39 protein-coding genes and 2 tRNA genes are annotated in these 40878 nt (G+C 53.4%); 26 read left to right on the top strand and 15 right to left on the bottom strand.

Annotated features, from left to right (window positions below; genetic code table 11):
• The first annotated feature begins 439 nt into the window (after positions 1 to 439).
• The 17 genes from cydA to aroG all read left to right on the top strand — a co-directional run bounded on the left by cydA (position 440) and on the right by aroG (position 14059).
• Entirely contained in the window at positions 440 to 2005 is a 1566-nt protein-coding gene (gene cydA, locus Dpoa2040_RS07000; protein WP_042869548.1) for a cytochrome ubiquinol oxidase subunit I, read from the top strand.
• A 12-nt stretch (positions 2006 to 2017) separates the two neighbouring features.
• Positions 2018 to 3157, top strand: a complete 1140-nt coding sequence (gene cydB, locus Dpoa2040_RS06995) for a cytochrome d ubiquinol oxidase subunit II (protein ID WP_168640811.1) — start codon at positions 2018 to 2020, stop codon at positions 3155 to 3157.
• A gap of 16 nt (positions 3158 to 3173) precedes the next feature.
• Positions 3174 to 3290 (top strand): cytochrome bd-I oxidase subunit CydX, encoded by a 117-nt coding sequence (gene cydX / locus Dpoa2040_RS06990; protein ID WP_168640810.1) that lies wholly within the window; start codon positions 3174 to 3176, stop codon positions 3288 to 3290.
• A complete protein-coding gene (ybgE, locus tag Dpoa2040_RS06985) occupies positions 3287 to 3580 on the top strand; it encodes a cyd operon protein YbgE (RefSeq protein WP_042869550.1) in 294 nt (97 codons plus the stop codon). Before cydX ends, ybgE begins: the two co-directional genes overlap by 4 nt.
• Positions 3581 to 3714: 134 nt before the next feature.
• The gene (gene ybgC, locus Dpoa2040_RS06980) at positions 3715 to 4119 is read left to right on the top strand and encodes a tol-pal system-associated acyl-CoA thioesterase (protein ID WP_168640809.1); all 405 of its coding nucleotides are present in this window, start codon (positions 3715 to 3717) and stop codon (positions 4117 to 4119) included.
• The gene (gene tolQ / locus Dpoa2040_RS06975) at positions 4116 to 4802 is read left to right on the top strand and encodes a Tol-Pal system protein TolQ (RefSeq protein ID WP_042869552.1); all 687 of its coding nucleotides are present in this window, start codon (positions 4116 to 4118) and stop codon (positions 4800 to 4802) included. Before ybgC ends, tolQ begins: the two co-directional genes overlap by 4 nt.
• Positions 4803 to 4814: 12 nt before the next feature.
• The gene (tolR, locus tag Dpoa2040_RS06970; RefSeq protein ID WP_012770579.1) at positions 4815 to 5240 is read left to right on the top strand and encodes a colicin uptake protein TolR; all 426 of its coding nucleotides are present in this window, start codon (positions 4815 to 4817) and stop codon (positions 5238 to 5240) included.
• 77 nt (positions 5241 to 5317) lie between these two features.
• Complete coding sequence (gene tolA / locus Dpoa2040_RS06965; RefSeq protein ID WP_042869554.1) at positions 5318 to 6514, top strand: cell envelope integrity protein TolA; 1197 nt, start codon at positions 5318 to 5320, stop codon at positions 6512 to 6514.
• 131 nt (positions 6515 to 6645) lie between these two features.
• On the top strand, positions 6646 to 7932 hold the full coding sequence (gene tolB, locus Dpoa2040_RS06960) for a Tol-Pal system beta propeller repeat protein TolB (protein WP_042869555.1): 1287 nt from the start codon (positions 6646 to 6648) through the stop codon (positions 7930 to 7932).
• Between the two features lie 38 nt (positions 7933 to 7970).
• Positions 7971 to 8477: a peptidoglycan-associated lipoprotein Pal gene (gene pal / locus Dpoa2040_RS06955; protein ID WP_016941932.1), complete on the top strand. Its 507-nt coding sequence runs from the start codon at positions 7971 to 7973 to the stop codon at positions 8475 to 8477.
• 9 nt (positions 8478 to 8486) lie between these two features.
• Complete coding sequence (gene cpoB / locus Dpoa2040_RS06950; protein WP_042869559.1) at positions 8487 to 9299, top strand: cell division protein CpoB; 813 nt, start codon at positions 8487 to 8489, stop codon at positions 9297 to 9299.
• Between the two features lie 173 nt (positions 9300 to 9472).
• Positions 9473 to 9548 (top strand) — tRNA-Lys (locus Dpoa2040_RS06945).
• Positions 9549 to 9584: 36 nt separating this feature from the next.
• Positions 9585 to 9660: transfer RNA gene (locus Dpoa2040_RS06940), tRNA-Lys, on the top strand.
• Between the two features lie 270 nt (positions 9661 to 9930).
• Entirely contained in the window at positions 9931 to 10647 is a 717-nt protein-coding gene (locus Dpoa2040_RS06935) for a DUF554 domain-containing protein (RefSeq protein ID WP_042873845.1), read from the top strand.
• Between the two features lie 206 nt (positions 10648 to 10853).
• On the top strand, positions 10854 to 11903 hold the full coding sequence (nadA, locus tag Dpoa2040_RS06930; protein ID WP_168640812.1) for a quinolinate synthase NadA: 1050 nt from the start codon (positions 10854 to 10856) through the stop codon (positions 11901 to 11903).
• Between the two features lie 22 nt (positions 11904 to 11925).
• The gene (pnuC, locus tag Dpoa2040_RS06925) at positions 11926 to 12651 is read left to right on the top strand and encodes a nicotinamide riboside transporter PnuC (RefSeq protein WP_168640808.1); all 726 of its coding nucleotides are present in this window, start codon (positions 11926 to 11928) and stop codon (positions 12649 to 12651) included.
• Positions 12652 to 13006: 355 nt separating this feature from the next.
• Positions 13007 to 14059 (top strand): 3-deoxy-7-phosphoheptulonate synthase AroG, encoded by a 1053-nt coding sequence (gene aroG, locus Dpoa2040_RS06920; RefSeq protein ID WP_146411413.1) that lies wholly within the window; start codon positions 13007 to 13009, stop codon positions 14057 to 14059.
• A 98-nt stretch (positions 14060 to 14157) separates the two neighbouring features.
• Here the strand turns inward: aroG and gpmA are convergent, their stop codons facing one another.
• The 9 genes from gpmA to modE form a co-directional block, all read right to left on the bottom strand.
• The gene (gene gpmA, locus Dpoa2040_RS06915) at positions 14158 to 14910 is read right to left on the bottom strand and encodes a 2,3-diphosphoglycerate-dependent phosphoglycerate mutase (protein ID WP_168640807.1); all 753 of its coding nucleotides are present in this window, start codon (positions 14908 to 14910) and stop codon (positions 14158 to 14160) included.
• Between the two features lie 275 nt (positions 14911 to 15185).
• Complete coding sequence (locus Dpoa2040_RS06910) at positions 15186 to 15365, bottom strand: hypothetical protein (RefSeq protein ID WP_168640806.1); 180 nt, start codon at positions 15363 to 15365, stop codon at positions 15186 to 15188.
• A gap of 148 nt (positions 15366 to 15513) precedes the next feature.
• Positions 15514 to 16596, bottom strand: a complete 1083-nt coding sequence (gene galM, locus Dpoa2040_RS06905) for a galactose-1-epimerase (RefSeq protein ID WP_168640805.1) — start codon at positions 16594 to 16596, stop codon at positions 15514 to 15516.
• The gene (gene galK, locus Dpoa2040_RS06900; RefSeq protein WP_168640804.1) at positions 16586 to 17737 is read right to left on the bottom strand and encodes a galactokinase; all 1152 of its coding nucleotides are present in this window, start codon (positions 17735 to 17737) and stop codon (positions 16586 to 16588) included. The genes galM and galK overlap by 11 nt, the downstream gene beginning before the upstream one ends.
• Positions 17734 to 18804, bottom strand: coding sequence for a galactose-1-phosphate uridylyltransferase (galT, locus tag Dpoa2040_RS06895; RefSeq protein WP_042869571.1), 1071 nt, complete (start codon positions 18802 to 18804; stop codon positions 17734 to 17736). The genes galK and galT overlap by 4 nt, the downstream gene beginning before the upstream one ends.
• Before the next feature lie 131 nt (positions 18805 to 18935).
• Positions 18936 to 19952 carry a UDP-glucose 4-epimerase GalE gene (gene galE / locus Dpoa2040_RS06890; protein WP_042869573.1) on the bottom strand — a complete coding sequence of 339 codons (1017 nt, stop codon included), beginning with the start codon at positions 19950 to 19952 and terminating at the stop codon, positions 18936 to 18938.
• A 240-nt stretch (positions 19953 to 20192) separates the two neighbouring features.
• On the bottom strand, positions 20193 to 21662 hold the full coding sequence (gene modF / locus Dpoa2040_RS06885) for a molybdate ABC transporter ATP-binding protein ModF (RefSeq protein WP_168640803.1): 1470 nt from the start codon (positions 21660 to 21662) through the stop codon (positions 20193 to 20195).
• Positions 21663 to 21766: 104 nt separating this feature from the next.
• The gene (locus tag Dpoa2040_RS06880) at positions 21767 to 22639 is read right to left on the bottom strand and encodes a hypothetical protein (RefSeq protein WP_168640802.1); all 873 of its coding nucleotides are present in this window, start codon (positions 22637 to 22639) and stop codon (positions 21767 to 21769) included.
• 229 nt (positions 22640 to 22868) lie between these two features.
• A complete protein-coding gene (modE, locus tag Dpoa2040_RS06875) occupies positions 22869 to 23660 on the bottom strand; it encodes a molybdenum-dependent transcriptional regulator (protein WP_168640801.1) in 792 nt (263 codons plus the stop codon).
• Between the two features lie 197 nt (positions 23661 to 23857).
• Here modE and Dpoa2040_RS06870 point away from each other — a divergent pair, with 197 nt between their 5' ends.
• The 4 genes from Dpoa2040_RS06870 to modC all read left to right on the top strand — a co-directional run bounded on the left by Dpoa2040_RS06870 (position 23858) and on the right by modC (position 26662).
• Complete coding sequence (locus Dpoa2040_RS06870) at positions 23858 to 24007, top strand: AcrZ family multidrug efflux pump-associated protein (RefSeq protein ID WP_013317050.1); 150 nt, start codon at positions 23858 to 23860, stop codon at positions 24005 to 24007.
• 135 nt (positions 24008 to 24142) lie between these two features.
• Positions 24143 to 24928, top strand: a complete 786-nt coding sequence (gene modA / locus Dpoa2040_RS06865; protein WP_168640800.1) for a molybdate ABC transporter substrate-binding protein — start codon at positions 24143 to 24145, stop codon at positions 24926 to 24928.
• Positions 24915 to 25604: a molybdate ABC transporter permease subunit gene (gene modB, locus Dpoa2040_RS06860; protein WP_168640799.1), complete on the top strand. Its 690-nt coding sequence runs from the start codon at positions 24915 to 24917 to the stop codon at positions 25602 to 25604. The genes modA and modB overlap by 14 nt, the downstream gene beginning before the upstream one ends.
• Entirely contained in the window at positions 25604 to 26662 is a 1059-nt protein-coding gene (gene modC / locus Dpoa2040_RS06855) for a molybdenum ABC transporter ATP-binding protein ModC (protein WP_168640798.1), read from the top strand. The genes modB and modC overlap by 1 nt, the downstream gene beginning before the upstream one ends.
• A gap of 42 nt (positions 26663 to 26704) precedes the next feature.
• Here modC and Dpoa2040_RS06850 read toward each other — a convergent pair whose 3' ends face one another.
• Positions 26705 to 27526 (bottom strand): pyridoxal phosphatase, encoded by an 822-nt coding sequence (locus tag Dpoa2040_RS06850; RefSeq protein ID WP_168640797.1) that lies wholly within the window; start codon positions 27524 to 27526, stop codon positions 26705 to 26707.
• A 182-nt stretch (positions 27527 to 27708) separates the two neighbouring features.
• Between Dpoa2040_RS06850 and pgl the strand changes: the two genes are divergently transcribed.
• Positions 27709 to 28704: a 6-phosphogluconolactonase gene (pgl, locus tag Dpoa2040_RS06845; protein ID WP_168640796.1), complete on the top strand. Its 996-nt coding sequence runs from the start codon at positions 27709 to 27711 to the stop codon at positions 28702 to 28704.
• A gap of 61 nt (positions 28705 to 28765) precedes the next feature.
• Here pgl and Dpoa2040_RS06840 read toward each other — a convergent pair whose 3' ends face one another.
• The 4 genes from Dpoa2040_RS06840 to metG all read right to left on the bottom strand — a co-directional run bounded on the left by Dpoa2040_RS06840 (position 28766) and on the right by metG (position 34073).
• Positions 28766 to 30016 carry an LVIVD repeat-containing protein gene (locus Dpoa2040_RS06840; RefSeq protein WP_168640795.1) on the bottom strand — a complete coding sequence of 417 codons (1251 nt, stop codon included), beginning with the start codon at positions 30014 to 30016 and terminating at the stop codon, positions 28766 to 28768.
• A gap of 24 nt (positions 30017 to 30040) precedes the next feature.
• Positions 30041 to 31117, bottom strand: coding sequence for a sugar ABC transporter substrate-binding protein (locus Dpoa2040_RS06835; RefSeq protein WP_168640794.1), 1077 nt, complete (start codon positions 31115 to 31117; stop codon positions 30041 to 30043).
• Positions 31118 to 31355: 238 nt separating this feature from the next.
• Entirely contained in the window at positions 31356 to 31787 is a 432-nt protein-coding gene (locus Dpoa2040_RS06830) for a VirK family protein (protein WP_168640793.1), read from the bottom strand.
• A gap of 252 nt (positions 31788 to 32039) precedes the next feature.
• Complete coding sequence (metG, locus tag Dpoa2040_RS06825; RefSeq protein WP_168640792.1) at positions 32040 to 34073, bottom strand: methionine--tRNA ligase; 2034 nt, start codon at positions 34071 to 34073, stop codon at positions 32040 to 32042.
• A 279-nt stretch (positions 34074 to 34352) separates the two neighbouring features.
• On the opposite strand from metG, the gene apbC reads away from it, so the two are divergent.
• From apbC to asmA, 4 genes are all read left to right on the top strand, one after another.
• Positions 34353 to 35462 carry an iron-sulfur cluster carrier protein ApbC gene (gene apbC, locus Dpoa2040_RS06820; RefSeq protein ID WP_042869604.1) on the top strand — a complete coding sequence of 370 codons (1110 nt, stop codon included), beginning with the start codon at positions 34353 to 34355 and terminating at the stop codon, positions 35460 to 35462.
• A gap of 284 nt (positions 35463 to 35746) precedes the next feature.
• Positions 35747 to 36388: a uridine kinase gene (gene udk, locus Dpoa2040_RS06815; protein ID WP_168640791.1), complete on the top strand. Its 642-nt coding sequence runs from the start codon at positions 35747 to 35749 to the stop codon at positions 36386 to 36388.
• A 77-nt stretch (positions 36389 to 36465) separates the two neighbouring features.
• Complete coding sequence (gene dcd, locus Dpoa2040_RS06810; RefSeq protein WP_042869608.1) at positions 36466 to 37047, top strand: dCTP deaminase; 582 nt, start codon at positions 36466 to 36468, stop codon at positions 37045 to 37047.
• 32 nt (positions 37048 to 37079) lie between these two features.
• A complete protein-coding gene (asmA, locus tag Dpoa2040_RS06805; RefSeq protein ID WP_168640790.1) occupies positions 37080 to 38894 on the top strand; it encodes an outer membrane assembly protein AsmA in 1815 nt (604 codons plus the stop codon).
• Between the two features lie 96 nt (positions 38895 to 38990).
• On the opposite strand, the gene Dpoa2040_RS06800 is transcribed toward asmA, so the two are convergent.
• Positions 38991 to 40580 carry a TerC family protein gene (locus Dpoa2040_RS06800; protein WP_168640789.1) on the bottom strand — a complete coding sequence of 530 codons (1590 nt, stop codon included), beginning with the start codon at positions 40578 to 40580 and terminating at the stop codon, positions 38991 to 38993.
• Positions 40581 to 40878: the final 298 nt, after the last annotated feature.

Below are 40878 nucleotides of genomic sequence, written 5' to 3'. Positions count from 1 at the left end.
TGAAATTAACATTTAATGAAATGTAAAATAAAAGGCGATTTTTATTAACAAGTGAGCGAATACTTGTTTTAGATCAAAAATCTAAAGTGGATATCCATCCTGAAATAAGATTAAATTGCGGCAGGTCAATTATGCTTCTGATGGTCTGCGGCGTGGGGTTGGCGTAGAATCAAAAAACTCAATCCTCATCACGTAAAAACCTATTTATCACAGGGGGGTAGAAGCGTAATATACCAATACTCTAATGTGAGTATGCTATTTGTAATTCTGTAGTTTTTATTTGGTTTACTTTTCAAATGCGCGGTGTTGACGCATATAGCGCATATTGAGGCCTGTGCTAAAGCAATAGTTGTGTTCTTTAGGTTACTAACTGCCGGGTATTTAGTGGCTTGTCCGTACAGCGAGCTAAAGACCCTCCTGCGAGGAGCAAGGAGTTAAGATGTTTGATGTAGTCGAACTGTCACGTTTACAGTTTGCCTTGACAGCGATGTATCATTTCCTGTTCGTGCCTTTAACGCTGGGGATGGCGTTTTTGCTGGCGATCATGGAAACCGTGTATGTCTTGTCCGGCAAACAAATCTACAAAGATATGACCAAATTTTGGGGCAAGCTGTTTGCAATCAACTTTGCACTCGGTGTTGCTACCGGTCTGACCATGGAATTCCAGTTCGGTACTAACTGGTCATATTACTCTCACTATGTTGGCGATATCTTCGGTGCACCTCTGGCTATCGAAGGATTGATGGCGTTCTTCCTGGAATCCACTTTCGTCGGGTTGTTCTTCTTTGGCTGGGATCGTTTAGGTAAAGTTCAGCACATGGCGGTAACCTGGTTGGTAGCGTTAGGTTCCAACCTGTCTGCACTGTGGATTCTGGTGGCTAATGGCTGGATGCAGAACCCGATAGCATCAGATTTCAACTTCGAAACCATGCGTATGGAGATGGTGAGTTTTGCCGATCTGGTGTTGAACCCGGTTGCTCAGGTGAAATTCGTTCATACCGTCGCTGCAGGCTACTGTACCGGTGCCATGTTTATTCTGGGCATTAGTTCCTACTATCTGCTGAAAGGGCGCGATGTCGCTTTTGCTAAACGCTCCTTTGCGATTGGGGCCAGTTTTGGTATGGCGGCAGTTCTGTCTGTTATCGTTCTGGGTGATGAGTCCGGTTATGAGATGGGCGACGTTCAGAAAACCAAACTGGCTGCTGTCGAAGCGGAATGGGAAACTCAGCCAGCACCGGCAGCGTTTACATTGTTTGGTATTCCGAATCAGGAGACGATGGAGAATAAATATTCAGTCCAGATCCCCTACATGCTTGGCCTGATTGCTACCCGTTCTACCAATAAAACGGTTACCGGCTTGAAAGAGTTGATGGAACAGCATGAAGTACGTATCCGTAACGGGATGAAGGCTTATCAACTGTTGCAAAAACTGCGCTCTGGCAACACTGACCCTGCCGTACGTAATGAGTTCCTCAAGAACAAGCAGGATCTTGGTTATGGCTTGCTGCTGAAACGCTATACCCCGAATGTGGCTGATGCCAGCGATGTACAGATTAAACAGGCGGTTAAAGACTCTATTCCGCGTGTGGCACCGCTGTATTTCTCTTTCCGCATCATGGTCGCTTGCGGTGTATTGATGCTGCTTATCATCGGTCTGTCGTTCTGGACAGTGTTACGCAATAAGATTGGGCAAAAGCGCTGGCTGCATACTATTGCATTGTATGGCATCCCGTTGCCATGGATTGCTGTTGAGGCTGGCTGGTTTGTTGCGGAATATGGCCGTCAACCGTGGGCGATTGGTGAAGTGTTGCCGACAGCGGTCGCCAACTCATCCTTAACCGCGGGAGACATCCTGTTTTCCATGGGACTGATTTGTGGTCTCTACACGCTGTTCCTGGTGGCTGAAATGTACTTGATGTTCAAGTATGCGCGTCTGGGTCCAAGCAGCCTGAAAACGGGTGCTTATCACTTCGAACAGCCGAACACGGCTCAGGAAGCACGGTAACAGGAGTCCACTATGTTTGATTATGAAGTCTTGCGTTTTGTCTGGTGGCTGCTGATTGGTGTGCTACTGATCGGTTTTGCGGTCACCGATGGTTTCGATATGGGCGTCGGTATACTGGTACGCCTGATGGGGCGTAATGATGCAGAGCGTCGCGTGATGATTAACAGCATTGCGCCGCACTGGGACGGTAATCAGGTTTGGCTTATCACCGCAGGCGGCGCACTGTTCGCCGCCTGGCCGATGGTTTATGCCGCAGCGTTCTCTGGGTTCTACATCGCTATGATTCTGGTGTTGGCGTCTTTGTATTTCCGTCCGGTTGGTTTCGACTACCGTTCGAAAATCGAAGATCTACGCTGGCGTAACATGTGGGATTGGGGCATTTTTATTGGTAGCTTTGTACCGCCGGTGGTCATCGGTGTGGCATTTGGTAACCTGCTGCAGGGTGTGCCGTTCCACGTAGATGAGTATCTGCGTTTGTACTACACCGGCAATTTCTTCCAGTTACTTAATCCGTTTGGGTTGCTGGCAGGTGTGGTTAGCCTAAGCATGATTGTGGCTCAGGGCGCTACTTATCTGGTGATGCGTACCACTGGTGATCTGCATTTCCGTGCCAAAAAAGTTGCTCAATTCTCTTCGTTGGCACTGACGGTAACTTTTGCTCTGGCTGGCGTATGGGTTGTCTACGGCATTGATGGTTATGCGGTGACGTCGGTCATTAATACTGCTGGTGAGTCTAATCCACTACATAAAGAAGTTGTTCGTCAGGCTGGTGCCTGGATGGTCAATTTCAATAACCATCCTGTGTTGTGGGCTATCCCTCTGCTTGGTGTCCTGCTACCTCTGGTAACGGTGGTGATGGCTCGTGCGGCAAAAGGCGCAATGGCGTTTCTGTTCTCTTCGCTCAGCATTGCCTGCGTGATTTTGACCGCCGGTATCGCCATGTTCCCATTCATCATGCCGTCGGTGACCGTACCGAATGTCAGCCTGACCATGTGGGATGCAACCTCCAGCCTGCTTACGCTCAGAGTGATGACGGTAGTGGCGATTATTTTCGTCCCTATCGTGCTGTCCTACACCATCTGGTGTTATTACAAAATGTTCGGACGCATCACTAAAGAGCATATCGAGCAGAATTCTCATTCGTTGTACTAAGTAAGGAGCCTAATTTATGTGGTATTTTGCTTGGATATTGGGAACGCTTCTTGCTTGCTCGCTGGGCGTGATTACCGCTCTGGCACTGGAACAGGGCGAAGCAACCAGGACGAATCAAGATAAACCGCAATGATTGCTTTTATTGATCGTCTTTACTGCTGTATGGATAAGGGCCCGTTACGGGCCCTTTCCCTGATGATGGCGTTATTATTGGCTGGATGCGTATTCTGGGAGCCGGCACGTTTTGCCGCTCGCACCAGTTCGTTGGCAGTCTGGCAGGGGATAGCACTGATTTGGGCGGTTTGTACCGGTGTCGTGCATGGTGTGGGTTTTCGTCCGCAACAGATGCGGTGGCGTACCTTCTTCTTGCCCCTTCCTGCCTTTGTGATCCTCGCCGCAGGATTGTATTACTACTTCCTGTAGTATAAGTCTTCATTCCTTTTGGTTATGGGTTGTTCTCAACCCATAATTATTTACCTTCCTGTACATAGAACCCATTCCAAACCTTATTCCTCTTGCGTATAGTAGCGGGGTTTATCGCATTACCGGGATGTAGAGTGAGTAATAAAGTGTTCCGCTGGCCAGTACGTGTCTACTATGAAGATACCGATGCAGGTGGCGTAGTTTATCACGCGCGTTATGTGGCCTTCTACGAACGAGCCAGAACCGAAATGTTGCGCGCGCACGATTTTCATCAGCGCGTACTCATGAATGAACATGTTGCTTTTGCTGTTCGTAAAATGACGGTTGAGTATCTTGCCCCGGCACGTCTTGACGATCTACTAGAGGTACAGAGCGAGATCGTCGTGATACGCGGTGCTTCCCTGACATTCGCACAGCGCATTCTTGACTCGCATGGCACCCTGCTGAGCCATGCCGAGGTTTTAGTCGCATGTATCGATTCATTTCAAATGAAGCCTATTGCGCTTCCTAAGTCTATTGTCGCGGAGTTTAAGCAGTGACTGACATGAATATTCTTGATTTGTTCCTGAAGGCTAGCCTTTTGGTTAAACTTATCATGTTAATTTTAATCGGTTTTTCCATCGCTTCTTGGGCGATTATCATTCAGCGTACCCGTATCCTGAATGCTGCGACGCGAGACGCCGAAGCGTTTGAAGACAAGTTCTGGTCGGGGATTGAGCTGTCCCGACTGTATCAAGAAAGCCAGACGCGTCGTGAAAATCTGGCGGGTACTGAGCAAATTTTTTATTCCGGATTCAAAGAGTTTGCGCGTCTACATCGCGCCAACAGCCATGCGCCAGAAGCGGTGGTAGAAGGGGCATCCCGCGCTATGCGCATTTCTATGAACCGTGAATTGGAAACGCTGGAAACCCATATTCCTTTCCTTGGCACCGTCGGCTCTATCAGCCCTTATATCGGTTTGTTTGGTACCGTATGGGGGATTATGCACGCGTTTATTGCCTTGGGGGCGGTGAAGCAAGCAACGTTGCAGATGGTTGCGCCAGGTATTGCCGAAGCGCTTATTGCTACCGCCATCGGTCTGTTCGCGGCAATCCCAGCCGTAATGGCTTACAACCGCCTTAACCAGCGCGTCAACAAGCTTGAGCAGAATTACGATAACTTTATGGAAGAGTTCATTGCTATCCTGCATCGTCAGGCTTTCTCCAGCGAAGGCAACCGTTAATCGGGAGGTGATATGGCTCGTGCGCGTGGCGGCCGCCGGTCGCTGAAATCCGAGATTAATATTGTTCCCCTGTTGGACGTGTTGCTGGTGCTATTGCTGATCTTCATGGCAACTGCACCGATCATCACGCAGAGCGTGGAAGTGGATCTGCCGGATGCAACCGAATCCAAGACCGTATCCAGTAACGATAATCCGCCTGTGATTGTCGAGGTATCCGGTGTAGGGCAATACAGTCTGGTGGTTGATCATAATCGTATGAATCAACTGCCTGCGGAGCAGGTGGTGGCTGAAGCGCAGTCACGTCTGACCGCAAACCCGAAAACGGTCTTTCTGATCGGAGGTGCCAAAGATGTTCCTTATGATGAGATTATCAAGGCGCTGAATCTGTTGCATCAGGCCGGTGTCAAATCAGTCGGGTTGATGACACAGCCGATTTGACTGGCGAGTCTGTGAATGATGAAGTCTGTGAGGATGAATAGTCATTTGTCTGGCAAAACTGTTTTTGGGAACCCCTTGTGTTAAAGGCAAACGAACGAAACGATAAGCTAAAGCGAGCCGTCATTATCTCGGTCGTTTTGCACGTTATTCTGATTACGTTGCTGATTCTGAGTTCGCTGAACCAGAAGATGGATGACGCCAGTGGCGGCGGTGGTGGCTCGTCCATTGACGCGGTAATGGTTGATCCTGGTGCCGTGGTCGATCAGTACAACCGGCAGCAGCAGCAGCAGAGTGATGCCCGCCGTGCCGAACAGTTGCGTAAGAAGCAGGCGGAACAGCAGGCTGAGGAATTGCAGGCAAAACAGGCAGCTGAACAGCAGCGTCTGAAAGAGCTGGAAAAAGAGCGCCTGCAGGCACAGGAAGAGGCTAAACAACAGGCGCAGGAGCAAGCTGAGCAACGCAAGCAGGCAGAAGAGGCGGCTCAAAAAGCGAAGGAACAGCAGAAACAGGCAGAGGCTGCTGCGGCTAAAGCCAAAGCGGAAGCTGAGCAACAAGCGAAGGCGGCAGCGGAAGCAAAGAAGCAAGCTGAAGAAGAAGTGAAAAAACAGGCGGCTGCCGATGCGAAGAAAAAAGCGGAAGAAGAGGCTAAGGCCAAAGCCGCCGCAGCTGCAGCTGAAGCAAAGAAAAAAGCAGCGGAAGAAGCCAAAGCTAAGGCGGCGGCTGATGCTAAGCAGAAAGCCGAAGAAGAGGCTAAGGCTAAAGCGGCAGAGGCTGCTAAGGAAAAAGCCGCGGCTGAAGCGGCTAAGAAAGCTGAGGCCGCTGCTGCTGCCAAGAAAGCGGCAGACGACAAGAAGAAAGCCGCAGCCGCTGCTGCCAAACAAGCTGGTGAGGTTGACGACCTGCTGGGTGGTCTGGCTTCATCGAAGAATGCGCCTAAAGGCGGTAGTGCTGCTGGTGGTGCCGCGCCAGCTGGGGTTGGTAATAATAAGAAGAGTGGGGCATCCGGCGCTGCACTAGATAGTTACGGCAGCCAGGTTCGTACTGCGATTCAGAGCAAGTTTTATGACTGGGAATCCTACAAAGGGCGCACCTGTACGTTACGCATTCGACTGGCTCCTGATGGCCTGTTGATTGATGTGAAAAGCGAGGGTGGTGATCCGGCTCTGTGTCAGGCTGCGATTGCTGCAGCCAAACAGGCGCGGATACCGAAGCCACCTAGCTCTGATGTATATGAAGCTTTCAAAAACGCACCGATAGACTTTAAACCGCAGTGATCCGGTTGCCAGTTGGCGGAGTTTAAGACTATGACTATATCTGGTCGCCGTGCACATCGTGTTTGTTGATATGGGGTTGTTAAACGCTGCCAGGTTATCGTAGGCGCTGGAGCCGGGATAAGGGAGATGAGATGAAGCAGGCATTAAAAATTGCATTGAGTTTTCTGATGCTTTGGACGGCTGTATTACATGCAGAAGTCCGTATTGAAATTACTCAGGGGGTCGATTCTGCGCGGCCAATCGGTGTTGTCCCGTTCAAATCAACGGGCGGTGCTGTTCCTGAAGAGATAGGTAGCATTGTTGCTGCAGACTTACGTAACAGTGGTAAATTCAACCCGATCGACCCAAGTCGTATGCCGCAACAGCCTGGCAGTGCTGCTGAAGTGACGCCAGCTGCCTGGACTGCTTTGGGGATTGATGCTGTCATTGTTGGCCAGGTCCAGCCGACTGCGGATGGCTATCTGGTTTCTTATCAACTGGTTGATACATCTGGAAATGCAGGTAGTGTGCTGGCCCAGAATCAGTTCAAGGTAACCAAACAGTGGTTACGTTATGCTGCCCACACGGCCAGTGATGAAGTGTTTGAAAAACTGACGGGTGTCAAGGGCGCTTTCCGTACTCGTATTGCCTATGTGGTACAAACCAACGGCGGTCAGTATCCGTATGAATTGCGTGTAGCAGACTATGACGGTTTCAACCAGTTTGTGGTACACCGCTCTCCGGAACCACTGATGTCTCCGACGTGGTCGGCAGATGGCAGCAAACTGGCGTATGTTACCTTTGAAAGTGGTCGCTCTGCGCTGGTTGTGCAGACGTTGGCCAACGGCGACATTAAACAGATTGCTTCTTTCCCTCGCCACAACGGCGCGCCAGCATTCTCGCCGGATGGTTCCAAACTGGCATTTGCTCTTTCCAAGAGCGGTAGCCTGAATTTATATGTGATGAATCTGAGTTCTGGTCAGATTTCTCAGGTGACGGATGGTCGCAGTAACAACACTGAGCCGACCTGGTTCCCTGACAGCCAGACACTAGCCTATACTTCCGACCAGGCTGGCCGTCCTCAGATTTATAAAATCGGTATTAATGGCGGTGCGCCACAGCGTCTGACTTGGGAAGGTTCCCAGAATCAGGATGCTGAAATCAGCAGTGATGGTAAATTCCTGGTGATGGTCAGCTCTAACGGCGGCGCTCAGCATATCGCCAAACAGGATCTGGTAACGGGTGGCGTTCAAGTATTAACGGACACGTTCCTGGATGAAACGCCGAGTATCGCACCCAATGGCACCATGGTAATCTACAGTTCCAAGCAAGGAATGGGTTCCGTGCTGCAACTGGTTTCGACCGACGGGCGTTTTAAAGCGCGTCTTCCGGCGACTGATGGTCAGGTGAGGTTCCCTGCCTGGTCACCGTATATGTAATCAAAATATGTACAATAACCTATTTAAAGGACATAGAAATGCAATTCAATAAAGTGCTGAAAGGCCTGATGTTGGCTCTGCCGGTGCTGGCTGTTGCCGCATGTAGCTCCAACAAACACGCTAATAATGACCAGTCTTCCCTGAATGGCGGCGCTGGCATGGAAAATGGCGGTAACATGTCTTCTGCTGAGCAGGCTCGTCTGCAGATGCAGGAACTGCAGCGCAACAATATCGTTTACTTCGATCTGGACAAATACGACATTCGTCCTGATTTTGCTCAGATGCTGGATGCACACGCAGCTTTCCTGCGCAGCAACCCGTCTTACAAAGTGACTATTGAAGGTCATGCGGACGAACGCGGTACTCCGGAATACAACATCGCACTGGGCGAGCGTCGTGCTAACGCTGTGCAGATGTATCTGCAGGGCAAAGGCGTATCTGCCGATCAGATCTCCGTGGTTTCTTATGGTAAAGAGAAACCTGCTGTTCTGGGTCATGATGAAGCTGCATGGTCCAAAAACCGTCGTGCCGTTCTGGTATACTAAGAGAATCGCATGAGCAGTAACTTCAGACATCACATGTTGAGTCTGTCGTTACTGGTTGGCGTAGCGGTCCCTTGGGCCGCTACTGCCCAAGCGCCAATCAGTAATGTCGGCTCTGGCTCGGTGGAAGATCGAGTCACTCAACTTGAGCGCATTTCTAACGCTCACAGTCAATTATTAACCCAACTCCAGCAGCAGCTCGCCGACACCCAGCGTGATATTGATGGCTTACGCGGCCAGATTCAGGAAAATCAGTATCAGTTGAATCAGGTCGTTGAGCGTCAAAAGCAGATCTATCAGCAGATTGACAACCTGGGTTCTCAGAATGGTGGTCAGTCTTCTTCGGCTGTAAAGTCGGGAAGCTCAGCGGCATCGACTCCTGCGGCGACTGCCGATACAGGAGCGGCGAGCAGCACTAGTGCTGATTCGGCAGCGGCACCTGCCATGACGGGAGATGTCAATACTGATTACAACGCAGCCGCTTCGCTGGTGCTGGAAAAAAAACAGTATGATCAGGCTATTGTAGCGTTTCAGAATTTCGTCAAGAAATACCCTGATTCAACCTACCAACCGAATGCTAACTACTGGTTAGGGCAGTTGTTCTACAACAAAGGTAAGAAAGATGATGCGGCGTACTATTTCGCTAACGTTGTCAAAAATTACCCTAAATCACCCAAAGCATCTGAAGCCATGTTTAAGGTTGGCCTCATCATGCAAGAAAAAGGTCAGACTGATAAGGCCAAGGCAGTCTACCAACAGGTAGTAAAAAACTATCCAAATACTGATGGCGCTAAACAGGCTCAGAAGCGGTTAGAGGGTTTGTAATCCCCTTTCTGGCACAAAAACTGCGCGATATGCGTGGTTTTTGCGCCGGGACGTTCAAGGTATAAGCAGTTGAATGTTTTTTTTGGGAAAAGTGTTGCACAGAAAAATTATATTAGTAATATATGCCGCCGTTGCCAAGGTGATGCTGAATCGCTAAAAGCAACAGCGTTTTTGGGTCGTTAGCTCAGTCGGTAGAGCAGTTGACTTTTAATCAATTGGTCGCAGGTTCGAATCCTGCACGACCCACCAAAAACAAAATGATTTCTATGTAACATTTCTCGTAGCGGGTCGTTAGCTCAGTCGGTAGAGCAGTTGACTTTTAATCAATTGGTCGCAGGTTCGAATCCTGCACGACCCACCACCGCTAAATAAATCTCCATTCTCAAATTCTTTCGCTGTCACTACAAATATTATCGTGTCGTGCAGGTGAGAAGCTGCGCTCAGGTTCTAGTCGAGCGGAGTAATAATACGCACCGCTTACTCATGTTGGGTTTTGTTATATCTCTTTTTGCTTTAGCCCTGTTCCATCACATCATTATATTTAGCGTATAGTAATGGCTTCGTTTCTGACTGAGAGTGATTCCTTTGTCAGCTGGCAAGTCGAAAGATAGGCTTTAAGAGATAATTGATGATGATTGGTCCGGTTATCAATGGTGCAGCCATTCTGATTGGCGGCGCACTGGGTGTGTTATTACACCGCTTTATTCCCCAGCGTATGCGTGATGGTTTGCCGCCTGCATTCGCCATGGTGTCGATTGCGATGGGAGCGACGCTGGTGGTAAAAGTTCACCAGCTCCCGGCGGTTGCGCTGGCGATTATCCTGGGGGTTGGCATTGGAGAGTTTCTACGTCTTGAAGCTGGTGTCCAGAAAGTGGCGATACTGATTGAACGCCTGCTGAGCCGGGTTGTGCCACCGCCGGAGCACAAGCTACCCCCGGATGTGTATAGCCAGAACTTTACCGCGTTGATTGTGCTGTTCTGTGCCAGCGGCACCGGCGTGGTTGGTGCGATGACAGAAGGGCTAACTGGCGACTATCAACTGTTAATCATTAAGTCAGCGCTCGATATTTTCACTGCGTTGATTTTTGCCATTACGTTGGGTGTTGCCGTGATGTCGATTGCCATTCCTCAGTTTTTAGTGCAGACACTGTTGTTTTTCTCAGCCAGGCTGATTATGCCATTTATGAATGATATCACCATGGGAGATTTTGCGGCTTGTGGCGGTATTGTGATGATGGCTGTCGGGCTGCGCATTGCCCAGATTAAAACCTTCGCAGTAGTTAATTTCCTGCCAGCGTTGGTGCTGATTATTCCTTTCTCTCTTTACTGGCACCGTCTGTTTTCCTGATCACCTCGCAGGCGGCCTGCTCAGGCCGCCTTGTGTATCAGTGACATCGTATTTTTAATAAATTAAACACATTTTGTATTTCTGAAATTTCTTAGTAAGGAAATGGCAGACTTTATGACGCTATTACGATATTTTGTTTAGCATATGAAACAATCATTCTCAATAGTGACATTATCTTAACGTCTGCAATTGTGTGGAATTCCATGATGGGCTTGTTTTTTGAACCACTTACTGTCGATTACCCTTTTCCTGCAAAACCCAGGCGGTTATCTGAAGAGGAAAAGCAACAGTTTCGTGACCGTATTAAACATTTGCTGAAAGTGCGTAATGCGGTGTTGGTAGCGCACTATTATACCGATCCGGAAATTCAGTCAATTGCCGAAGAAACCGGTGGTTGTGTGGCAGACTCGCTGGAGATGGCGCGTTTTGGTCGCACCCATGCTGCCAGCACGCTGGTAGTTGCCGGGGTCCGGTTTATGGGGGAAACAGCGAAGATACTCAATCCAGAGAAGACGGTGCTGATGCCGACGTTGGAAGCAGAATGCTCGCTGGATTTGGGGTGCCCGGTTGAAGCATTCAGCGCCTTTTGCGATAGCCATCCGGATCGTACCGTGGTGGTGTATGCCAACACATCGGCGGCGGTCAAAGCGCGGGCGGATTGGGTTGTTACCTCCAGCATTGCCGTGGAGTTGATCGAGCATCTGGATAGTTTAGGCGAAACGATTATCTGGGGGCCGGATCGTCACCTTGGGCGCTATGTGCAGCAACAAACCGGAGCCGATATGCTGTGCTGGCAGGGCGCGTGCGTTGTGCATGACGAATTTAAAACCCAGGCGCTAAGACGCATGAAGGCACTATATCCGCAGGCAGCGGTATTGGTTCATCCGGAATCACCCCACAACGTGGTGGAGATGGCAGACGCCGTAGGTTCGACCAGTCAACTGATTCAGGCCGCGAAGCAATTACCGCATTCGGAACTGATTGTGGCGACAGATAGAGGTATTTTTTACAAGATGCAGCAGGCCTGTCCGGAAAAAGTGCTGCTGGAAGCACCGACAGCTGGTGAAGGGGCGACTTGCCGCAGTTGTGCTCATTGCCCGTGGATGGCGATGAATGGGCTTGAGGCGATTGCCACGGCTCTGGAGAAGCCAGAGGTATCCCATCATCACACTATTGAGGTTGACGCCGATATTCGTGAGCGTGCCCTGGTGCCGCTGAATCGGATGCTGGAGTTCGCAGTTAAACCCAGGCTGTAGTCAATACCATTCAGGAGTAAAGATGGATTTTTTTAGTACCAGCAATATTCTGGTTCACATCCCATTAGGGGCCAATGGTTATGACCTGTCGTGGGTTGAAGCGCTGGGGACGTTATCCGGTCTGATATGTATCTGGCTGGCTAGTTTAGAAAAGACCGAGAATTATCTGTTTGGTCTGGTCAATGTGTCGTTGTTTGCATTGATCTTCTTTCAGATTCAGTTATACGCCAGTTTGTTGTTGCAGGTTTTCTTTTTCGTCGCCAATTTGTATGGTTGGTACGCATGGAGCCGCACCATAGATGACAAAGCACTGGAACTGCAGGTGCGTTGGTTGCCGCGACGGCAAGCGATATGGTGGAGTGCGGGATGTGTGGTTGCGATTGTGCTGATGTCACATTATATCGACCCATTTTTTTGCGTACTGACCCGTACCGCTGTGATGTTGATGCAGGCTGTTGGTTTGGATGTGGCGATGCCGACATTGCAACCAGATGCGTTTCCATTCTGGGATTCGGCGATGACGGTATTGTCAGTAGCAGCCATGCTGCTGATGACCCGAAAATATGTGGAAAACTGGCTGTTATGGGTGGTGATAGACATTATCAGCGTGGTGATTTTTGCGTATCAGGGAGTCTATGCCATGTCGCTGCAGTATATGGTGCTGACGCTGATTGCCTTTAATGGCACCTGGCTATGGATCAAAGGTGCGCGAAATAATCGCTCGCAGCCACTGGCCCGAATGATATAGGTTGTGCCGGTTGCTGGTGTATATCCCCGGTTGCGATGGGCTTCGCCTGGTTGAGGTTGCGTAAACCATGTGTAACACGGTTTACGGTAGCCTGTCTCGAATCTTCTCATTCCTGTGGTTTTATCGTCTGCCGCGCACCAGTGCTCATTGCTTGAGCTGGGTGCGGCACGACCAAATCGTTTCCCGCACGCAGCGGATAGCGGTTAACACACATGGCTATTATTACGCCAATTTTTTAACCGCTTGACTTATAATAATCAGCCTTCAATATAAATAACGATACTTTTATTTTTTCGTTTTCACCTCCGAACAGGCAGGAGACGATAGTCTGTTGCTGCGGAGACATGGACCCATTATGAATTACCAGAATGACGATTTGAGAATTAAAGAAATTAAAGAGTTGCTCCCCCCCGTCGCGCTGCTGGAAAAATTCCCTGCCACTGAGCGTGCAGCACAGACAGTATTTAATGCCCGTAACGCTATCCACAACATCCTCAAAGGTCATGATGACCGTCTGCTGGTGGTGATTGGACCCTGCTCCATCCATGATCCGAAAGCGGCTAAAGAGTATGCGGCCCGTTTGCTGAAATTACGCGAAGAACTGCGTGATGATTTAGAAGTGGTGATGCGCGTCTATTTTGAAAAACCGCGTACCACTGTGGGTTGGAAAGGACTGATTAACGACCCTCATATGGATAACAGTTTCCAGATCAATGATGGCTTGCGCATCGCCCGCCAGTTATTGCTGGATATTAACGATACCGGTTTGCCGGCAGCGGGTGAATTTTTGGATATGATCACGCCGCAGTACGTGGCGGACCTGATGAGCTGGGGGGCGATCGGTGCCCGTACCACTGAGTCTCAGGTGCACCGTGAACTGGCATCTGGCTTGTCTTGCCCGGTGGGTTTCAAAAACGGTACTGACGGCACCATCAAGGTAGCGATTGACGCTATTAATGCCGCTCGTGCGCCGCATTGTTTCCTGTCGGTGACCAAGTGGGGCCATTCGGCGATAGTCAATACCAGCGGCAACCACGACTGTCATATTATTTTGCGTGGCGGTAAAGCGCCGAACTACAGCGAAGAGCATGTGCAGGCAGTGAAAGTGGGTCTGGAAAACGCGGGCCTGCCAGCACAGGTGATGATCGATTTCAGCCACGCCAACAGCTGCAAGCAGTTCAAAAAGCAGATGGACGTTTGTGAAGATGTATGCCGCCAGGTAGCGGGTGGTGAGAAAGCTATCATGGGCGTTATGGTGGAAAGCCATTTAGTGGAAGGTAACCAGAGTCTTGAAAGCGGTGAACCGCTGGTATACGGCAAGAGTGTTACTGATGCCTGTATTGGCTGGGATGATACCGATAGCTTGCTGCGTCAACTGGCAGCGGCAGTACGTCAGCGTCGCGGCTGATATCCGCTATCGTCAGATAAGAAAAAACCCGGCTAAACCGGGTTTTTTACTACTTTCCCATCATCTGTGCTACAGATGATGTCTTGGCGTATCAGGAATTACTTCGCTTTACCCTGATTGGCTACTGCGGCTGCTTTGGCCGCGATCTCGTCGGCATTGCCCAGATAGTAGCGTTTGATCGGTTTGAAGTTTTCGTCGAATTCATAGACCAGCGGTACTGCGGTCGGGATATTCAGCTCCAGAATTTCTTCTTCACTCATGTTATCCAGATATTTCACCAGTGCACGCAACGAGTTGCCGTGTGCAGCGATGATCACGCGCTCGCCTTTTTTGATACGTGGCAGAATGTTTTCATTCCAGTAAGGCACCACGCGTTCGATGGTCAGCGCCAGACTTTCAGTCAGCGGCAGCTCTTTGTCGCTCAGCGACGCGTAGCGCGGATCGTGTCCAGGGAAACGTTCGTCATCACGGGTCAGTTCCGGTGGAGTAACCGCGAAACCGCGACGCCACAGTTTAACCTGCTCGTCACCATATTTTTCAGCGGTTTCCGCCTTGTTCAGGCCCTGCAACGCACCGTAGTGACGTTCGTTCAGTTTCCAGCATTTTTCTACTGGCAGCCATGCCTGATCCAACTCGTCCAGCACGTTCCACAGGGTGTGAATGGCACGTTTCAGCACAGAGGTGTAGGCAAAATCAAAGCTGAAACCTTCTTCTTTCAGCAGGTTACCTGCCTGTTTGGCTTCATTGACGCCTTTTTCGGACAGATCAACATCCATCCAGCCGGTGAAGCGGTTTTCGTTGTTCCACTGGCTCTCACCATGTCGCACCAGTACCAGCTTAGTTACAGCCATAGCTTAACTCCTTCATATACTAAGATTTCTATGATAACTACGCTCATTATAGGGCCGGAGAGCGGTTATCGGCAATCGCTAGTCATTCAGCCGCCTGATTTATATGCCGCCAAAATGACGATAAATTAAGCGGCTTTATCGTTTCAGCTTGTCTGTTTCTCCACCACAGGCGATGGGGAAACAAAAACAGTGCAGAAATTACCCTCATCGACAGCAATGGCGTGCCGCCGATGCCGCCGATTCACATGAACCACAGGTATGGCAGCAGTTGGCCATTACTTTTTCCAACGGTGATATTTTTCCACTGCATTGACGACAGGTAAATTATAGTCAAACAGAGACAGCAGCCAGATGCTGCCAAACAGCATAACTGGTAGTGTAATAATCATCATGGTGTCTTTGACGCTGTTCAAAAAGGCTCTGACGCGTTGAGTTTGGTGAAGATTTTTCGGCATTGACATGGCCTGCGTGTGACATACCCTCCCTCTATCGCGGTTGTTATTTGCCGGGGAAAAACGGTTACCGGTAAGCAGGAAAGACCGCTACCTATTCCTAAAAGGGATGGCAATTAAGAGAGCCAGTGTACTGGCTCTCTGGTATGCATCAGTCTGCGGGGGCGTCAGTGGGACTGACGGTGAACGCATAACGGGTAAGTGACCGGTAGCGCTTACCGGGTTTCAGCCAACAGTCGGGTTGTGGCCAGTCCGAATGGTTGGGGCTGTCCGGTAGAAACTCACTTTCCAGCGCCAGCCCGGCATGGTTGGCATAAGGCGGCCCATCGCGCGACGGCGTGCCAGCCAGAAAGTTACCGCTGTAGAGTTGCAACGCCGGGGCGCTGGTGTAGACCTGCATGTGGACCTTGCCGTCTGATGACCACAGGTTGGCTGCTGGGCTTTCGATGGAGCCACCGGTGCGATGCAACAGAAAGGCGTGGTCATAACCGCGCACAGCCTGCTGGTCGGCATCGGACAAAAAATCCTGCATCAGGGTCTTGGGCTGGCGGAAGTCGAAACTACTGTTCGCTACCTCCCGCAATGTATCACCGGGGATGCCGTCCTGATTTACCGGCAGATAGTAATCCGCCAGCAGTTGCAGCCGATGATGCCGTGCGTCGGTCAGTTCGCCATCAAGGTTGAAATAGGCATGGTTGGTCAGGCACACCGGGCAGGGTTGGTCTACCTCGGCCTGATACTCAATGTCCAATGCGTTCTGATCAGTCAGTTGATAACTGACCTGTGCGATCAGTGTGCCGGGAAAACCCTGATCGCCATCCGGCGAATGTAACTGGTAGGTGACCTGATCATCACTCTGTTGCAGTATTTGCCAGCGCCGCGCGTGGAATCCATCTGGTCCGCCATGTAACTGGTGCAGCCCCTGGTTCGCCTTCAGTCGAATCAGCGCATCGCCCTGACGCAGTGTGGCGTTGGCGATACGGTTGGCGTAACGCCCTACTGACGCGCCCAGATAGGCGGTTTGATGCGGGTACTGCTCAGGCGCACACCCTAGCAGCACTTCACGCGTTGTGCCGCCAGACAGCGGTAACTGGCAGGAGAGCCAGGTGGCTCCCCAATCCATCAGCGTCACTCGCGTGCCGTGACGATTTTGCAATAAGGTCAACTGAAAGGGCTGACCATCCGGGGCGAGCGCCGTGTGCGGCGCGCGCGGTTCAACAGGGTCATTCGACATAACCGGCTCCTGGCGAGGCTTGGCAGACGTAACAGGTGGGTTGCAATCCGGTTTTCGCCGGATACTCCTGCATTACGGCATTTTGCACCGCTGTTACGTGCTGTTGTGGGATCAACGCCACGATACAGCCACCAAATCCACCGCCGGTCATCCGCACGCCGCCTTCATCGCCGATCACCGCTTTGACGATCTCCACCAGTGTGTCGATAGGCGGCACGGTGATTTCGAAATCATCCCGCATTGAGGCATGAGATGCAGCCATCAGTTCGCCCATCTGGCGCAGGTCGCCGCGCGTCAACGCATCGGCTGCTGCCAGCGTGCGGGCATTTTCGGTAATGATATGGCGTGCACGGCGTGCCACAACCTCATCCATACCGGCTGCATTGGCAGCAAAATCTGCCTCGCTGACGTCACGCAACGCTTTAACCTGAAAATGACGCGCTGCGGCTTCGCACTGCTGGCGGCGAGTGTTGTACTCACTGTCTACCAGACCGCGTTTGACGTTGGAGTTGATAATCATCACCGCCACGTTATCCGGCATCGATACCGCGCGTGTCTCCAGTGACCGGCAATCGATCAGCAATGCATGGCCACGCTGGCCTTGCGCTGAAATCATCTGATCCATGATGCCACAGTTGCAACCGACGAACTGGTTTTCCGCTTCCTGGCCGTTGAGCGCCAGCGCTACATTGTCCAGTGGCAGCTGGTACAGCGCCTGAATGGCTTTACCGACCGCCACTTCCAGCGATGCCGACGAACTCAGCCCGGCCCCCTGCGGCACGTCACCGCTTATCACCAGATCCGCGCCGCCAAAGGCATCGCTACGGGTTTTCAGATGCTTGATGACGCCGCGGACATAATTCGCCCACTGCCACTGCGGATGATGTTCGAACAGTGCATCCAGCGAAAACTGATCCTGCTGGTTGTCGTAATCTACCGCAATCACCCGAATTTGCCGGTCATCGCGTGGTGCGGCGCTGATGGTGGTCGAATAGTTGATGGCGCAGGGCAGAACGAAACCATCGTTGTAGTCGGTATGTTCCCCTATCAGGTTGACCCGGCCCGGCGCCTGTACCGTGAGGGCTGCCGGATAACCGAACTGTTGCTGGAAAATCGCCTGGGTGCGTGCTGATAAGGTCATGCCTGAACTCCTGAATCACGAGAGTGACTGTCGTCACGGTAATGAATGTCGCTGACCGCCCGCAGCCGCTCTGCGGCTTGCTCGGCGGTTAAGTCACGCTGGGTTTCCGCCAGCATTTCGTAACCCACCATGAATTTGCGCACAGTGGCGGAACGCAGCAGCGGCGGATAAAAATGCGCGTGCAACTGCCAGTGTTGCTGATCGCCGTCGGTAAAGGGGGCACCGTGCCAACCCATTGAGTAGGGGAATGAGGTCTGGAACAGGTTGTCGTAGCGGCTGGTGAGTTTTTTCAGCATCAACGCCAAATCCTGACGCTGTGTCGCGGTGATGTCCGGCAGCCGCAGGATGTGGGCTTTGGGCAGCAGCAGCGTTTCAAACGGCCAGGCCGCCCAGTAGGGCACCACCGCCAGCCAGTGCTCGGTTTCCACCACGTGGCGAGCGCCGTCCTGCAATTCGCGTTGCAGGTAATCAACCAGCAGCGGTGAACCGTGCTGCTGGAAATAGTCGCGTTGCAGTCGGTCTTCCCGTTCCGCTTCGTTGGGCAGGAAGTCGTTGGCCCAGATCTGCCCGTGCGGATGTGGGTTAGAGCAGCCCATTGCCGCGCCTTTGTTTTCAAACACCTGTACCCATGGGTAAGTTTGCCCCAGTTCGGCGCTCTGTTGCTGCCAGGTGGCGACCACCTGCTCCAGTGCGGCGAGCGACAGTTCCGGCAGCGTTTTGCTGTGGTCCGGTGAAAAGCAGATGACCCGGCTGGTGCCGCGCGCGCTCTGGCAGCGCATCAGCGGGTCGCTGTTTTCCGGCGCAGTCGGCGTGTCCGCCATGAGTGCGGCGAAATCATTGGTGAAAACAAAGGTGCCCGGATAGTCAGGGTTGGTATCGCCGGTAACCCGTACGTTGCCGGGGCAGAGAAAGCAGGTGGCGTCGTGCGACGGCAGCGGATCGGAGGATACGCTTTCCTGTTGTCCCTGCCATGGGCGTTTGGCGCGGTGCGGCGATACCAAGATCCACTGACCAGTCAGTGGGTTGTAACGACGATGCGGATGTTCAACGGGGTCAAAATACGCCATTGGGATACCTTACTTGGTCATTGAAGAACGTTTGTCGTCGAAAAACGTTCTTCATCAAAAAACGCGTGCTGTCATCGAAAAAATTGTTTTCGAAAAAGGGTACGTGCTGAAAAAATGAATTTACCCAGCCATCAGTCCGAAAAACCATTCGGATGGAGGGATTGCCAACGCCAGGTATCAGCGGCCATTTCGTCCAGTGTTCGACTGACGCGCCAGTTAAGTTCGCGGGCGGCTTTTTCTGAGTCAGCCCAGTAAGCGGGCAGGTCGCCGTCGCGGCGGGGCGCGAAATGATACGGCAGCGGTTTGCCGCAGGCGCGACTGAAGGCTTCCACCACTTGCAATACGCTGTAACCGACGCCAGCGCCAAGGTTATAAGTGTGTACGCCGGGTTTGCCGTGCAGAGTGTTCATGGCGGCGACATGACCGTCGGCCAGGTCCACCACATGGATATAATCCCGCACGCCGGTGCCGTCGATGGTCTGGTAATCGTTGCCGAAAATCGCCAACGACTCGCGGCGGCCTACCGCCACCTGGGCAATGTACGGCATCAGGTTGTTGGGCACGCCCTGCGGGTCTTCGCCCATTTCTCCTGTCGGATGGGCACCCACCGGGTTGAAGTAACGCAACACTACCACGCTCCAGTCTGGTTCCGCGCGGTGCAGGTCTTGCAGGATTTGTTCTACCATCAGCTTGCTGCGGCCATAAGGGCTGGCGGGGGTACCGGTGGGGAAACTTTCCTGATACGGAACGTGCGGCTGGTCGCCATATACGGTGGCCGATGAACTGAAAATCAGCGTTTTGACGCCTGCCTGCTTCATGGCGTCCACCAGCGTCAGCGTGCCGTAGACATTGTTGTCGTAATAACTGATGGGTTCGCGCACGGATTCGCCCACCGCCTTAAGACCTGCGAAGTGGATCACTGCGCCAATATCGTGCTCGGCAAAAATAGTCTGCAACAGACCACGGTCACGGATATCGCCCTGATAAAACACCGGCGTCTGTCCGCTGACATGGGCAATAGCTGTTGCCACACTGGCTTTGCTGTTGCACAGGTTGTCGAGGATAACCGGCTGATGACCGGCGGCGATCAATTGCACACAGGTATGGCTTCCTATGTAACCGCTACCACCTGTAACCAATACTTTCATAATGACCTCTGTTGCAGAAAACTGAGTGAAAAAATAGCATGGATGTAACCGGAAAAAGGTGATCAGCGCCGTAAATAGTGATAGTCGAGGCGAGTGGTTCAGTCTTCGCCTTTTCCCTGGCTTAACGAGTAACCAGCATAGCGCGATGTGAGGACGGTGAAAACAGGTTGTGCTCTGTGGTAACGTTATCACTAACTGGGTTGACGGTTTCGCCTGAAGCGAAACCGTGCTGTGAAGTATTCAGCGTGTTTGTATCAGATAGTGATAGCTGTCGCCGTCTGGTACGAAAGTCAGGCGGTGGGTGATGCAGTCCGGCGCATCTTGCGCATGGTGGGAAACGAACAGTAGTTGGGTTTGTCCCTGACTGATCAGAATATCTAACCAGCGGCGGATAAGCTGACGGTTAAGTGGGTCTAAGCCTTGTAGCGGTTCATCGAGGATCAATAAGGCCGGATGTTTCACCAGTGCGCGCACAATCAGCGCCAGCCGTTGCTGCCCCCAGGACAGTGACTGGAACGGGGCATCGGCCACACTGTCCGGCAGACCGAGCAGCGATAACCACTGTGCCGCCAGAAAACGCTGGCGGTCCGATACTGCCTGATAAATGCCGATGGAATCGAAAAAACCGGACAGGATGACGTTGCGCAGACTGGAACTGACGCGGTACTCCAGATGCAGGCTGCTGCTGACATAGCCGATATGGCGTTTGATGTCCCAGATGGTTTCACCGCTGCCGCGCCGACGACCAAATAGCGTCAGGTCGTTGCTGTAACCTTGTGGATGATCACCGGTGATAAGACTAAGCAGGGTGGACTTGCCCGCGCCGTTCGGCCCGATAATTTGCCAGTGTTGTCCCGGCAATACTTCCCAGCTCAAATCGTCCAGAATACGGCGGTCATTATAGCTCACTACACCGTGCAGCAGACGAATACGGGGTTGATCCGGCGGTAGAGTTGGCCGCTGGCTTGGGTCTTCCGCTTCCGGCAACGTGATACCGGCCAGAGTTTCGCTGTGCGCCAGTTGTGAAACCAGCGCATCGGACAGAACCGTCTCGCGCTTACCCTGTCGCGTCAGGGTGCAATCCGCCAGCACGCCGACCTGGTCGATAAATGCCGGAATGTCCTCAAAGCGGTTGAGAATCAGCACCAGCGTCTGCCCTTGTGCTCCCAGCGACGCCAGCAGGTCGGTTAACTGTGCGCGTGAAGCGACATCCAGACCATCGAACGGTTCATCGAGAATCAGCAAGTCCGGCTGTGCCATCAGTGCCTGACACAGCATGGTTTTGCGGGTTTCACCGGTTGAGAGGTATTTGAAGCGCCGGTCCAGCAGGTGAGCGATGCCGAATTGTGTGGCTAACTGATGGCAACGGTCGGCATCGTGCACGCTGTCCTGAATCACCTCAGCAGTAGTGCGCCCGGTATCGTCCTCGTCGACGCCCAGCATATCGGTGTTGTTACGCTGCCACTCCTGTGACACTAACTGTTGCAGTTGTTCGAAAGAGAGGCGCGCCACACGCTGGAAGTCGCACTGGCGTTGACCGGACAACAGCAGTAATTCGCCGCTGAGCGCACGTGCCAGCGCCGATTTTCCGCTGCCGTTAGCGCCGACAAACGCCCAGCACTGTTGCTGATGCAACCTGAGTTCATCCAGATGCATCATCCGGGTATCGCTTAACCGGAACTGTGCCTGATGGATATGCAGCAATGACATGATGATTCCCTTTGCGAAATAGCAGACCTCTTACGGGTAAAGGGAAGCTGGCGGCTTGTCAAGTTGCTAACGTATTTCTCCGGCGCTGATGTGGAGATAAACAGCTACAGTTGGGTTAACGTGCGATTTTTCTCGGAGGTCAACAAATCGAGTAGCGTCATGCTGAAGCTTTTTATCAACTTGTCATTGACCCACTGAAATCCATTTTTTGCTCCCGTTGGCGTAATAGAGATGATGCCATCAACCGAACGAAAATCAGGCTCTTCGACAGGAGGAAGGGTGCTGTCAGTGGCGGTTTTAACAACAAAGTTATTATTTCCCTGCGCCTGATAAGCGGAAAATGAGGAGCTTAATGGCTCACCGGCATGGGTTGCACCCTGGCCGAATGTGTTGACCACTTCTGCCAAAAAAGCAAAATTGGTTCGATGATTGAACGAAAAGCCCGGATCGAGCTGGTAGTGCAAGAATCCGGTATCTAACGTAGTGGTAGTAATACCTTCACTATTCAGAATCTGCGTGGCGGTAGCGGCATCGGTATCGGTGAAATGAAAGGTCTGTGCACGCCCATTCATGTCGTACATTTTGCCGTTATTTACGCTGACGCTCACACTGCCAAACATGCGGTAGTCTCCCAGGTCTCTCGCCAAATCATCAACATATTGCAAATCCACGCCGGATTGTTGAGCGTTGGCATACAGTGCTGACAGCATGTCCCGGTCTTGATAGGTGAGAAAGTTAACCGATGACATTTTCATCGTGGTTTCAGTCAACTGAGTCTGGACGGTGGGAGTGGCGCTCGAATCACCAAACAGACGAGACATCATCAGCCCCTTGCCGCTGAAGGTTGCCTGCTGAGTATTCGACAGCGGCCCTTGTTGATGATCCGTTTGTGAAAGCGCGCTTTGAGCGACTTTTTGCGTGTTGTCAGATGTATTTTTAACCTGAAAATAGGTGGTGGTATCAGAGCGAATTTCCATGCTGTAACCCTTTGTTAGTCATACTCTGCGATTTGTCACATCATCAAAAATGTGGGAGGCGTTGCTAATAGCTATAGTCCCAGCGAATGCTTTCCTTACGTGAAGGCTATTTGTGACAAAGAATCCTGTTCGGTAGATCCAATAAACGGCAGGGTCAATAAAATATTTAGCAATGTTAATGTATTGGTTGTGTTTACGTCCCCACACCACGACTGAACTTATCTGGCAATTAACACAGAGTGGCAATAATCACCTGGTCGGCATTAAAACTGGCGTAGACGGCCATCTCCGGCTGCAATCCCTGTAGCGCCACGGCATCATTGGGCAGGGTGGCGCACACGACCTCGCCGCCTTCCAGCGTTACCAGCACTTCGCTCTGTGTCGGGCCGGGTTGCAGGTGGTTGATGCGGCCCGGTAATACATTATCGTGAGCGGGCGCTGGAACGGTTTGCGGCGTCACCGCGACCCAGGGGGCTTTTATCAGCACCAGCACTTCTTTGCCGCTGGTGAGCTGTAATCGATCGGCGCTCTGCTGGGTCAGTGCGGCCTGAATGCGGGTATGGCCACCCGCCAGCAGGACAGACAGGTGCTGCTGCACCCGTTGCTGGTCGCGCTCCAGTACGGTGCCGAAAAACTGATTGCGGGCGCTGGTTTGCAGCGAAAAACGGGCGATGGCTGCCAGCAGGCTGTCCAGCGGCAGGTCATCGTCTTGCAGAACATCGAAAGCTTTTTGCTGGATTTGCCCCAGCAGCTCATACAATTGCAATAACCGTTCGCCGTAACGCGTCAGCACCGCACCGCCGCCGCCTTTTCCGCCGGTAGTGCGCTCAACGATGGTTTGTTCGGACAACTGATTCATTTCATTAATCGCGTCCCAGGCACTTTTGTAGCTGATATCGGCCAGACGCGCTCCCTGACTGATGGAACCGGTTTGTTTCACCTGTTTGAGCAGCGTGATGCGACGTGGGTCGGCAAAGAGCCGTTGCTGAAGTTTTAGGGTAAGAAGAATTTCTGCTTGCATGAGCACATCCGTATCTGGGCCGCTAATCGTTTGTATTGTCATCGTTTTGCGTCAAACAGGCAAACCGCACGAATGGCCGCTCTAATTCCGGCGATTCAGGTAAACTCGTTAACAGCAATGGGGTGAGGATAGTCTACCCATAAATCCATGAAATGCTGGCGGCGTAACGGCCAGCCACGGTGAAAAATGAGGTCGATATGTTGGAGTTGCTGAAAAGCCTGCTGTTTGCGGTGTGCATGGTGCCGGTCATGATGGCGCTGATTTTGGGGGCTATTTATGGGTTGGGTGAAGTATTCAACCTGTTTTCCGCCATCGGTCATCGTGAGTCGTCAGTAGCGCGCAAATAACCCCTTCTCTGATTTCCTTTTCTGATCAATCCGGCATTTGCCGGATTTTTTTGCTTAAGAACAATGACAAAGCCGTCGAGATTCGGTATTCATCGTTATATCATTAACTACATAACGAAAATGTCAGGAGAGAAAATGAAACCACAATGGACTTATTGGCTGAGCGCCGCCGCGTTAGCGCTGGGTATGAACACGAATACAGCACTGGCGCAGGATAAGGTAACGGTGTTTGCCGCCGCTTCGCTGACCAACGCATTACAGGATATCGCCGCGCAGTATCAGAAGGAAAAACAGGTTTCCATCGTGGCATCCTACGCATCGTCGTCAACGCTGGCGCGTCAGATTGAGCAAGGAGCGCCTGCCGATCTGTTCATCTCAGCCGACCAGCAGTGGATGGATTACGCTCAGGACAAGCAACTGACCGAGAACGACACCCGGTTTACCTTGTTGGGAAATCAACTGGTGGTGATCGCGCCTAAGTCCGCTGAAACCAAAGGGTTCAAAATCGACGATAAAACCGACTGGAAAGCACTGCTGAAAGGCGGACGACTGTCGGTGGGCGACCCGGATCATGTACCCGCCGGTATTTACGCCAAAGAAGCGTTGCAGAAACTGAATGCATGGGATTCATTGTCGCCGTTGATGGCCCGCGCCAATGACGTACGCGCCGCCATGGTGCTGGTAGAACGTGAAGAAGCGCCGCTGGGGATTGTTTACGGTTCGGACGCCGTCGCCAGCACCAAAGTAAAAGTGGTCGGCATTTTCCCGGATAATACCCACAAACCGGTGGAGTATCCGATGGCTATCGTCAAAGGGCACAATACCCCGGCAGTCAATGCCTTCTTTGATTACCTGAAAACACCGAAGGCAGCCGTGGTGTTTAAACAATACGGATTTACGCCGGTTAATGCTGCTCAGTGATTACGAATGGCAGGCGGTTTCGCTGAGCCTGAAGGTATCGGTGGTGGCGGTCAGTTGCAGTTTACCGCTGGGTATTCTGGCGGCCTGGGTGCTGGCGCGTTGCCGCTTTGTCGGTAAATCGCTGCTGGATAGCGTGATTCACCTGCCGTTGGTGCTGCCGCCGGTGGTGATCGGCTATTTGTTGCTGATAGTCATGGGGCGCAAAGGTGTGGTGGGGGGTTGGCTTTACCACTGGTTCGGTTTCAGTTTCAGTTTTAGCTGGCACGGTGCGGCGCTGGCGTCGGCGGTGGTAGCGTTCCCGCTGATGGTGCGTGCTATCCGGTTGGCGCTGGAGGCGGTGGATACCCGGCTGGAGCTGGCGGCGCGTACGCTTGGCGCTGGTCGCTGGCGGGTGTTTTTCACCATCACGCTGCCGTTGACACTGCCGGGTATTATTGCCGGCACTGTACTGGCGTTTGCCCGCTCACTGGGCGAGTTTGGCGCTACCATCACCTTTGTGTCCAACATTCCGGGGGAAACCCGCACCATCCCGAATGCCATGTATACGCTGATTGAAACGCCGGGCGCGGAAATGCAGGCTGCCCGATTGTGCATCATCGCCATTGTGCTGTCGTTGGTGTCGCTGCTGTTGTCGGAATGGCTCACGCGCTGGAGCCGTAAACGGTTGGGGGGATAATGCTGCAACTGGATTTTACCCAGCAACTGGGTGACCTGATGCTCAGTGTCGCCACCCAGCTTCCCGCCAGCGGGATTACCGCCGTATTCGGCGTATCCGGTGCGGGAAAAACATCGCTGATCAATGCCATTGTTGGCCTGACCCGACCGGATAGCGGGCGGATTCAGCTCAATGATCGGGTGCTGTCTGATCGGACGCAAGGGGTGTTTCTGCCGCCGGAAAAACGGCGTATCGGTTACGTTTTTCAGGATGCGAGGCTTTTCCCGCATTACCGGGTATTGGGGAACTTGCGTTATGGCATGGCAGCGCCGATGCAAGCGCAGTTCGATGACATTGTGGAACTGCTTGGCATCGGACATTTGCTCAAACGCTATCCGTTAACCTTGTCCGGCGGCGAGAAACAACGGGTGGCGATTGGCCGTGCATTGCTGACTGCGCCGGAATTGCTGCTGATGGACGAGCCGCTGGCGTCGCTGGATGCACCGCGCAAGCGTGAACTGCTGCCTTATCTGGAGCGGTTGGCGCGTGAGGTCAACACACCCATTCTGTATGTCAGCCACAGTCTGGAAGAAGTGGTGCGGCTGGCGGATAGGGTGCTGGTATTGGATAAAGGGCAGGTGAAGGCGCAAGGCTCGCTGGAAGAGGTGTGGGCCAGCAACGCCCTGCGTGCCTGGTTGCCGCGAGAAGAGCAGAGCAGCATTCTGAAAGTGACGGTGATGGAGCACCATCCGCATTACGCGATGACGGCGCTGTCGCTGGGCGAACAACCGCTGTGGGTGGGGCGTGTTGACGCGCCGCTTGGTTCAGCATTGCGTATCCGCATCAATGCGGCGGATGTGTCGTTGGTGATGCAGCGGCCAGCAGTGAGCAGCATCCGTAATGTGCTGTCGGCCAGTGTGGTGGAATGCCTTGAGGTCGGTGAGCAGGTTGAGGTCAAGCTGGATATCGGCGGACAAATCCTGTGGGCGCGTATTACGCTCTGGGCGCGGGACGAACTGGCGCTGGCTGCCGGGCAGCGTCTGTATGCTCAGGTCAAGAGCGTGTCGATAACGGCATAACGCCTCAACTACGCCCTCGTCCTGGCGGGGTGCGTGACAAGCTCAGACCAGCACCCGATGGCGAATTACCTCAGCGATACCGGGTTGTTCATGGTGATCGATCACCAGATCGGCATGGGCTTTGACGCCGTCGGCGCTATTGCCCATTGCCACACCCAATCCGGCAGCAGACAACATGCTGATGTCATTAAAGTTATCGCCGAATGCCACTACGTCGTTCATGCTAAGTCCCTGAGATTCCACCCAGCGTCGCAGCAACCGGCCTTTACTGTTGCCGGTCTGGGCGATATCCACCTGATCCATCCATGACCATTCGCAGGCCAGTCCCAGCTCTTGTTCAACCTGTTGCGCGAAATCGTTCAGTAGCGCGGTATCGGTGTGGTGGGTGGCGAATTTCCAGATAGAACGGCAGTGGTTGGTGGCGGTCAGCAGGTCATCTACCTTGCGGAACACCGGACGCTGTGATTCGGGCAAATTTTCCGCCCAGGTCTGGGTACGGGTAATATGACCAGTAAGGTGCTGGTAGAGCATGGCGTCGTCTGCATACATCAGGCCGTGAATGGCAAACTGCTGTAACCGCTGTAAGACGTTTTTAGCCTGTGCTGGCGTGAGCGGATTCGCTTCGCTGGCTTGTCCGGTCTGGTAATCGTAGAGGTAGGTGCCATTACAGCAAATTGCCGGGGTATCCAGCTCCAGTGCCTGATAAAACGGGTGGATAGCCGAATGGTGGCGACCGGTCACGATGATGACCTTGATGCCCACCTGCCGGGCCTGTGCCAGCGCCTGTAGGGATTCCGGTAAAATCGTTTTCTTTTGCGTTAACAGCGTGCCATCCAGATCGAGGGCAATGATGCGATAAGTCATGGTATTCTCAACGGGTTATCGGGTTCACTTCATTGGGATGGTACACTGGAAGTCATCTGAAGCAACAGGCCCTTTTTCCGTGCTGACTCTCTCGCTGGGAAGCCGGCACCGATAAATGAAAGCCTAGCCTGAGCGTAACGAGGCGCGCCTGTCGCCTCACTGGTGCCAACAAGGAGAATCGAATGCAGCAAGTGGTTTATATCGCCAGTCCGGAAAGTCAGCAGATCCATGTCTGGCAACTCGCTTCCAGCGGGGCGCTGAGCTTGTTACAGGTGGTTGATGTCCCCGGTCAGGTGCAACCAATGGTTATCGCGCCGGATAAGCGCCATCTGTATGTCGGCGTGCGCCCTGAGTTTCGTGTCATTAGCTATCGCATTGACGAACTAGGGAAACTGAGCGAAGCCGGTGTGGCGCCGTTGCCGGGCAGCCCGACGCACCTGTCTACTGATCAGACCGGGCGTTTCCTGTTCAGTGCCTCTTACAGCAATGCTTGCGTCAGCGTCAGCCCGATTGGCGACGATGGCGTAGTACAGGCGCCTGCCCAACAGCTAGACGGGCTGGAAGGCTGCCACTCGACCAATATCGATCCGGCTAACCGCGTGCTGTGGGCGCCTTGCCTGAAGGAAGATCGCATTCGCTTGTATGATGTCGGCAGCAATGGCCGCCTGAGCGAACATCAGCCTGCTGAACAGCGTGCTGCCGCGGGTGCCGGGCCGCGCCATATGGCGTACCATCCGAATAACCGTTTCGCCTATTGCGTCAACGAACTGAATAGCTCAGTGGATGTGTTCGAACTGGATGCGCAGGGTGAAGGGCAGCGAATTCAGACGCTAAGCGCGATGCCGACCGATTTTACCGGCACCTGCTGGGCGGCGGATATCCATATCACGCCGGATGGTCGCCACCTGTACACCACTGATCGCACCGCCAGCCTGCTCTCCATTTTCCAGGTATCGGCGCAGGATGGTTCGCTGACCCTGACGGGACATCAGCCAACGGAAACGCAACCGCGTGGTTTTAACATCGACCACAGCGGCCAGTTCCTGATCGCCGCCGGTCAGAAATCTCACCACATTGAGGTGTACCGCATTCAGCCGGATAATGGCAGCCTGACGCCGCAGGCTCGCTACCCGGTCGGGCAGGGACCGATGTGGGTGTCGGTACTGGCGCTGGACTAATCACCGATGCGCGATGCCTGAATCACGCGCTGCCGGAGGGCAGCGCGAAGGCTTCCAGCGGTTAGCCGCGATATTCGATGATCGACAATCCGGCGTTATAGTCGGTGCTATAGATAATTCCTTGCGCATCGACAAACACATCGCAGGATTGGATCACCTGAGGGCGACCGGGGCGTTTGTCGATCATGCGTTCAGGTGCGGCAGGAACCAGCGCGCCGGTTTCTTTTGGCCGATACGGATTGCTGATGTCATAAGCGCGCACCCCGGCATTCTGGTAGGTGGCGAAAATCAGTGTCGAGCTGATGAAGCTGCCCGGTCGGTTTTCATGCAAATTGTGCGGACCGAAGTGCGCCCCTTTCTTCACATAATCGGTTTCGTTGGGCTGTGGGAGGGTGGCGATGCTCACCGGGTTGGACGGCTCGCGGATATCGAACACCCAAATCAGCTTTTCCCCGTCTTCCTGATTATCCAGCACGGCTTCATCCAGCACGATCAGCAGGTCGCGGTCCGGCAATGGTAACGCGGTGTGGGTGCCGCCGCCAAAAGGCGGACTCCAGTTGCGATGGCTGATGAGCGTGGGCTGGGTTCGGTCGCTTACATCCAGTAGTGTCAGGCCGCCGTCGCGCCAACTGCCGTAGGCGGTGTCGCCGCTGACAATGGCGTGGTGCAGCGCGTAGCGCTTACCTTCCGGCCAGTTCGGGGTTTCGCCGCCGGCGGTGTGCATACCCGGTAGCCAATAACGGCCAGCGACGTGCGGTTTACGCGGGTCGGCGAGGTCTATGGTCAGAAAAATGTAGTCGCTGTAGCCATCGAGCAGCGCAGAAACATACGCCCAGCGGCCACCGACGTACCAGATGCGGTGGATACCGATGCCATCGAGCGGCAGGAAACTGATTTCACGCGGCTGATCCGGGGTAGAGATATCGAATATCCGTAGTCCGGCACTCCAGTATTTATCCTGCTGGCCGCTGCTCACCGTCTCTGCCACCGAGCGGGTGTAGTAGACTTTTTCTTCGGCGAAGCGGGCGTCGGCGAACAGATCACGTGCATTGACCACCAGCAGCAGGTCATCGTGGGTTTGCAGATGAATATTCCAGGTACCCGGTGGTGCGGCGATAAAGCCGGCTGGTTTGGGGTTTTTCGGGTCACGTACATCGACGATGGAAACGCCCTGCGACACCATGTGTCCGATATAGGCGTAACCACGATGAACCATGACCTGCACGCCATCAGGGCGCCCGCCCTGATCACTGTGTCCAATCAGCCGCATGTTGCGGCTGTATTCCGGCATGGGCAGGGGCGCTGATGCCATATGAACCTCCGTTATGACAGACCTTTATTTACTTTTGGCTTCCAGTGTAGCAAACCACGGTGCAATAAAGTCATTGGTCTGGCCCCAGCCTGGGATGATTTTTGCCAGCCCCGTCACGTTGACTGGGCCGGGTTGGCTCAGCAGCAGTGCCTGCGGGATGCTGGCGGCGCGGAATTCGTAGGTTGGCGGTGTCGGCTCGCCGGCTATCTTATTGGCAACCAGACGCAGGTTGACCTTGCCGATCAGTTTCGGATCTACCGCTACGCTCACTTTCCATGGACTATTGGCCTCACGCATCAGTTGCAGATCCTGATTGGAAATGTCGATGCTGTAGAGTTTGATTTCAGTACGACCGTTTTCTTTCAGCGCCTTGTATGCACCCTGGCTGAAGGCATCCCAGGAGCCCCAGATAGCGTCAATTTTGCCTTTCGGGTATTTTGCCAGAATCGCGCCCACTTTGTTGGCCGTGTCGCCCTGTACGTCAGAGGAGACCGCACCGATGGATTCCAGCTCTTTAATGCCCGGATTGTCTTTCAGGATCTGCTGGTAGGCCGTCTGACGACGTTCCATCGGCGGGAAACCGGCCACCCACAGTTTGACAATGTTGGCTTTGCCGTTGAAATCCTTCACCAACTGGCCCAGAGATTCGTTCGCCAGCGACGCATCGTCCTGCTGGGTAACGGTCACACCGGGAATGGTGCGATCCACCGCAGTGTCAAACACGGCTACTTTGATGCCGCTGTCAACAATGCGTTGGATCAGTTCAGTGGAATAGGGCGCACGGCCCTGAGACAGAATGATGCCGTCATATTTCTGGCTGATAGCCTGATTGACGAAGTCCTGAAATTTGGCGTCGTCGCCGTTGCTCAGGAAGGTACTGATCTTGAACCCCAGCTTTTTGCCTTCTTCCAGCACACCGGAAACGAATTGGGTGGTGTTGTCATCTGAACCGAGGTTGCGGATCACGGCGATGCGCACCGGTCCCTGATGGTTGGCGATAGCGGCAGGAACCGGCACGGCAGTGGCGGGTGTCTGCGCAGCCAGCGTGGAGAATGAGGCAGTCAGGCTCAGGGCCAGCAGCGCAACAGGGAATTTTTTCATGTTCAATCCTCGGTGTTGTGAATCAGGTTTGCCAGTTTATGGATATCTTTATGTCTGGATGTCTATTTTAGTGATAAGGAATCATAGCGGGTAACTCTGCGGTGTGCAAAGGGGGCGGATTATGTCGTTTGGGTTTAAGTTATAACTTTTCGTTCAATGCAATGAGGGGCGGACTGGCGGCGAGACAAGGGAGAAATAAACGCGCCCAGACCAGCCGGTCGGGCACGTCTGGTAAGGCTTACTGTTCGAAGAAGCGGATATCCTGACCCAGCTTGCACAGGTAGCTTAGGGTATTACCGCGCTGTTGCAGACTGGGCAGATTAAACATAAAGGTCGTGAAGCGCACCGTGTTATCTGGCTGTACCTGATAGCGCATGAATTGCTGAATCGGCGTGCCATCGTTGGCAACGGTGAAGTGCTCATCGCTAAACGACAACGTACCGTTATCAATCAGACGATAGGCGTTGATGTGCAGGCCGCCACGAGTTTTGCTGGCTGGTGTGCCATTCTGTGGTGTACAAGCGGACAGATCGATAGTGACGTTAACACTGTTCCCCTTATTCAGGGTAGTAATCACGTCGTCGGCACTGTTTAGCGCTCTGGACGCCATAGCTGGCGCGGTGGTAGCAAGCAGCGCTGCGCTCAACAGCAAAGGGGTCATACGAAGCATTCGATGTTCCTCCATGATCGATGATGTGGCTGGCGTCGTGACCATCACGCATGGCGAGAAGGTGCAGGCCGACTACGCACCACGTAGCTGAGTACGCGGCGTGATAATCACGACTTATCACTGTGTATCATGGTCGAGATAAACGCGCTATTGCTGTTTGTCCGAATAACGACACGTCAGAGGTGTAGACGGGAGGGGAATACCGAAGTGGGTATGACACCAGGCCGGTGAACCAGCCTGGTGTTAATGGGCTTACTTGATTTGCATCCCCGGCTGAGCGCCGCTGTCAGGGCTTAACAGGAAGATGTCTTTTCCGCCGGGGCCAGCGGCCATTACCATGCCTTCGGAGACGCCAAAGCGCATTTTACGCGGCGCCAGATTGGCAACCAGCACCGTCAGGCGGCCTTCCAGCGCAGAAGGGTCCGGATAGGCGGCACGAATGCCGGAGAATACCTGGCGAGTTTGACCGCCCAGGTCCAGCGTCAGACGCAACAGTTTGTCCGAGCCGTCCACCAGTTCGGCTTTTTGGATCAGCGCGACGCGCATGTCCACTTTGTCGAAATCGGCGAAGTCGATGGTGTCCTGAATCGGGTTGTCGGCCAGTGGGCCAGATGCCGGTTTGGCCACGGCTGCGGCGGCATCCTCTTTAGAAGCGTCGATCATGCCTTGTACCTGTGCGATGTCGATGCGGTTGAACAGCGCCTTAAACGCACCGACTCGATGGTTTACCAGCGGCTGTGCCAGCGAATCCCATCGCAGCTCGGTTTGCAGGAAGGCTTCGGTACGTTCCGCCAGCGACGGCAGTACCGGCTTCAGGTAGGTCATCAGCACGCGGAACAGGTTGATGCCCATTGAGCAAATTGCCTGCAGGTCGGCGTCGCGGCCTTCCTGTTTGGCGACCACCCACGGCGCTTGTTCGTCCACATAGCGGTTAGCAAGATCCGCCAGCGCCATAATTTCGCGAATAGCCTTGCCGGACTCACGGTTGTGGAAGGCATCGGCGATGGTCTGTGCGGCGTCGATAAAGGTGTGATACAGCGCCGGGTTGGCCAGTTGAGCGGCCAGCTGGCCGTCAAAGCGTTTGTTGATGAAACCGGCGTTGCGCGAAGCCAGGTTGACCACCTTGTTAACGATGTCGGCGTTTACACGCTGCACAAAGTCTTCCAGATTAAGGTCGATGTCATCAATGCGTGACGAAAGCTTGGCGGCGTAGTAGTAACGCAGGCAGTCGGCATCCAGATGTTTCAGGTAGGTGTCGGCTTTGATAAAGGTGCCGCGCGATTTAGACATCTTGGCGCCGTTCACCGTCACATAGCCGTGCACGAACAGGTTGGTCGGTTTGCGAAAACCGCTGCCTTCCAGCATCGCCGGCCAGAACAGACTATGGAAGTAGACGATATCCTTGCCGATAAAGTGATACAGCTCGGTGCTGGCGTCTTTACGCCAGAATTCGTCGAAGCTGAGGTCGCCGCGCTTATCGCAGAGGTTTTTAAATGAACCCATGTAGCCGATTGGCGCATCCAGCCAGACGTAGAAATACTTGCCCGGCGCGTCCGGCACTTCGAAACCGAAATAAGGCGCATCGCGGGTAATATCCCACTGTTGCAGTCCGGCGTCGAACCACTCCTGCATCTTGTTGGCGACCTGTTCCTGCAACGCGCCGGAACGGGTCCAGCTTTGCAGCATGTCGCTGAATGCCGGAAGATCGAAGAAGAAGTGTTCTGATTCACGCATCACCGGTGTCGCACCGGACACGGCGGATTTCGGGTCGATAAGCTCTGTGGGGCTGTACGTCGCACCGCACACTTCGCAGTTATCGCCATACTGATCCGGCGCCTTACACTTCGGGCAGGTGCCTTTCACAAAGCGATCCGGCAGGAACATGCTTTTTTCCGGGTCGAATAGCTGGGAAATCGTGCGGTTCTTGATAAAACCGTTTTCCTTCAGCCGACGGTAAATCAACCCCGACAACTCGCGATTCTCCTCACTGTGCGTGGAGTGATAATTGTCGTAGCTGATGTTAAATCCGGCGAAATCCTGCTGGTGTTCCTGACTCACCGTCGCAATCATCTGCTCTGGCGCCACGCCCATTTGCTGTGCTTTGAGCATGATCGGCGTGCCGTGGGCATCGTCTGCACAAATAAAATGCACCTGATTGCCGCGCATTCGCTGGTAACGGACCCAAATATCCGCCTGAATGTGTTCGAGCATGTGGCCCAGGTGGATCGGACCGTTAGCATAAGGCAGCGCGCACGTTACCAAAATTTTGTTTGCGACTTGAGTCATAGTGGGGAACTTGCTTGTTGGTTGGTGAATAAATAAAGAAGGAATCCAGATGTTACCCCATCGTGCCTTAATGCGTAAACCTTGGGGCGATACGGGTTGCAACAAAACCGCTTCTGCCGGTAACAATGACGAAATCACAAGACTGGCTTCACGTTGGCTGGAAGGTTGATTCAACCCTTTTTTCTACATCGTGAATGTGCGCGATACACCCACGTGCGGGCGTTCTGCTATGCTAAGGCCGCTGTGATAACGACTTTAATTCAAACTCAAGGAGCCGGGATGAACGATAAACTCCCTGCGCAAAACCCAGAGATGTTGCGCGCCATGGTGAATGGCGTACTTTCCTCTTTTTCACACCCGACACTGAAAAATAACCTGACCACGCTTAATGCGTTGCATCACTGTGCGCTGCTGGACGATGTACTGCATATTGAGTTGACCATGCCGTTCGTCTGGCTGAATGGCCTGGCGGATTTGAAAGACAGCGTCAGTGAGGAATTGTTGCGCCTGTGCGGCGCTCGTGAAGTGGAATGGCGGTTGACCCACAACATCGCCACGCTGCGCCGGGTGAATAATCAGGCAGGCGTCAAAGGCGTGAAGAACATTATCGCCGTCAGTTCCGGCAAGGGGGGCGTCGGAAAGTCCAGTACGGCGGTGAACATGGCGTTGGCGCTGGCGGCTGAAGGGGCCAACGTTGGCATTCTGGACGCGGATATCTATGGACCGTCGATTCCTACCATGCTGGGGGCGGCCAGTGAGCGGCCAACCTCGCCGGACGGGCAACACATGGCGCCGATCATGGCGCATGGTCTTGCTACCAACTCTATCGGTTATCTGGTGACCGACGATAACGCCATGGTATGGCGTGGACCAATGGCCAGCAAAGCGCTGCTGCAGTTGCTGCAGGATACGCTATGGCCGGATTTGGATTATCTGGTGCTGGACATGCCGCCGGGCACCGGCGATATCCAACTCACGCTGGCGCAAAACGTGCCGGTCACCGGTGCGGTGGTGGTGACGACCCCACAGGATATCGCGCTGATGGATGCGATGAAGGGCATCGTGATGTTCGAGAAAGTCAACGTGCCGGTGTTGGGCATTGTCGAGAACATGAGCGTGCACATTTGCAGCAATTGCGGCCATCTTGAGCCGATTTTCGGCACCGGAGGGGCGCAAAAGCTGGCGGAAAAATACCACTGTGCCTTGCTGGGACAGTTGCCGTTGCATATTTCTCTGCGTGAAGACCTGGACCGCGGCGAGCCGACGGTAGTCAGCCAGCCGGACAGCGAATTTACTCAGTTGTACCGCGAACTGGCGGGGAAGGTGGCGGCACAGTTGTACTGGCAGGGTGAGGTGATCCCAACAGAAATCGCGTTCCGCGCGGTTTGACCGCCTTAAACGGATACCGTGAAGTTAGGGGCGGTATCCGTTGTTTTCGACATCTGGCATATATAACGGCAGATGCTGTGTGCACCACGAGTATCCGCCTGCGTAATACTGGCGCGAATGGCGCGAACTCCCTATAATTGCCGCGTCAGACACCCCGACCATGTTCTGCAATCAACCCGTATGCTGCTGATGGCTGTTCTTCGGCGCACGATCCCGTATGAATCGCGCCTGAATCGTTCGGTGTGTGTCCCCCTCCTTCTTTATTTAATCAGGTCCTTATTGCCATGACTGATAAGTCTCGCCAGTGTGTCATCATCGGGATTGCCGGCGCGTCCGCATCCGGAAAAAGTCTTATTGCCAGTACCCTGTACCGCGAACTGCGTGATCAGGTGGGCGATGAACATATTGGCGTTATTCCGGAAGACAGCTATTACAAGGATCAATCTCACCTGACCATGGAAGAACGGGTCAAAACCAACTACGACCACCCCAGTTCGATGGATCACAGCTTGCTGTTGCAACATCTGCAGATGCTTAAGGCCGGTCAGTCGATCGCATTACCGCAGTACAGCTATGTGGAGCATACGCGTTTGCAGGAAACGTTACAGATGGCTCCGAAAAAGGTGATTATTCTTGAAGGCATTCTGTTGCTGACCGATGCGCGACTGCGGGAGGAGATGAATTTCTCCATTTTTGTCGATACCCCGCTGGATATTTGCCTGATGCGTCGTATGTGCCGTGATGTCAAGGAGCGTGGTCGCTCGATGGATTCGGTGATGGAACAATATAAGAAAACGGTGCGCCCGATGTTCCTGCAATTTATCGAGCCGTCCAAACAATATGCGGACATTATTGTCCCGCGCGGCGGTAAGAACCGCATCGCCATTGATATTCTGAAGGCGAAAATCAGCCAGTTCTTTGAGTAAGCGGGTGGAAACGGCATGGCATTTCCGGCGCTGCTGTGGCAGTTTGAAAACCTGCAAGCGTCTTACTGGAGAAGATAATGAGACTGTGTGACCGTGATATTGAAGCCTGGCTGGATGATGGACGTCTGGTGATTACGCCACGTCCTCCGATTGAGCGGATTAACGGCGCAACGCTGGATGTGCGGCTGGGCAATCAGTTCCGGGTGTTTAGCGGTCATACCGCACCGTTCATTGATCTGAGCGGGCCGAAAGATGAGGTGAGCGCTGCGCTGGATCGCGTAATGAGTGATGAGATCAATTTGGCGGAAGGCGAGGCGTTTTTCCTCCATCCGGGCGAACTGGCGCTGGCGGTAACGCTGGAGTCGGTCACGTTGCCGGATAATCTGGTGGGCTGGTTGGATGGCCGCTCCTCGCTGGCTCGTCTGGGACTGATGGTGCATGTGACCGCCCACCGTATCGATCCAGGATGGCAAGGACGTATCGTGCTGGAGTTCTATAACTCAGGTAAGCTGCCGCTGGCGCTGCGCCCCGGCATGATTATCGGCGCATTGAGCTTCGAACCGCTCTCTGGTCCCGCCGCACGGCCATATAACCGCCGTGAAGACGCGAAATACAAGGACCAGCAGGGCGCGGTAGCAAGCCGGATTGATAAAGACTAGCTGGGTCAGGTACGACCGCGAACGAGGATGGCATGAGAAGAGTGTTTACCGCGCTGGTGATTCTGCTGGTGGTGCTGGCAGCAGGCATGACGGCGCTGGTGGTGTTGATCAATCCGAACGATTTTCGGGCCTATATGGTGCATCAGGTTGAGGCGCGCTCTGGTTACCGGTTGAATCTGGATGGGGACCTGCGCTGGCATGTGTGGCCGCAACTGAGCATTCTGTCCGGTACTCTGTCAGTAAGCGCGCCAGGCGCGGCAACGCCGGTCATCAGCGCTGAGAATATGCGGCTGGATGTGAAGCTCTGGCCGTTGCTGTCTCACCAACTGGAAGTCAAACAGGTGATGCTGAAAGGCGCGGTGATTCGTCTGACGCCAGACAGTGAGGCGCGGGTAGCCGGTCCGGTGCCGATTGCCCCGGCTGGCTCGCCGTCACCGGAGCCGGAGACGCCGTGGCGTTTTGACATCAACCGGGTAGAGGTGGCCGATAGCGTGCTGGTGTTCCAGCGTAGAGACGCTCCTGCCCTGAATGTTCGTGACATCAACCTGACGCTGGAGAGCGATAACACCCGGCAGGTGCGGGTATCGCTCTCCAGCCGTTTTAACCGAGACCAGCGTGACTTGTCATTTTCACTCGACGCCGTGCTGGGTATGCAAAACTATCCGCAACAGATCGGCGCTGATATCAGCAGTATCAGTTATCAGTTGCAAGGCGCTGGTTTGCCAGCAGAGGGTATCAGCGGTAAAGGGGCGATTCGCGGCAGTTACCAGCGCCAGCCAGAGAAACTGACCGTCAACCAGTTTACGCTCAGTGCCAATAATAGTCAGTTGAACGGATCATTATCCGCTACTTTTGGGACGACGCCGGAATATACGCTGGCGTTGCAGTCGGAAAAACTGGATCTGGATGCGCTGCTGGGACTGGAACCCCCTTCGCAACGTGGCGAAAGCGGCGACAAAACGGTGATTGCTAAACCGGTATTCTCGCACGATCAGCTATCAGAGCCTTATCAGGGGTTACGCAATTCTATTGACCGGGTAACGGTGAGCGTCAATACGTTGGTCTATCATGGAATAACGGTTAACCAGTTTGCCCTTAAAGGCAGTAATCAGCGTGGCACCGTCAAGGTGACTGATTTCAGCGGTCAGGTAGGCGAGGGGCATTTCTCGATACCGGGAACCATGAATGTGAATGTATCTCCCGCTATTACTATTCAACCCACATTGACGTCGGTGACGTTGGCGACACTGTTGCCGCTGTTTGGCCTGCCTGATGGTCTGGACGGTAAACTGAGTCTGCAAGGGCGGTTTAGCGGTGATGATCTGTCACAGCAAGCGTTGATCACGCAATGGCGAGGCTCTGCTTCGGTGCAGATTGACCAGTTGCGGCTCTCCGGGCTTAACATCCAGCAGTTGATTCAGCAGGCGGTGGCGCGCAACAACAGTAGTATCCAGGTTCCGGACGACTATTCTCGCTATACCGACATTCGGCAAATGCGCGGCGAAGCGATGCTTGATGCAGGCAAACTGGATTTGCAGTCACTATCCGGTCAGTCAGAAGCACTGACGGTGAATGGTGACGGTCAGTTTGATTTGCCTGCACAGCGTTGCGACATCAATATGGATGTACGTGTCACGCAAGGATGGAAAGGCGATGGGCAATGGGTGCAACTGTTGCAGGATACCGCTATTCCGTTCCGTTTGTACGGCGAGTTCGGTCATCTGAACTACCAGTTGCAGGTCGATCAGTTACTGCGTAAGCGGTTGCAGGATGAGATGAAAAAACGCCTGAATGACTGGGCTGATAAGAATCAGCCGACGTCTAAAACACCGGCGACAGGCATGTGACGTGCATGAAGCGTTTGCGGTGAAGACCTTGCTAAAGGCGGCTCAGGCCGCCTTTGTTGTGCATACATGCTGGTTGACGTTGATACGCCTTGTTGATTACACCTCATAATCCGGCTGTGGGTCGGATTCGGGGATAATCAATACTTTCATGATACGGTGGCTTTCCACCGTCAGTACCCGGAACAGTGTATTGTCGATGAGCACTTCGTCGCCTTCCTGAGGAATTTTCTGAGCATACTCCATCAGCAAACCAGCCAGCGTGTGGTAATCGCGCTTTTCATTCAGTTGCAGCGGGATATACATCAGCAGATCCTCGACCGGCAAATAGCCGTTAGCGGTTAAGGTGCCGTCGTCGTTTTCCTGAATATCATGGCGGGCGTCCAGCTCTTCCCCCTCCAGCGGCAGATTACCGGCAATGGTTTCCATGACGTCGCTCAGGGTGACAACGCCTTCAATTGATCCAAACTCGTCAGCTACAAAGGCGAAATGCGTGTGTGCCTCACGGAATTGCTCCAGCGCTGAAAGCAGTGACAATTGTTCTGGGAAGACCAGCGGTTGGCGAATCAGCGCACGCAGGTTCAACGGCTGCCCGTGTAATTGCTGGCGAAGCAGGTCGATCACATGCACCACGCCCAACGGTTCGCTGGAAGCATGGCTGTCAAACATCACCAGTCGGGTGTGCTGATTTTTTTCCATCAGTTTATAGAAGTTCGCCGGATCGATGTTGACATCCACATGTTCAATATCATGGCGGATGGTCATGATGCTGCTGACTGAACGCTGCGACATGCCGAGCACGCGCTCGATCATGCGTTGTTCCTGCTGGTTGAACACCGGTTGGCCGGGGCTGCCGGTGTTGTCCGCTATACGGTCGGCAGTCTGCTTGTCCAGTTCTGCTTCTTCATGCTCGCCGCGCAGTAATCTCAATACGGCTTCAGCTGTACGCTGACGTAATGGGGTTGATGATGAAAGAAAGCGCCGACGGTTGAATTGCGCAAGCTGGTTGAGCATTTCGATCATCACGGAGAAACCAATGGCAGCGTAAAGGTAACCTTTTGGAATCGGGTAGCCAAACGCATCCGCTACCAGACTAAAGCCAATCATCAGCAGGAAACTCAGGCACAGGATCACAATGGTGGGATGCGCATTGATGAAACGTGTCAGGGGTTTACTGGCTAACAGCATCAGGCCGATGGCGATGGTGACTGCTGCCATCATCACTGGCAGGTGTTCGGTCATCCCGACGGCGGTAATCACCGAATCCAGTGAGAAAATGGCGTCCAGTACGACTATTTGGGCGACTACTGGCCAGAAACGTGCGCCCTTGCGCTGGGTTTGCTGTGCCTGATCTTTGCCTTCCAGCCGTTCATTCAGTTCCATGGTGGCTTTAAATAGCAGGAACACGCCTCCCACCAGCATAATCAGGTCGCGCGCGCTGAACGGGTGCCCATAAACGGTAAACAGCGGGTGGATCAACGAAACCAGCCAGGAGATGGATGACAGCAGTACGAACCGCATCAACAGAGCCAGCAACAACCCGACAAATCGCGCCCGATCACGGGATTTTTCCGGCAACTTCTCCGCCAGAATGGCGATGAACACCAGATTATCGATACCTAATACCAGTTCCAGAACCACCAATGTGGCCAGGCCGGCCCAGATTGTTGGATCAACGATCCATTCCATAGACTGAGTTCACCTTATTTCTTTTCAGGTCGACAGGTGCATAGCGTATCAGGCGTTGCACCGCTCAACCATAACGCGACTGATTACGATTGACGGAAATCAAATTACAGAGTGTCACTCATCCGACTTTTTCATGTGAGTAAGATCACAATATTTTCAGCAAGATGGAATGGATTACAGCGCAATTTGTGGAATCAAAAAGTCATCAAATAGGTCAAAAAATAATCCATTTCATTAATTAAGTGCATTATATATCAAATATGGGGATGGACCGGAAAAAGGGGGCAGTAACGACCAT

Origin of the sequence: Dickeya sp. CFBP 2040 (assembly GCF_012273755.1) — a bacterium.
GTDB classification, from domain to species: Bacteria; Pseudomonadota; Gammaproteobacteria; order Enterobacterales; family Enterobacteriaceae; genus Dickeya; species Dickeya poaceiphila.
Note: the sequence above shows the minus strand (reverse complement) of the source record. Positions and strands in the feature narration are given on the sequence as shown.

Bases quoted from the DNA above. Each gene is read 5' to 3' on its own strand.
- Dpoa2040_RS06935 (WP_042873845.1), top strand. From the start codon at position 9,931: ATGATTGGTCCGGTTATCAATGGTGCAGCCATTCTGATTGGCGGCGCA.
- cpoB (WP_042869559.1), top strand. From the start codon at position 8,487: ATGAGCAGTAACTTCAGACATCACATGTTGAGTCTGTCGTTACTGGTT.
- tolR (WP_012770579.1), top strand. From the start codon at position 4,815: ATGGCTCGTGCGCGTGGCGGCCGCCGGTCGCTGAAATCCGAGATTAAT.
- Dpoa2040_RS06880 (WP_168640802.1), bottom strand. From the start codon at position 22,639: ATGGAAATTCGCTCTGATACCACCACCTATTTTCAGGTTAAAAATACA.
- metG (WP_168640792.1), bottom strand. From the start codon at position 34,073: ATGACTCAAGTCGCAAACAAAATTTTGGTAACGTGCGCGCTGCCTTAT.
- pnuC (WP_168640808.1), top strand. From the start codon at position 11,926: ATGGATTTTTTTAGTACCAGCAATATTCTGGTTCACATCCCATTAGGG.
- asmA (WP_168640790.1), top strand. From the start codon at position 37,080: ATGAGAAGAGTGTTTACCGCGCTGGTGATTCTGCTGGTGGTGCTGGCA.
- galT (WP_042869571.1), bottom strand. From the start codon at position 18,804: ATGGCGTATTTTGACCCCGTTGAACATCCGCATCGTCGTTACAACCCA.
- dcd (WP_042869608.1), top strand. From the start codon at position 36,466: ATGAGACTGTGTGACCGTGATATTGAAGCCTGGCTGGATGATGGACGT.
- galM (WP_168640805.1), bottom strand. From the start codon at position 16,596: ATGTCGAATGACCCTGTTGAACCGCGCGCGCCGCACACGGCGCTCGCC.
- Dpoa2040_RS06850 (WP_168640797.1), bottom strand. From the start codon at position 27,526: ATGACTTATCGCATCATTGCCCTCGATCTGGATGGCACGCTGTTAACG.
- Dpoa2040_RS06840 (WP_168640795.1), bottom strand. From the start codon at position 30,016: ATGGCATCAGCGCCCCTGCCCATGCCGGAATACAGCCGCAACATGCGG.
- Dpoa2040_RS06910 (WP_168640806.1), bottom strand. From the start codon at position 15,365: ATGCCGAAAAATCTTCACCAAACTCAACGCGTCAGAGCCTTTTTGAAC.
- Dpoa2040_RS06870 (WP_013317050.1), top strand. From the start codon at position 23,858: ATGTTGGAGTTGCTGAAAAGCCTGCTGTTTGCGGTGTGCATGGTGCCG.
- modA (WP_168640800.1), top strand. From the start codon at position 24,143: ATGAAACCACAATGGACTTATTGGCTGAGCGCCGCCGCGTTAGCGCTG.
- ybgE (WP_042869550.1), top strand. From the start codon at position 3,287: ATGATTGCTTTTATTGATCGTCTTTACTGCTGTATGGATAAGGGCCCG.
- cydB (WP_168640811.1), top strand. From the start codon at position 2,018: ATGTTTGATTATGAAGTCTTGCGTTTTGTCTGGTGGCTGCTGATTGGT.
- galK (WP_168640804.1), bottom strand. From the start codon at position 17,737: ATGACCTTATCAGCACGCACCCAGGCGATTTTCCAGCAACAGTTCGGT.
- pgl (WP_168640796.1), top strand. From the start codon at position 27,709: ATGCAGCAAGTGGTTTATATCGCCAGTCCGGAAAGTCAGCAGATCCAT.
- galE (WP_042869573.1), bottom strand. From the start codon at position 19,952: ATGAAAGTATTGGTTACAGGTGGTAGCGGTTACATAGGAAGCCATACC.
- pal (WP_016941932.1), top strand. From the start codon at position 7,971: ATGCAATTCAATAAAGTGCTGAAAGGCCTGATGTTGGCTCTGCCGGTG.
- modE (WP_168640801.1), bottom strand. From the start codon at position 23,660: ATGCAAGCAGAAATTCTTCTTACCCTAAAACTTCAGCAACGGCTCTTT.
- gpmA (WP_168640807.1), bottom strand. From the start codon at position 14,910: ATGGCTGTAACTAAGCTGGTACTGGTGCGACATGGTGAGAGCCAGTGG.
- modB (WP_168640799.1), top strand. From the start codon at position 24,915: ATGCTGCTCAGTGATTACGAATGGCAGGCGGTTTCGCTGAGCCTGAAG.
- Dpoa2040_RS06800 (WP_168640789.1), bottom strand. From the start codon at position 40,580: ATGGAATGGATCGTTGATCCAACAATCTGGGCCGGCCTGGCCACATTG.
- Dpoa2040_RS06835 (WP_168640794.1), bottom strand. From the start codon at position 31,117: ATGAAAAAATTCCCTGTTGCGCTGCTGGCCCTGAGCCTGACTGCCTCA.
- apbC (WP_042869604.1), top strand. From the start codon at position 34,353: ATGAACGATAAACTCCCTGCGCAAAACCCAGAGATGTTGCGCGCCATG.
- cydX (WP_168640810.1), top strand. From the start codon at position 3,174: ATGTGGTATTTTGCTTGGATATTGGGAACGCTTCTTGCTTGCTCGCTG.
- udk (WP_168640791.1), top strand. From the start codon at position 35,747: ATGACTGATAAGTCTCGCCAGTGTGTCATCATCGGGATTGCCGGCGCG.
- modF (WP_168640803.1), bottom strand. From the start codon at position 21,662: ATGTCATTGCTGCATATCCATCAGGCACAGTTCCGGTTAAGCGATACC.
- Dpoa2040_RS06830 (WP_168640793.1), bottom strand. From the start codon at position 31,787: ATGCTTCGTATGACCCCTTTGCTGTTGAGCGCAGCGCTGCTTGCTACC.
- modC (WP_168640798.1), top strand. From the start codon at position 25,604: ATGCTGCAACTGGATTTTACCCAGCAACTGGGTGACCTGATGCTCAGT.
- cydA (WP_042869548.1), top strand. From the start codon at position 440: ATGTTTGATGTAGTCGAACTGTCACGTTTACAGTTTGCCTTGACAGCG.
- aroG (WP_146411413.1), top strand. From the start codon at position 13,007: ATGAATTACCAGAATGACGATTTGAGAATTAAAGAAATTAAAGAGTTG.
- tolB (WP_042869555.1), top strand. From the start codon at position 6,646: ATGAAGCAGGCATTAAAAATTGCATTGAGTTTTCTGATGCTTTGGACG.
- nadA (WP_168640812.1), top strand. From the start codon at position 10,854: ATGGGCTTGTTTTTTGAACCACTTACTGTCGATTACCCTTTTCCTGCA.